This is a genomic window from Sinorhizobium alkalisoli, from assembly GCF_008932245.1.
GTDB lineage: Bacteria > Pseudomonadota > Alphaproteobacteria > Rhizobiales > Rhizobiaceae > Sinorhizobium > Sinorhizobium alkalisoli.
On record NZ_CP034909.1, the window covers coordinates 2,555,001 to 2,611,276 of the forward strand.

The 56,276-nt window shown below is 62.3% G+C and carries 52 protein-coding genes and 1 tRNA gene (1 of these 53 only partly in view); 25 read left to right on the plus strand and 28 right to left on the minus strand.

Annotation, left to right across the window (positions count from 1 at the left end):
- The first annotated feature begins 369 nt into the window (after positions 1-369).
- Positions 370-2,310: a M23 family metallopeptidase gene (locus tag EKH55_RS12450; protein ID WP_069459292.1), complete on the plus strand. Its 1,941-nt coding sequence runs from the start codon at positions 370-372 to the stop codon at positions 2,308-2,310.
- A gap of 106 nt (positions 2,311-2,416) precedes the next feature.
- Here EKH55_RS12450 and clpB read toward each other — a convergent pair whose 3' ends face one another.
- From clpB to EKH55_RS12485, 6 genes are all read right to left on the minus strand, one after another.
- On the minus strand, positions 2,417-5,023 hold the full coding sequence (clpB, locus tag EKH55_RS12455; protein ID WP_069459291.1) for an ATP-dependent chaperone ClpB: 2,607 nt from the start codon (positions 5,021-5,023) through the stop codon (positions 2,417-2,419).
- A 419-nt stretch (positions 5,024-5,442) separates the two neighbouring features.
- Positions 5,443-6,084 carry a DUF4167 domain-containing protein gene (locus EKH55_RS12460; RefSeq protein WP_069459290.1) on the minus strand — a complete coding sequence of 214 codons (642 nt, stop codon included), beginning with the start codon at positions 6,082-6,084 and terminating at the stop codon, positions 5,443-5,445.
- 330 nt (positions 6,085-6,414) lie between these two features.
- A complete protein-coding gene (prmC, locus tag EKH55_RS12470; protein WP_069459289.1) occupies positions 6,415-7,296 on the minus strand; it encodes a peptide chain release factor N(5)-glutamine methyltransferase in 882 nt (293 codons plus the stop codon).
- Positions 7,297-7,302: 6 nt separating this feature from the next.
- Positions 7,303-8,385, minus strand: a complete 1,083-nt coding sequence (prfA, locus tag EKH55_RS12475) for a peptide chain release factor 1 (protein ID WP_069459288.1) — start codon at positions 8,383-8,385, stop codon at positions 7,303-7,305.
- Positions 8,386-8,451: 66 nt separating this feature from the next.
- On the minus strand, positions 8,452-10,719 hold the full coding sequence (gene ptsP / locus EKH55_RS12480) for a phosphoenolpyruvate--protein phosphotransferase (RefSeq protein ID WP_069459287.1): 2,268 nt from the start codon (positions 10,717-10,719) through the stop codon (positions 8,452-8,454).
- 94 nt (positions 10,720-10,813) lie between these two features.
- The gene (locus EKH55_RS12485) at positions 10,814-12,088 is read right to left on the minus strand and encodes an aspartate kinase (RefSeq protein ID WP_069459286.1); all 1,275 of its coding nucleotides are present in this window, start codon (positions 12,086-12,088) and stop codon (positions 10,814-10,816) included.
- 356 nt (positions 12,089-12,444) lie between these two features.
- Here EKH55_RS12485 and EKH55_RS12490 point away from each other — a divergent pair, with 356 nt between their 5' ends.
- Together EKH55_RS12490 and ubiG are read left to right on the plus strand one after the other, a co-directional pair.
- A complete protein-coding gene (locus EKH55_RS12490) occupies positions 12,445-12,990 on the plus strand; it encodes a dihydrofolate reductase family protein (protein ID WP_069459285.1) in 546 nt (181 codons plus the stop codon).
- 80 nt (positions 12,991-13,070) lie between these two features.
- Positions 13,071-13,817, plus strand: coding sequence for a bifunctional 2-polyprenyl-6-hydroxyphenol methylase/3-demethylubiquinol 3-O-methyltransferase UbiG (gene ubiG / locus EKH55_RS12495; RefSeq protein WP_069459284.1), 747 nt, complete (start codon positions 13,071-13,073; stop codon positions 13,815-13,817).
- Positions 13,818-13,833: 16 nt separating this feature from the next.
- On the opposite strand, the gene EKH55_RS12500 is transcribed toward ubiG, so the two are convergent.
- The 4 genes from EKH55_RS12500 to EKH55_RS12515 form a co-directional block, all read right to left on the minus strand.
- The gene (locus EKH55_RS12500; RefSeq protein WP_069459283.1) at positions 13,834-14,262 is read right to left on the minus strand and encodes a DUF1178 family protein; all 429 of its coding nucleotides are present in this window, start codon (positions 14,260-14,262) and stop codon (positions 13,834-13,836) included.
- Entirely contained in the window at positions 14,259-15,116 is an 858-nt protein-coding gene (locus tag EKH55_RS12505; RefSeq protein ID WP_069459282.1) for a carbon-nitrogen hydrolase family protein, read from the minus strand. Before EKH55_RS12505 ends, EKH55_RS12500 begins: the two co-directional genes overlap by 4 nt.
- A 22-nt stretch (positions 15,117-15,138) precedes the next feature.
- On the minus strand, positions 15,139-15,396 hold the full coding sequence (grxC, locus tag EKH55_RS12510; protein ID WP_069459328.1) for a glutaredoxin 3: 258 nt from the start codon (positions 15,394-15,396) through the stop codon (positions 15,139-15,141).
- 135 nt (positions 15,397-15,531) lie between these two features.
- Positions 15,532-16,308, minus strand: coding sequence for a ComF family protein (locus EKH55_RS12515; protein ID WP_069459281.1), 777 nt, complete (start codon positions 16,306-16,308; stop codon positions 15,532-15,534).
- A gap of 58 nt (positions 16,309-16,366) precedes the next feature.
- Here EKH55_RS12515 and EKH55_RS12520 point away from each other — a divergent pair, with 58 nt between their 5' ends.
- Positions 16,367-17,263 (plus strand): methyltransferase domain-containing protein, encoded by an 897-nt coding sequence (locus tag EKH55_RS12520; RefSeq protein ID WP_069459280.1) that lies wholly within the window; start codon positions 16,367-16,369, stop codon positions 17,261-17,263.
- Between the two features lie 8 nt (positions 17,264-17,271).
- On the opposite strand, the gene EKH55_RS12525 is transcribed toward EKH55_RS12520, so the two are convergent.
- From EKH55_RS12525 to EKH55_RS12555, 6 genes are all read right to left on the minus strand, one after another.
- A complete protein-coding gene (locus tag EKH55_RS12525) occupies positions 17,272-17,439 on the minus strand; it encodes a Flp family type IVb pilin (protein ID WP_069459279.1) in 168 nt (55 codons plus the stop codon).
- 281 nt (positions 17,440-17,720) lie between these two features.
- On the minus strand, positions 17,721-18,038 hold the full coding sequence (locus tag EKH55_RS12535) for a hypothetical protein (RefSeq protein WP_069459278.1): 318 nt from the start codon (positions 18,036-18,038) through the stop codon (positions 17,721-17,723).
- Positions 18,039-18,268: 230 nt separating this feature from the next.
- Positions 18,269-18,682 (minus strand): (deoxy)nucleoside triphosphate pyrophosphohydrolase, encoded by a 414-nt coding sequence (locus tag EKH55_RS12540; RefSeq protein WP_069459277.1) that lies wholly within the window; start codon positions 18,680-18,682, stop codon positions 18,269-18,271.
- 3 nt (positions 18,683-18,685) lie between these two features.
- Complete coding sequence (locus tag EKH55_RS12545) at positions 18,686-19,492, minus strand: GNAT family N-acetyltransferase (RefSeq protein WP_069459276.1); 807 nt, start codon at positions 19,490-19,492, stop codon at positions 18,686-18,688.
- Positions 19,493-19,519: 27 nt separating this feature from the next.
- Positions 19,520-20,761 (minus strand): bifunctional glutamate N-acetyltransferase/amino-acid acetyltransferase ArgJ, encoded by a 1,242-nt coding sequence (argJ, locus tag EKH55_RS12550; protein ID WP_069459275.1) that lies wholly within the window; start codon positions 20,759-20,761, stop codon positions 19,520-19,522.
- Positions 20,762-21,053: 292 nt separating this feature from the next.
- Complete coding sequence (locus tag EKH55_RS12555; protein WP_069459274.1) at positions 21,054-21,911, minus strand: peptidylprolyl isomerase; 858 nt, start codon at positions 21,909-21,911, stop codon at positions 21,054-21,056.
- A gap of 253 nt (positions 21,912-22,164) precedes the next feature.
- Between EKH55_RS12555 and secA the strand changes: the two genes are divergently transcribed.
- The 3 genes from secA (at position 22,165) to EKH55_RS12570 (ending at position 27,697) form a co-directional block, all read left to right on the plus strand.
- A complete protein-coding gene (gene secA, locus EKH55_RS12560) occupies positions 22,165-24,870 on the plus strand; it encodes a preprotein translocase subunit SecA (protein WP_069459273.1) in 2,706 nt (901 codons plus the stop codon).
- Positions 24,871-25,001: 131 nt separating this feature from the next.
- Positions 25,002-26,423 (plus strand): lipopolysaccharide biosynthesis protein, encoded by a 1,422-nt coding sequence (locus EKH55_RS12565; protein WP_069459327.1) that lies wholly within the window; start codon positions 25,002-25,004, stop codon positions 26,421-26,423.
- Positions 26,420-27,697 (plus strand): GNAT family N-acetyltransferase, encoded by a 1,278-nt coding sequence (locus EKH55_RS12570; RefSeq protein WP_083265352.1) that lies wholly within the window; start codon positions 26,420-26,422, stop codon positions 27,695-27,697. The genes EKH55_RS12565 and EKH55_RS12570 overlap by 4 nt, the downstream gene beginning before the upstream one ends.
- 9 nt (positions 27,698-27,706) lie before the next feature.
- Here EKH55_RS12570 and EKH55_RS12575 read toward each other — a convergent pair whose 3' ends face one another.
- Positions 27,707-29,347: an AMP-binding protein gene (locus EKH55_RS12575; protein ID WP_069459272.1), complete on the minus strand. Its 1,641-nt coding sequence runs from the start codon at positions 29,345-29,347 to the stop codon at positions 27,707-27,709.
- A gap of 186 nt (positions 29,348-29,533) precedes the next feature.
- Positions 29,534-29,618, minus strand: a tRNA-Leu gene (locus tag EKH55_RS12580).
- Between the two features lie 205 nt (positions 29,619-29,823).
- On the opposite strand from EKH55_RS12580, the gene EKH55_RS12585 reads away from it, so the two are divergent.
- Entirely contained in the window at positions 29,824-30,333 is a 510-nt protein-coding gene (locus EKH55_RS12585) for a disulfide bond formation protein B (protein ID WP_069459271.1), read from the plus strand.
- A 16-nt stretch (positions 30,334-30,349) separates the two neighbouring features.
- Here EKH55_RS12585 and EKH55_RS12590 read toward each other — a convergent pair whose 3' ends face one another.
- Together EKH55_RS12590 and EKH55_RS12595 are read right to left on the minus strand one after the other, a co-directional pair.
- Positions 30,350-30,907 carry an HNH endonuclease gene (locus EKH55_RS12590; protein WP_069459270.1) on the minus strand — a complete coding sequence of 186 codons (558 nt, stop codon included), beginning with the start codon at positions 30,905-30,907 and terminating at the stop codon, positions 30,350-30,352.
- Between the two features lie 106 nt (positions 30,908-31,013).
- Entirely contained in the window at positions 31,014-31,661 is a 648-nt protein-coding gene (locus tag EKH55_RS12595) for a DNA-3-methyladenine glycosylase family protein (RefSeq protein WP_069459269.1), read from the minus strand.
- 164 nt (positions 31,662-31,825) lie between these two features.
- Between EKH55_RS12595 and gluQRS the strand changes: the two genes are divergently transcribed.
- Entirely contained in the window at positions 31,826-32,758 is a 933-nt protein-coding gene (gluQRS, locus tag EKH55_RS12600) for a tRNA glutamyl-Q(34) synthetase GluQRS (protein WP_069459268.1), read from the plus strand.
- Here gluQRS and EKH55_RS12605 read toward each other — a convergent pair.
- The gene (locus EKH55_RS12605; protein WP_069459267.1) at positions 32,740-33,612 is read right to left on the minus strand and encodes a YihY/virulence factor BrkB family protein; all 873 of its coding nucleotides are present in this window, start codon (positions 33,610-33,612) and stop codon (positions 32,740-32,742) included. The genes gluQRS and EKH55_RS12605 overlap by 19 nt on opposite strands.
- A 162-nt stretch (positions 33,613-33,774) precedes the next feature.
- Between EKH55_RS12605 and EKH55_RS12610 the strand changes: the two genes are divergently transcribed.
- From EKH55_RS12610 to EKH55_RS12640, 7 genes are all read left to right on the plus strand, one after another.
- Positions 33,775-34,608 (plus strand): SDR family oxidoreductase, encoded by an 834-nt coding sequence (locus EKH55_RS12610; RefSeq protein WP_069459266.1) that lies wholly within the window; start codon positions 33,775-33,777, stop codon positions 34,606-34,608.
- A 21-nt stretch (positions 34,609-34,629) separates the two neighbouring features.
- Entirely contained in the window at positions 34,630-34,833 is a 204-nt protein-coding gene (locus EKH55_RS12615) for a twin transmembrane helix small protein (protein ID WP_034857325.1), read from the plus strand.
- Between the two features lie 25 nt (positions 34,834-34,858).
- On the plus strand, positions 34,859-35,437 hold the full coding sequence (locus EKH55_RS12620; protein WP_069459265.1) for a cob(I)yrinic acid a,c-diamide adenosyltransferase: 579 nt from the start codon (positions 34,859-34,861) through the stop codon (positions 35,435-35,437).
- A 33-nt stretch (positions 35,438-35,470) separates the two neighbouring features.
- Complete coding sequence (locus tag EKH55_RS12625) at positions 35,471-36,262, plus strand: rhomboid family intramembrane serine protease (RefSeq protein ID WP_069459264.1); 792 nt, start codon at positions 35,471-35,473, stop codon at positions 36,260-36,262.
- A gap of 290 nt (positions 36,263-36,552) precedes the next feature.
- Positions 36,553-37,302: an electron transfer flavoprotein subunit beta/FixA family protein gene (locus EKH55_RS12630; protein WP_069459263.1), complete on the plus strand. Its 750-nt coding sequence runs from the start codon at positions 36,553-36,555 to the stop codon at positions 37,300-37,302.
- A gap of 117 nt (positions 37,303-37,419) precedes the next feature.
- On the plus strand, positions 37,420-38,349 hold the full coding sequence (locus EKH55_RS12635; RefSeq protein ID WP_069459262.1) for an electron transfer flavoprotein subunit alpha/FixB family protein: 930 nt from the start codon (positions 37,420-37,422) through the stop codon (positions 38,347-38,349).
- Positions 38,350-38,494: 145 nt separating this feature from the next.
- Positions 38,495-39,367 carry a 3-hydroxybutyryl-CoA dehydrogenase gene (locus EKH55_RS12640; RefSeq protein WP_069459325.1) on the plus strand — a complete coding sequence of 291 codons (873 nt, stop codon included), beginning with the start codon at positions 38,495-38,497 and terminating at the stop codon, positions 39,365-39,367.
- A gap of 23 nt (positions 39,368-39,390) precedes the next feature.
- Here the strand turns inward: EKH55_RS12640 and tlpA are convergent, their stop codons facing one another.
- Positions 39,391-40,068, minus strand: coding sequence for a thiol:disulfide interchange protein TlpA (gene tlpA / locus EKH55_RS12645; RefSeq protein ID WP_069459324.1), 678 nt, complete (start codon positions 40,066-40,068; stop codon positions 39,391-39,393).
- 25 nt (positions 40,069-40,093) lie between these two features.
- Here tlpA and argH point away from each other — a divergent pair, with 25 nt between their 5' ends.
- The 4 genes from argH to EKH55_RS12665 all read left to right on the plus strand — a co-directional run bounded on the left by argH (position 40,094) and on the right by EKH55_RS12665 (position 46,078).
- Positions 40,094-41,497 (plus strand): argininosuccinate lyase, encoded by a 1,404-nt coding sequence (gene argH, locus EKH55_RS12650; protein ID WP_069459261.1) that lies wholly within the window; start codon positions 40,094-40,096, stop codon positions 41,495-41,497.
- Between the two features lie 156 nt (positions 41,498-41,653).
- Positions 41,654-41,851 (plus strand): LPS translocon maturation chaperone LptM, encoded by a 198-nt coding sequence (lptM, locus tag EKH55_RS12655; protein ID WP_069459260.1) that lies wholly within the window; start codon positions 41,654-41,656, stop codon positions 41,849-41,851.
- 14 nt (positions 41,852-41,865) lie between these two features.
- A complete protein-coding gene (lysA, locus tag EKH55_RS12660; protein WP_069459259.1) occupies positions 41,866-43,134 on the plus strand; it encodes a diaminopimelate decarboxylase in 1,269 nt (422 codons plus the stop codon).
- Between the two features lie 331 nt (positions 43,135-43,465).
- Complete coding sequence (locus tag EKH55_RS12665) at positions 43,466-46,078, plus strand: TIGR02302 family protein (RefSeq protein WP_069459258.1); 2,613 nt, start codon at positions 43,466-43,468, stop codon at positions 46,076-46,078.
- 209 nt (positions 46,079-46,287) lie between these two features.
- On the opposite strand, the gene EKH55_RS12670 is transcribed toward EKH55_RS12665, so the two are convergent.
- The 3 genes from EKH55_RS12670 to EKH55_RS12680 all read right to left on the minus strand — a co-directional run bounded on the left by EKH55_RS12670 (position 46,288) and on the right by EKH55_RS12680 (position 48,219).
- Positions 46,288-46,647 carry a response regulator gene (locus tag EKH55_RS12670; RefSeq protein ID WP_069459323.1) on the minus strand — a complete coding sequence of 120 codons (360 nt, stop codon included), beginning with the start codon at positions 46,645-46,647 and terminating at the stop codon, positions 46,288-46,290.
- Positions 46,648-46,899: 252 nt separating this feature from the next.
- Entirely contained in the window at positions 46,900-47,442 is a 543-nt protein-coding gene (hpt, locus tag EKH55_RS12675; RefSeq protein ID WP_069459257.1) for a hypoxanthine phosphoribosyltransferase, read from the minus strand.
- A gap of 120 nt (positions 47,443-47,562) precedes the next feature.
- A complete protein-coding gene (locus tag EKH55_RS12680; RefSeq protein ID WP_069459256.1) occupies positions 47,563-48,219 on the minus strand; it encodes a hypothetical protein in 657 nt (218 codons plus the stop codon).
- Positions 48,220-48,600: 381 nt separating this feature from the next.
- On the opposite strand from EKH55_RS12680, the gene ftsE reads away from it, so the two are divergent.
- The 4 genes from ftsE to EKH55_RS12700 all read left to right on the plus strand — a co-directional run bounded on the left by ftsE (position 48,601) and on the right by EKH55_RS12700 (position 52,153).
- Positions 48,601-49,224, plus strand: coding sequence for a cell division ATP-binding protein FtsE (gene ftsE / locus EKH55_RS12685; protein ID WP_245314655.1), 624 nt, complete (start codon positions 48,601-48,603; stop codon positions 49,222-49,224).
- Positions 49,217-50,224 carry a cell division protein FtsX gene (locus tag EKH55_RS12690; protein WP_069459254.1) on the plus strand — a complete coding sequence of 336 codons (1,008 nt, stop codon included), beginning with the start codon at positions 49,217-49,219 and terminating at the stop codon, positions 50,222-50,224. The genes ftsE and EKH55_RS12690 overlap by 8 nt, the downstream gene beginning before the upstream one ends.
- 375 nt (positions 50,225-50,599) lie before the next feature.
- On the plus strand, positions 50,600-51,295 hold the full coding sequence (locus EKH55_RS12695) for a YdcF family protein (protein WP_069459322.1): 696 nt from the start codon (positions 50,600-50,602) through the stop codon (positions 51,293-51,295).
- A gap of 78 nt (positions 51,296-51,373) precedes the next feature.
- Positions 51,374-52,153, plus strand: coding sequence for a lysophospholipid acyltransferase family protein (locus tag EKH55_RS12700; protein ID WP_069459253.1), 780 nt, complete (start codon positions 51,374-51,376; stop codon positions 52,151-52,153).
- Positions 52,154-52,217: 64 nt separating this feature from the next.
- On the opposite strand, the gene EKH55_RS12705 is transcribed toward EKH55_RS12700, so the two are convergent.
- Positions 52,218-52,790 (minus strand): gamma-glutamylcyclotransferase, encoded by a 573-nt coding sequence (locus EKH55_RS12705; protein ID WP_069459252.1) that lies wholly within the window; start codon positions 52,788-52,790, stop codon positions 52,218-52,220.
- A gap of 441 nt (positions 52,791-53,231) precedes the next feature.
- Here EKH55_RS12705 and EKH55_RS12715 point away from each other — a divergent pair, with 441 nt between their 5' ends.
- Positions 53,232-54,245 (plus strand): DUF2125 domain-containing protein, encoded by a 1,014-nt coding sequence (locus EKH55_RS12715; RefSeq protein WP_069459321.1) that lies wholly within the window; start codon positions 53,232-53,234, stop codon positions 54,243-54,245.
- A 58-nt stretch (positions 54,246-54,303) separates the two neighbouring features.
- Here EKH55_RS12715 and EKH55_RS12720 read toward each other — a convergent pair whose 3' ends face one another.
- Together EKH55_RS12720 and hisC are read right to left on the minus strand one after the other, a co-directional pair.
- Positions 54,304-55,230 carry a prephenate/arogenate dehydrogenase family protein gene (locus EKH55_RS12720; protein ID WP_069459251.1) on the minus strand — a complete coding sequence of 309 codons (927 nt, stop codon included), beginning with the start codon at positions 55,228-55,230 and terminating at the stop codon, positions 54,304-54,306.
- Positions 55,227-56,276 carry the 3' portion of a histidinol-phosphate transaminase gene (hisC, locus tag EKH55_RS12725; protein WP_069459250.1) on the minus strand. It continues 57 nt past the right edge of the window, so the window shows 1,050 of its 1,107 coding nt (coding positions 58-1,107); its start codon lies off the right edge, out of view; the stop codon is at positions 55,227-55,229. Before hisC ends, EKH55_RS12720 begins: the two co-directional genes overlap by 4 nt.

Here is a 56,276-nt window from a genome sequence, read left to right on the forward strand (position 1 = left end):
AGCGAGAGACGTCGTCGCCAGCAGCGCCGCCGCCCTCGTCAGTGATCGGGCTTATAGACCCACCCCCACCGACACGTCAACAGGCTTTTGCGAAAAAAATGACAGTTTTCTGACGAAGGCCGGCGGCGAAGGGCTTTGACGCCAAACGATTCTTTTTCGCACCCATTTCACCCCCTGTGGATAACCGTCTTCGCCCTCACTTCTTCACAATCGACCGATCTAAGCGGATCCACGTTTCGTTTCGGGTGGAAATACGCGTGGGCCGGCTATCGTCCACCCTCCGTGAATTGACTTCAACACGCGGAATGTGCACATCCTTCGCGCAACAAATTAATACGACAAATGCAAATCGGGGACATCCAGTCTGGCATGATCAATGACAGGAACATGCTACGGTCGCTCGGTGATCAGCCGCCGATCCTGGCGGATGGACGTCGTGCACCGGACCGGCGCGAAATCTCCATGCGCTGGCTCTCGGGGACGTTCCTGACGGGCATCACTTCCAGCCTTCTGATGGGGGTCGCGCTCTTTGCCGCTCTCGACGGCCGGCAACAATTGGCGATTCCGGCGGAAGCCTTTGCCGCCCTCGACCCATCTCAAGGCATCAGCGCTGCCAAGCGCGGAAACCGCATCATCGCACCGAACGTCGTCGCCAAGCCGGCAGACAAGACTGTCATGGAGGTTTCGACGATGATCCATGACGGCGAGCGGGAGGTGGTTCGCCGTCAACCCTTCGTGCACGTTAAGATGGCGCTCGCCGCCAATCACCAGACCACGCAGGATTATCCCTCCTTCGATCCGCTCGCGATCTTTTCCACCGAGGGGCCGGCCGAGGCGCCTGCGGTCAGGACTGGAACGATCTACGGTTCGGACGTGGAATCCGAGGTGGCGTTGAAGACGGTCAACTTTCCTTTGAAGGGGGCGAGCTTGAAGTTCGGCCCCTCGATGTCGCTCGAGGAGGTGGAGGAAAACGTCCGAACCAATGGCTCTGTGCTGACGGAAGGCAGCACCCAGGTCGCCTCGCTCTTCTATGTCGACCCGCAGCGCTTCGCCTCCGACGACGGCAACCTCGACCTGATCCAGGGTCTAACAGCCCGCATCGTCGAGGAAAATATGAGCGTTTCAGCCTATGAGAACATCACCAAGCAGAGCACCGAATATGCCGACGACGTCATACCGGTGCGTCGTGATACGGCGATAGCGACGGTGATGGAGAATGCCGGCTACGCCGAAGCCGAAGCCGAGGACGCCGCCGGCTATATCGAGGAAGCACTCGGCTCCAAGAACCTTACCGCCGGGGATGTCTTGCGGATCGGCATCATCCAGAAGGGCGAAGAGGCGCACATCGTGCGGGCGACGATCTATTCGCGCAACCGGCATGTGCTGACGATGGCGGTCGATGATCATGGGCGTTTCGTTCCCGGTGCGGAACCGCCGAAGCTCGATGCGGTCGAGACCGCCTTCGACGACACGGGCGTGCCGGTGGTCACCAGCGGCCATGACCTGCCACGGGTCTATGACGGCATCTATCGGGCGGCACTTTCCTACGGGATGAGTTCTGACATGGTCGCGTTGCTCGTCAGGCTGCTGGCGAGCAATGTCGACTTCCAGGCGCAGCTGAAGCCCGCGGACTCGCTTGAGGCCTTCTTCTCGGTTGCCGACGAAGGCGGCCTCGCGACCGAGGATTCGGAGCTTCTCTATGTTAATGCCAAGTTCGGCGACGCCGAGACGCGCTTCTACCGTTTCCAGGATCCCGAGGATAATTCGATCGACTATTTCGACCAGGACGGCAAGAGCATCCGCCAGTTCCTGTTACGTAATCCGGTCCCGAACGGTCGCTTCCGGTCGGGCTTCGGCATGCGCCGCCACCCGATCCTCGGTTTCTCTCGCATGCATACAGGCGTCGACTGGGCGGCTCCGCGCGGAACCCCGATCATCGCCGCCGGCAATGGCGTGGTACAGAGTGCCGGCTGGGACTCCGGCGGCTACGGCAACCAGACGCTGATCCGGCATGCCAACGGCTATGTCTCGTCCTATAACCACCAGAGTGCGATTGCCAAGAACGTCAAACCCGGCGCAAAGGTCGTCCAGGGCCAGGTGATCGGCTGGGTCGGAACCACCGGTCTCTCGACGGGTCCCCACCTCCACTACGAGTTGATCGTAAACGGCAACAAGGTTGACCCGCTGCGCGTCCGCCTGCCGGGCGGCAAGTCGCTCTCCGGCGAAGCGCTGGCGCAGTTCGAGAAGGAGCGGCAGCGGATCGACGAACTCCTCGGCAAGGACGATGCCAACGAGGTGGCGAGCAAGTAGCCCGTATTCGCCTTATGCAGATGGGCCGCCTGTGGCGCTACGGGCGGCCCTCTGCATGAAGCAGCAACCTTGTGCATCCTGGGACGGCGCCGTCAACGCACAGGGTTCACGCGGCTTCCTGTGCTGAGCTTGAGCCGCGCTTGAAGGTCAGCCGATCGGAGCCGGCGAGAATCTTGACCGCCGAGCCGTCCGGGAACTCGCCCTGCAGCATCTTCTCCGCCAGCGGATCCTGGACATATTTCTGGATCGCCCGCTTCAAGGGCCGCGCACCATAGGCCGGATCATAGCCCCGCTCGGAGAGGAAATTCCGCGCCTCGTCTTCGAGCTCGATGGTAATCTTGCGCTCGGCGAGCAGCCTGCGCAGCCTTTCGAGCTGAATATCGACGATGGCTCCCATTTGCGCGCGCCGCAGCCGGTGGAAGAGGATGATCTCGTCCACCCGGTTCAGGAATTCGGGCCGGAAAGCGGCTCGCACCACCTCCATCACCTGCTCGCGCACGACATCGCTGTCCTGGTCTTCGCCAAGCCCTGTCAGATACTCCGCCCCGAGATTCGAGGTCATGATGATCATCGTATTTTTGAAGTCGACGGTGCGACCCTGACCATCGGTCAGACGACCGTCGTCGAGCACCTGAAGCAGCACATTGAAGACGTCCGGGTGCGCCTTCTCGATCTCATCGAACAGCACTACCTGATAGGGCCTGCGGCGAACGGATTCGGTAAGCGCTCCCCCCTCTTCGTAACCGACATAGCCGGGCGGCGCACCGATCAGCCGGGCAACCGAGTGCTTCTCCATATATTCCGACATGTCGATCCGCATCAGCGCAGTCTCGTCGTCGAAAAGGAATCGAGCAAGCGCCTTGGTAAGTTCTGTCTTACCGACGCCGGTCGGACCAAGGAAGATGAAAGAACCGATCGGCCGATTTGGGTCCTGAAGCCCGGCGCGAGAGCGGCGAACCGCTCGCGACACGGCCTGGACCGCATCGCCCTGGCCGACGACCCATTTCGCCAATTCGTCCTCCATCCGGAGCAGCTTTTCCCGCTCGCCTTCGAGCATCTTGTCGACGGGAATGCCGGTCCAGCGCGAAACGACATGGGCGATATGGTCCGGCGTCACCACCTCCTGCACCATGGCCTTGGCGCTCGAACTATCCTGGCTTTCCGCCTCGGCGAGTTCTTTCTCCAATTTCGGAATGACGCCGTAGGCGAGTTCGCCCGCCCGCTGGAATTCGCCCTTGCGCTGGGCGATCTGTAGCTCGTTTCTTGCTTCGTCGAGCTCCTTCTTGAGATCGGCGGCACGGCCGAGCTTCTGTTTCTCGGCCTGCCACCGCGCGGTCAGCGTCGCCGCCTGTTCCTCGAGCGCGGCCAGATCGAACTCCAGCTTTTCCAGGCGATCCTTGGAGGAGGCATCGGTCTCCTTTTTCAAAGCCTCGCGCTCGATCTTCAGCTGGATGACACGCCGATCGAGCTCGTCGAGCTCCTCGGGCTTGGAATCGACCTGCATCCGCAGTCTCGACGCGGCCTCGTCCATGAGATCGATTGCCTTGTCCGGCAAAAACCGGTCGGTGATGTAGCGGTTGGAAAGGGTCGCGGCCGAGACCAGTGCCGAATCGGATATCCGCACCTTGTGGTGCTGCTCGTACTTCTCCTTGAGCCCGCGCAGGATTGAGATCGTATCCTCGACCGACGGTTCGTCGACGAAGACCGGCTGGAACCGTCGGGCAAGAGCCGCATCCTTCTCGACATGCTTGCGATATTCATCAAGCGTCGTCGCGCCGATGCAGTGCAGTTCGCCGCGAGCCAGTGCCGGTTTCAGGAGATTCGACGCGTCCATCGCGCCGTCCGCCTTGCCGGCGCCGACGAGAGTATGCATCTCGTCGATGAAGAGGATGATCTCGCCTTCCTCGGAGCGCACCTCGTTGAGTACCGCCTTCAGTCGCTCCTCGAATTCTCCGCGGTACTTCGCGCCGGCGATCAATGCCCCCATATCGAGCGCCATGAGCCGCTTGTCCTTGAGGCTCTCGGGTACGTCGCCATTGACGATGCGGAGCGACAGCCCCTCGGCAATCGCCGTCTTGCCGACGCCAGGCTCACCGATCAGCACCGGATTGTTCTTCGTGCGGCGCGACAGCACCTGGATTGTGCGGCGGATTTCGTCATCGCGGCCAATCACCGGATCGAGCTTGCCATCGCGCGCTTCCGCCGTCAGATCGCGTGCATATTTCTTCAGCGAATCGAAGCCCTGCTCGGCATTCGCGCTGTCGGCCGTCCGGCCTTTGCGAATGTCGTTGATCACCTGATTGAGTTTCGTCGGTGTCACGCCAGCCTTCGAGAGGATCGCAGCGGTAGAGGCCGAACTCTCGACCGCGAGGGCCAAAAGCAGCCGCTCGACGGTGACGAAGCTGTCGCCGGCTTTTTGTGCCGCGTCCTCGGCCGTGGTAAACACCTTGGCAAGCGGCTGTGAAAGATAGACGGAACCGCTGCCGCCGGTCACCTTAGGAAGCTTTGCCAGCGCCTGCGCAGTACCCGTCCGCGCTTCGCGTGCGTCGCCGCCGGCGCGCTCGATGAGCGATGCCGCCATCCCTTGATCGTCGTCAAGCAAGACCTTGAGAACGTGCTCCGGCGTGAACTGTTGATGTCCCTCCGCCAGGGCATAGGTCTGCGCCGATTGCAGGAAACCACGCACACGCTCGGAATATTTTTCGATATTCATAACTTACCTCCATAGCCCGGCAAGCCCATCGTGGTGGCACTGGCCGGAGTTTCAGGATCAGGCTCCCGCATCGGCAAGCCTGTCATCGACGCCTCGTCCTCGCCTTGCGCGGGATCAAGTCTTCGAAGGGGAATATGGGGCAGCATTTTAGGAAATTAAAGGTGGGTATATCACCGCTTTTCCGAAATCAGATTTGCGGGAACGCGAGGATTCCGGGGGCTGTTGATGGCAAGATGAGCCGCTCGGCGTTCTGCAGCTGGCGCTGGCCCATCGGCCCGAAAATCGGACCCGGCTTTCCGAAATCGATACACAGAGTCAAAGAATACAACGATACTTGCGCGTCCGAAACGACGCGCGGCGTTGCAATACAGAAGGCCCGGCCATGAGACCGGGCCCTACTTGACACGTGCGCTTGTCTTTTATTCCGATGCCGCCAATGCCGCCGCATCGCCAGATGCCGGAGCTTCACCCGCTGCACCCTCTTCTGAGGCGGTCCGGCGTGGCTGGCGGCGCGGCCGAGACGCACTGCGGCGGCGCGATGATGCCCGGCCGGACGACTGCGTTTCCTCTTCCAGAGCGACCTCGGCAGGCACGCCTTCGATCACCGGCTGCGGTCCGGAACCGTCAACCACCGGCTGCGGCTCAATTGCGGGCGTTACTGCCACCGGCGCCGGCGCCGGTTCTGCAAAGACCTGCTCCTGATCCAGATCTTCCTGCTCGCGGTCGGTCAGATCGCGATCCTGCTGATCCTGGCGGTCGTCCCGCTGGAAGCGATCCTGCATCTGTGCCTGTGCTGCCGCGATGATGCGGTTGTAGTGCTCGGCGTGCTGGAGGTAGTTTTCGGCGATGACGCGGTCGCCGGCGCTTTGGGCGTCACGTGCGAGCGCTGCATATTTTTCAGCAATATGCTGCGCTGTGCCGCGAATCTTCACGTCCGGGCCGGAGCTGTCATAGGTGCGCGTCAACGGATTGGAGCCCTTGCGGTTACCATTGCCGTTATTGTTGTTGCTATTATTGTTATTTCGCCCACGGCCGCGCTTATTTTGCTGTCCTGGCCTCATCGTCCATTCACCCGAATCTTTTCTATAATGATCATATGGTTCCGCATCCCGGCCGGCTCTGCCGCGCCAGAAAAACACGCGCCGCAGCAGACCGTCTGTTCGCGATCTCGGCGCCGGCTGACGTCAAATTAACAGATACCCGCACAAGGCACTGTCGAACCCAAGCAACTCTTTCTTGAGAGCAATCCCCATTGGCCAGGCCATACTGGACCGAATCTCCGGTCCATGACCCTCTGCCCAGTGCGCGGGCGCAAACTAGCCCGCTTCCTTCGGGATTCCAAGCCCTTTCTTTGCTCTTCAAGATAAGAGAGACGCCGGTGCAGCATTTTTTCAACGGTTGGTGCTGCCTTCGACGTCCTGCTCGAACACCAAGACCCGGTCGTTGCCGCCGAAATCCTTGGCGCTTTCAAGCAGGCGGAACCCCTCGCTCACGAACAGCGCCGCGACTGCCTGCTTCTGGTCGAAACCGATTTCCAAGCCTATTACACCGCCCGCCTCGATATGGCGGCCCGCGTGTAGAGCGATTGCGCGATAGGCATCAAGCCCGTCATCTCCGCCGTCAAGTGCGGCAGCCGGATCGTAGAGTCTCACTTCCGGCTCAAGCTTCTCGATAACTTTGGACCTGATATACGGCGGATTTGAGACGACGATGTCGAACCGTCCACCCACACCTTCAAACCACTTGCTTCGAAGGGTTTCGAAGCGTTCGGCCAGGCCGTTCCGCTTGGCGTTCTCGCTTGCGGTCGCCAAGGCTTCGTCCGATATATCGGTACCAAGGCCGCGCGCGTCAAGTACCGATGCGAGGAGCGCGAGACAGATGCCTCCGGTTCCGGTGCCGAGATCGATGATTCGGCAGTGTCCCTTGCAAGCGGCGATCCGGCGTGCGTACGGAATAAGTCGATCCACCAGCATTTCCGTATCCGGCCGCGGCTCGAGGGTTTCCCCGGACAGCTTGAGCGTCAATCCGTAGAACTCGCGTTCACCCAGAATGCGATAGACCGGCTCGCGACCCGCGCGGCGCTGAATTGCGGTCCGGATACGCTGAGCGTCGGCGTCGCTCACCGGATGCCGACCGCGGGTCATCAACTCCGCAAGAGACAGGCCGAGCAAACCCGAAACGAGATGGCGCGAATCCAGCGCCGCACCTTCGATGCCGGCGGCCATCAACCGATCGCGACTTTCGGCAAGAAGGCTGTCAACCGTCTCGGCCATCGCTGCTCAGTTCTGCTTTTCGCCGAGGAGGGCGAGCTGGCTTGCCTGATGGTCCGCCAGGAGCGCATCAACCACCTCGTCGATCTCGCCTTCCATCATCCGATCGAGCTTGTAGAGCGTCAGGTTGATCCGGTGATCGGTCACCCGGCCCTGCGGAAAGTTATAGGTGCGAATGCGCTCCGAACGGTCGCCGGAACCGACCTGATTCTTGCGATCGGCGGAGCGCTCGTTCTCGGCACGCTGGCGCTCCATGTCGTAAAGCCGCGAACGCAGTACCTGCATCGCCTTGGCTCGATTCTGGTGCTGCGACTTCTCCGAACTCGTAACAACGATGCCGGTCGGCAGATGCGTGACTCGGACGGCCGAGTCGGTTGTGTTGACATGCTGACCGCCTGCGCCTGATGAGCGCATCGTATCGATGCGGATATCCTCCGGCCGGATCTCCACGTCGATCTCCTCGGCCTCCGGAAGCACGGCGACGGTTGCAGCTGACGTGTGGATGCGGCCGCTTGCTTCCGTCTCCGGCACGCGCTGCACCCGATGAACGCCCGACTCGAATTTCAGCCGCGAGAACACGCCGCGGCCGGAGACGGTCGCGATGATTTCCTTGAAGCCGCCAGCTTCCCCCTCGCTTGCTGAAAGCACCTCGACGCGCCACCCCTTGGTCGCGGCATACCGCTCGTACATGCGGAAGAGATCGCCGGCAAAGAGTGCCGCTTCCGAGCCGCCGGTGCCGGCGCGGATCTCGAGAATGGCGCTTTTCTCGTCTGCCGCATCCTTCGGGAGCAGCAGGACCTGGATTTCCTGCTCGAGCGCTTCGATCCTCTCCTCAAGCTGCGGCCGCTCCATTTCCGCAAGGTCGCGCATGTCCTTGTCCGTCGACCGGTCGTCAAGCAAGGCGTCGATGTCGGCAAGCTCGTCCTCTGCCTTCTGGTAGGCGCGGATCTTCGTTACCACCGACTGTAGCTCTGAATATTCCGAAGCGAGCTTCACATAGACATCGGCTGAAGGACCGGCAGACATGCGGGCCTCGATTTCGCCGAACCGTCGTTCGAGTTCGCGCATCTTTTCAACAGGAAGGTTGGCCAACTGTCACTCCAAATACACTCACCCGCCCGAACCCCGCCGGACGAGAACAAGACGCTCTCGTTCGATCTATACCGGTATGCCGTTTGCAGCGGCGAAATCGATGAGGATCTGGCGGATCGACGTCTCGGATTTCACGTCGTCCAGCTGAGCATCGAGGACTTCGCCCAGCTTTTCCGCATCGAGCGCGAGCAGCATCGCCTTCACCGGACCCACGGCCGTCGGCGACATCGACACCGAGCGGAAGCCCAGGCCGAGCAGTGCCATCGCCGAGAGCGGTTTGCTCGCCATCTCGCCGCAGAGAGTCACCGGCGTTTCGTTGCGCTCGCCCGCGCGCACGATCTGGCGAAGGATCCTGAGGAACGGCCGACCGAGCGTATCGAAGCGATCGGAAACCCGGGCATTGCCGCGATCCACCGCCATGGCGAACTGGAAGAGATCGTTGGAACCGACCGAGACGAAATCCACTTCGGCCATCAGCTCGTCAAGTTGCCACAGCAGCGCCGGCACCTCCAGCATCGCCCCGAACTGCAGCTTGCGCGGCAATTGTTCTCCGATCTTCGACTGCCTTTCGATTTCCTTCTGCAGAAGCAGGCGCGCCGCCTTCAGCTCGGCAACCTCCGTCACCATCGGCAGCATCAGCTTAAGTTCGCCGCCGGCGGCGGCCCGCAGCATCGCCCGGAACTGGGTGCGCAGCAGCCCCGGCCGATCGAGCGAAAGCCGGATGGCACGCCAGCCGAGTGCCGGATTTTCCTCTTCTGCTGCGCGGAAATAGGGAACCACCTTGTCACCGCCGATGTCGAGCGTGCGGAAGGTCACCGGCTTGCCGCCCGTCTGCTTCAAAACATTGCAGTAGAAGGCCTCCTGCTCCTCCGCCTTCGGCATGGTGGAAGCAATCATGAACTGGAGTTCGGTCCGGAAAAGTCCTATTCCTTCGGCCCCGGCCTCGTTCAGATGTGGCAGATCGACGAGCAGACCGGCATTCATCATCAGGGTGATGCGCTTGCCATCCCTCGTCAGCGGCTCGACGTCCTTGAGCGCCCTGAACTGCGCCTGACGGCGGGCTCGGAAGCGCACCTTCTCCTCGTAGGAGCGCTGCAGATCGGCGACCGGGCGCAAATGGACCTTGGCATCGTCACCGTCGACGATGATCGCGTCGCGATTTTCGGCAAGCGCCACGGCGCCTGCCGCCTGACCGACAACCGGGATGCCCATGGCGCGCGCGACAATCACGACGTGGCTTGTGACCGCCCCCTCCTCGAGCACCAGCCCGCGCACGTTCTCCCGCGGGTAGTCGAGCAGTTCGGCGGCGCCCATTGCGCGCGCGACGATGATCGCATCATTCGGGAAGTCCGCCGCCGAAAGCTTGGCGCCATAGCCCGACAGCTGGCGCAGGAGCCGGTTGGCAAGGTCGTCGAAGTCGTGCATCCGCTCGCGGAGGTAGGGATCCGTCAGGCGTATCATCCGTGCCTTGGTCTCGCTCTGCACCCGCTCGACAGCAGCTTCCGCCGTCAGGCCGTTGCGGATTGCTTCCTCGAGCTTCCTCACCCAGCCGCGATCATGAGCGAACATGCGATAGGTCTCTAGCACGGCCCGGTGCTCGCCTTCCATCGACACATCGCGCCGGGACAGCATATCGTCTATCGATATCCGCAGCGAGCCGAGCGCTTCCGCCAGGCGCTGCAACTCGCGATCCGTGTCCTCGTTGAGCAGATTGGTAACGACGATCCGCGGTTCGTGCAGAACCACATAGCCCAGGCCGATACCCTCGCCATAGCTGTTGCCTTCAATCGCAACGGGGCGCGAAAGATCGAGCTCCAGTCCGGGCTTGGTGATTTTCTTGAGCTCGCCGGTCGCGACCATCTCGGCCAGCACCATCGCGGTCGTCTCGAGCGCCTCGACCTCGTCCTCGCGATAGTTGCGCTGCGCCTTGTTCTGCACGACGAGGACGCCGAGCGCGCGTCCGGTGCGCAGGATCGGCACACCGAGGAAGGAATGATAGATCTCCTCGCCCGTTTCCGGCAGATATGTGAAGGCGGGGTGTGATTGGGCATCGGAGAGATTGAGCGGGCGCGCCGAGGCGGCGATCGTACCGACGAGGCCCTGGCCCATCTTCAATTGCGCCAGGTGCACAGCAGTCTTGTTCAGACCCTCTGTCGCGTAAAGCTCGAGCACGCCGTCGGAGCGCAGCACATAGACGGAGCACACTTCCGCGACCATGTTCTGCGCTATCTGGCGCACGATCCGATCCAGGCGCTCCTGCGGCTCGAGCGGCTCCGCCATGAGTTCGCGCAACCGCTTGAGGAGAACGCGCGGACCCGCGGAAAGGTCTCTCATCGCGTGGGGTCTCCCGACAAAAACAGACGTCAGCAAAGGACGGGATGCGGCGGCCGTCAACGGGGCCGCGAATCCCAGATCTTATGCCTGCTGCTTAACTCTTATCCAGACCGTAAACGGAATGCAAAGTCCGAACGGCCAATTCGGCATAAGGTCCATCGATCAGAATGGAAATCTTGATTTCCGAGGTGGTGATCGCCTTTATGTTGATGCCCTTGTCGGCAAGCGCCCGGAAGGCCGAGGCGGCAACGCCCGCATGGCTGCGCATCCCAATGCCGATGACGGAGACCTTGACCAGACCGGATTCAGACTGAACCACGTCGTAGCCGATCTTCTCCTTGTTTTCCGAAAGCACCTTCAGCGCCTTGTTGACGTCACCGGACGGCACCGTAAAGGTCATGTCCGTCTTGGAGCCGTCTTCCGAGATGTTCTGAACGATCATGTCGACATTGATGTGGGCTTCCGCAAGCGGCCCGAAGATCGCGGCGGAAACACCCGGCCGGTCGGCCAAGCGGCGCAGCGAGATCTGGGCTTCATCCTTGGCATAGGCAATGCCGGTTACGACTTCCTGTTCCACGATCTCTTCCTCATCACAAATCAGCGTTCCGGGCGGGTTTAGAAGGTCACCCATGCCCGGCGCATCGGGATCCTCGAAAGACGAGCGCACGAAGGTGCGCACCTTGTGCACCATGGCGAGCTCGACCGAGCGCACCTGCAGCACCTTGGCGCCGAGAGACGCCATTTCCAGCATTTCCTCGAAGGCGATCTTCTTCAGCCGCCGGGCTTTCGGTTCGATGCGCGGGTCGGTCGTATAGACGCCGTCGACATCGGTATAGATATCGCAGCGGTCGGCCTTGACGGCGGCCGCGATCGCGACTGCCGAGGTGTCGGAGCCGCCTCGGCCGAGCGTTGCGACCCGGTTGTCGGGGCCGATCCCCTGGAAACCGGCAACGACCGCAACCTGCCCCTCGCCCATGCGGCGGATGATATCGGAGCCGTCTATGTCAAGGATGCGGGCGGCACCATGGGCGTTGTCGGTGCGGATCGGGATCTGCCAGCCCTGCCATGATCGGGCATTGATGCCCATGGACTGGAGAGCGATAGCGAGCAGACCGGAGGTCACCTGCTCACCGGAGGCGACGACCGCATCATATTCGCGCGCATCGAAAAAGGGCGCGTTGGCGCATGCGACCTTCGGCATGTTGTCGACCCAGCCGACGAGTTCGTTGGTCTTGCCGGACATGGCAGAGACGACGACCGCCACCTCGTGGCCGGCGTCGACTTCGCGTTTAACGTGGCGGGCGACATTGTGGATGCGGTCCAAATCTGCGACGGAAGTTCCGCCGAATTTCATCACGATGCGTGCCATTTCGCCTCTACCGTACCAACAAGTTTTCCGCGCGAACGCGCGACAGGAATTCGCTCCGCCGGCACCTGACGATCGAAGAGCTTTGAAGAGACGTCTCAGACATCGGCCGGTCACCGCCTCGGGGAGCGGAAGTCGCGGCGTCTCTTAGCGGATCAGGGGACGGCGCGCAATGGCCGTGAAAGCCGGAGGCAGGGCTGCGAACGCGTGGGCGGACAACGCACCCGCCGAGGTGTTGAGTCAGCATCGCCTCGACCAGCGCGGCATCAATCCGATTTCATAATTAAACCACTTGCAATTTAAAACCATTGTTACATGCTCGAAGGATCGAGAGGCGGAAACAACGGGAGGAAAGTGGAATGCGCAAGGTCATCATGTGGGATATGGTCAGCGTCGACGGCCTCTTCGAGGCCCCGGGCCACGACATCGGCTGGTTCGTATTCGAAGACGAGCTTGCCGACTATATCCGCGAGACGCAGCTTGGGGCCGACACGCTTCTCTTCGGCCGCGTTACCTATGAAATGATGGCGACCTACTGGCCCTCAGCCGAGGGGGAGATCGCCACCTTCATGAACAGCGTCGAGAAGTTCGTCTTTTCCAGAACCCTCCAGAATGCCGATTGGAACAACACGACGCTCGTTTCCGGCGATGCCGCTGCCGAGGTAGAGAAACTGAAGCGGCGCGAGGGTGGCACGATCTTCGTCTACGGCAGCGCCGATTTCGCGGGGACGCTGACGGCCAAGGGCCTTGTCGACGAATACCGCCTCGGCATCAATCCGGTGCTGCTCGGCAAAGGAACGCCCCTCTTCCAGAACATCCCCGACCACACGAAACTGTCGCTCACCCAGGTGCGGCCGCTGAAGTCGGGGGTCGTCATCCTGCACTATCAGCCCGTCCGGAACTGATGAACGCAGCTACAGGACCCTTGACATCGCCCGCCAATCGTCCGACTTCACGATGAACCGGCAAGGCGAGGTAGACTGCGATGAGCGAGACGGCACGCACGACGATCGATCAGAACGAGGTCGATCGCTTTTCGGCGATGGCGGCCGAATGGTGGGATCCGACCGGCAAGTTCCGTCCGCTGCACAAGTTCAACCCGGTGCGCCTCGCCTATATTCGCGATAAGGCCTGCGAGAATTTCGACCGCGACCCAAAGAGCCCGCAGCCGCTGAAGGGGCTGCGCCTGCTCGACATCGGCTGCGGCGGCGGTCTTCTCTCCGAGCCGATGGCGCGAATGGGGGCCGACGTGCTCGGAGCCGATGCATCGGAAAAGAATATCGGCATCGCCAGGACGCACGCGGCGGGGAGCGGCGTCGCGGTCGATTACCGCGCCGTGACAGCCGAAGCGCTCGCCGCGGCTGGCGAGAGCTTCGATGTCGTCCTCAACATGGAAGTGGTCGAGCATGTAGCGGATGTCGACTTCTTCATGACGACCTGCGCCCACATGGTTCGCCCCGGCGGGCTGATGTTTATCGCCACCATCAACCGGACGCTGAAGGCCGCGGCCCTGGCCATCTTTGCCGCTGAGAACGTGCTGCGCTGGTTGCCGCGCGGCACGCATCAGTACGAAAAGCTCGTGCGTCCGGAAGAACTGGAAAAGCCGCTCGAGGCGAGCGGCATGCAGGTCACCGACCGCACCGGCGTGTTCTTCAGCCCGCTTTCCAATCAGTGGAACCTGTCGCGGGACATGGACGTCAACTACATGATCGTCGCCAAGCGGCCGATTTGAATAAGTTGGACCGTCCTCAGTTCGTGTCGTCGGGGAGCACCGGCAGGGGCGCGACTTCGATGCCCTCCTCCAGGAGTGCGATCGCCTCTTCCCTGGAGGCCTTGCCGATCAGGCCGCGCTGATCGGCTTCGCCATAATGGATCTTGCGCGCCTCTTCGGGAAAGCGCTCACCGACGTCTTCCGCGTTCTCGCGGATTGATTTCACCATCTCTCTAAGTTTGGTGATCGTTTCCTTTTGCGCCTGGTCCATGACCAGTGCCTGCCGCGCCTCTTTCTTGCGAGCGGTCGAAACTGAAGGCGCCATAAGCTGCTTGGTGACGGAGGCGGAGTTGCAGGTGGGACAGGTGATCAGTCGGGCTGAGACCTGCCGCGAGTAGTCGTCGCTCGAGGAGAACCAGCCTTCGAAGGCGTGACCGTTCTCACAGGTGAGATTGTAGTGGATCAAGCTGCAACGCCTCCTTGCCCGGTGGGAGCCACTTCATCCAGCACGAAATCGCGGGCATTCTTGAGATTGGGGATGCGCCCCCGCGCCTTATGCGCCGCAGCAACGTCGATCTCGGCGATGATGACCGCCTCGCCGCTCGGACCGGCCTCGGCCAGCACCCGGCCCCAGGGATCGATGATCATTGAATGGCCGAAGGTCTGCCGTCCATCCTCATGGTCTCCGCCCTGCGCGGCGGCGACGACGAACAGCCCGTTCTCGATGGCGCGGGCGCGCAACAGGATTTCCCAATGCGCTTCCCCGGTCTGGCGCGTGAAAGCTGCAGGCACCGACATGATCTCGGCTCCGGCAACCGCCTGGCAGCGAAAGAGTTCCGGAAAGCGGACATCGTAGCAGATGGCAAACCCGAGCTTCCCGAAGGGAAGATCGGCGATGCGGGCCGTGGAACCGGGCCGGTAGGCGGCACTTTCCCGCCAGCTCTCGCCATTCTCCAGATCCACGTCGAACATGTGGATCTTGTCGTAGTCGCAGATCTTCTTTCCATCGGGTCCGAAGAGAAAACCGCGATTGGCGATCTTGCCGTCCTCAAGGCCGATCGGCGTTGAGCCGACATGGAGATAGATCCCGAGGTCGCCGGCAAGCCGTGCCGCCTCTCGCACGACCAGATCGCCGGTCTCGTCCTTCAGCACGGAGCGGAGCCCCGCCCGATCGCGCTGAATGGCGCCGGTCATCTCGGGGGTTTGTATGTAAATCGCACCTTGCAACGCCGCCTCGCGCACGAGACGCGCCATTGTCTCCGCATTGCTTGCGGGATCGATGCCGGAACACATCTGGATGGCGGCAGCCTTGAACGTCATACTCTTTCTCCGGAAGTGCCGGTCAGGCGGCAAGCATCGCGTCGAGCTTGCCCACCCGATCAAGCGCGTGCAGATCGTCGCAACCGCCGACATGAATGTCATTGATGAAGATTTGCGGGAAGGTCCTGCCGCCGTTGGACTTCTCGACCATCGTCTGACGTAGACTCGGATCGTAGGTGGCGTCGTACTCCACGAAAGAAACGCCCTTCGTCTCCAGGAGCTTCTTCGCCCTGGTGCAATAACCGCAGAACTGACGCGTATAGATGACGACCGAAGCCATAGTCTCAAACCGCTCCTTCACCACTCCGATGCCGGACATCTGCCATTGCCTGTTTCCCTGACCGTCCGGCGCAGCATGGAAACATGCAGGAATTCAACGCACTACAGCCTCCCCTATGGAAGCACTGCACTTCAGTCATATAGGTCCGGACAAGGCTCTTGCAAAGGTCAAAACCGTGACGTCCCGAGCCCCCGCGCGTTTCAAGGCGCGTGTGGCAGCCGAAACGGTCGCACCCGTCGTATAGACGTCGTCGACGAGCACTATGTTCTTTCCGGCGAGAATCAGCCTCACGCCTTCCGGAACGGCAAAGGCGCCACTGACATTGTCCTCGCGGACTCTCAGCCCGAGCCCGACCTGACGGCTCGTGCGTTTAATGCGGCGAAGCGCGTCGGGCCGATAGGGCCTTCCCGCAAGCTCCGCTATGACCCGCGCCAACTCCGCCGCCTGGTTGAATTTCCGCCTCCACAGGCGGAAGGCATGCAGCGGCACCGGCACGATCACATCGGCGGCCGCAACGGCACCGTCGCTGGCGCGGATCATCCATTCCGCCATCATCGGCGCCAGGTCGGTGCGGTCGCGATATTTCAGGCCGTGCACCAGATCACGTGCGATGCCCTGGTGAAGCGCCACGGAACGCAGCCTGTCGAAGACAGGAGGGTCGGCAATCGCCTCCGGCGACACGGCGCCCGCACCAGGATCGAAGGCAAAGGGCAAGCCGAGCACTTCGCAATAGGGCCGCTCGATCAACGGCAACCCCGCCCAGCACGATGGGCAGACGGCATGTGCGTCGCCCGTCAGCCGCCCGCAGCCGCGGCAGACGGGTGGAAACACCAGGTTGATTGCACCGATCCTGAGCCGCGCGAGTAGCGGCGCACCGTGCGCTGTCCAGTTTCTCCAAACATGCCGCTCCATCCGGTTGACTTTATCTCCGCCAGGGTTTCTTTCACATTCGTGATCTCGGGAGAGTATCGTGGAAATCATCTTTGACCAGAGCCTCGTCGAGGCGCACCGCCGACGCGCGCTTCTCCGCGGCGATCCGAAAGCAAGCTTCCTTCTCGACATCGTGGCGCAGGAACTCGCCGACCGGGTCGGCGTCGTGGAGCGGCACTTCGACAAGGCAATGGAATTGCACGGCTACACAGGCACTGCCGCCCGACTTTTGGCAGAAACCGGCAAGGTCGGCGAAATCGAGCGCGTGGAAACCGACCAAGGCTTCCGTTGGAATGACGGGCCCGTAACGATCGCGCCGCTTGAACGCATCCCCGCCGAACCGGCTTCCCTCAACCTCCTGGTCTCGCCGCTGTCCCTGCATCTGACCAACGACACGCCCGGAGCCTTCATACAGGCGCGCCGGGCGCTGAAGCCCGACGGCCTCTTTCTGGCGGCGATCCCCGGCAGCGGCACGTTGCAGGAGCTGCGCGAGGCGCTACTCGTCGCCGAAGCCGAATTGACCGGCGGAGCAAGCCCGAGGGTCATTCCCTTTGCCGACGTTCGCGACATCGGCGCACTGCTGCAACGGGCCGGCTTTGCGCTGCCCGTGGCAGATGCCGAAACCTACACCGTCCGCTACGAGTCGCTCTTCGGTCTCCTCAGAGATTTAAGAGCCATGGGCATGACCAATCCGCTGGCCGCCCGCAGCCGAACACCCGTGCCGAGGCGCTTCTTCCTGAGAGCGGCGGAAATCTACGCGGAACGCTTTTCCGACCCGGACGGGCGAGTTCGTGCGACCTTCTCAATTATTTACGTCTCGGGCTGGGCGCCGCATGGAAGCCAGCAGAAGCCGCTAAAGCCGGGCTCGGCAAAGCGCAGGCTGTCCGAGGCGCTGGGAGTGGAAGAACATTCGCTGAGGAATTCGGACGAGTCCTGATCTGGGCTTCAGGCGTTGTCGATCGTTTCCGCTATGTATTCCAGCACATTCTGCAGACTGTCCGAAAAGCCCCTGAGCCCGACGAGGAGACCGACCGATATCAATGCGACAATGAGCCCGTATTCCACCGCAGTGGCGCCGTCACGGTTGTGAATGAGGAATTTGAACTTGCGCATACGTCCTCCAGCGATCCTTGCGGCTTCGCCATGCTACTGCATGTTTCCTTGGACCGACCTCGATCTAAGGACGAAGAGATGCAGCAATCAGAATGCCACGGCGACCTTGCGCGTCTGACAGGCGCACGACCCCATAGTGAATTTCCGCGGAGGACGCGAGCCTGCTGCATGTCTTTGTCCTTTAATCGACCTCGATTAAAGGACAAAGACATGCAGCAATTCAAAGTGCTACAGCGACCTTTGCGCGTCCAATAAGACGCGCGGCGCTGTAGGGGCTCAGGTCAGCATCCGCTCCTGGCGCCATCTGCATCGATGATGCACACGGCGCCCGGCATTTCCTGTAGCACGCTGCGGCGCACGGTATAGCGTCTGCCCGTACTGGCAGGGACGGAACCGGTGGTGATATTGTCGTAGTCGATCGGCCTGTTCGCAAGCATCCGCTTGTCGCTCTTCGACGACAGCATTGGCGTCAGAATCAGCGTCAGCGCGATCACTGCCGTCCCGAACAGCAGCGAAAGATTGAGCACACCCATCCGGCGGGACTGGCTTGCCGCCAGATCCTTGTCTTCGACCGTCCTCCAGAAATCCTCGTCCACCATTCCAGCCTCGCGAAATACTCTTAGGAGCAGCGTTGAAAGCACCTTCCCTTCAACTCGCTGACGCTGCCCGACGCAATTGCCCTTCAACCGGCCCCGATTTGAAGCACAAACCGATTGCGACGAGTTTGCCTCACGGGTGATAAACTTTCGATTAATGAAATGTTGGAGATCAAGGGAATGGAAAGCGCGGACTCCGCACTCGCAACGGAGCGCTGGCTATCGGCTATCGGCTAAAGCAAATCCATCAGGAAAGGAATGAGCGGTTCGTCGGCCGGAGGCATCGGGTAATCGCGCATCGCCTTGGGACGCACCCATTTGATCGCCTGGCCCTCTCGTCCCTCGGCAAATCCCTCGTAGCGGCGGCAGATATAGAGCGGCATCAGGAGGTGGAAACTATCATAGCTGTGGCTCGCGAATGTCAGCGGCGCGAGGCATGCGACCTTGGTGCGGATGCCCAGTTCCTCCTCCAGCTCGCGGATCAGCGTCTCCTCCGGCGTTTCGGCGGCCTCGACTTTGCCGCCCGGAAATTCCCAGAGCCCAGCGAGCGACTTTCCTTTCGGTCGCTGCGCAAGCAGGATGCGCCCGTCCGAGTCGACCAGCGCGCAAGCCGCCACGAGCACGATCTTCTTTTCCTTGGTTTCCATGCCCTACACCTTCGGCGCGCGATAGACGTAACGATAGACCTCGGTAAAGCCGGCCTTGCGGTAAAGCGCTATTGCCGCCTCGTTATCGGCTTCCACCTGTAGCCAGGCCTTTTTCGCACCACGAAGGCGGGCCCAGCGCAGCGACGCGTCGAGGAGCGCATCGCCCACGCCTTGGCGCCGCACCGACTCCGCAACCGCGAACTGCATGATGCCGGCGAGATCGTTGTCGTGCACGACAAGCGACACGGCCGTCGGCCCGATGTCGCGATCCTCGAAGAGGAATAGGCCGGTTTCGGGCTTGATCGCATTGATGATGCCGATCAAAGCCGCCTTGCTTTCGGGATCCTCCTTGCCGATCAGCAGCCGGGCATCGGCAAATCGTGCAACATCCTTGACCGGCAGATGATCCATGCCGTCGCCGAAATCGCGTTCCGCCAGATCGAGCGCCAGCACCAAGCTGCGCCCGAAAGCCGGCCAACCAGACTTGTCCATGTGGGCGATCATCTGCGGCGGCGTCAGCGGCGTCTGGCGGACGGTCAACACACACCCGTGCTCGGTAAAGCGCCGCGCCGCCTTGTCGAGCCTGATGGCTATGTCTCGATAGTCCGACGGGTCGAGCGGATTGACCGAGTTCAGGCGCTTGGAAGCATGGCCGGCGGTCAACCGGACCAGCCAACTTCCATCGTAGTATACACTGCTCGCCGGCCAGGCGCGGAAGCCGACGGCTTCGAGGCGCCGCACGCTCGGAAGGTTGACCGCCATGGCTTCGGTCTCGACATGGCCGTCCGGCCGTCCATCTTTCGATGTCATGTTCTTGAGCCCCGATGAAGCGCCGGGTCAGCTTCTGTAATCGCCATTTATCTCGACATATTCCTTGGTGAGGTCGCAGGTATAGACGGTGGCGCTGCCCGAGCCGAGACCGATTTCGACGCGTATCGGAATGGTCTCACCCTTCATCACCGCACTTGCGGCCGCTTCGGAATAGGCCGGGTCGCGCTCGCCCTCGACGGCGACGCGCACATCGCCGAACCAGATCGCCAACCGGTCGCGCTCGGCCATTTCTCCGGACTTGCCGACCGCCATCACCACCCGGCCCCAATTCGCGTCCTCGCCCGCGACCGCCGTCTTGACGAGCGGCGAATTGGCAATCGACAGCGCGATGCGCTTGGCGGCCGCATCGGTCTCGGCACCCTGGACCGTCACCTCCACCATCTTGCGCGCGCCCTCGCCATCGCGCACCACCTGCAGGGCCAGATCGCGAAGGAGATCATTGAGGGCTGCGCGGAAGGAAACGAGCCGCGGATCGTCCGAAGCCTCGACCCGAGCCTGCCCGTCCTTTGCCGCCGCACCGGTTGCAAACAGCATCAGCGTATCAGAGGTGGAGGTGTCGCTGTCGACGGTCACGGAGTTGAAGGTCGGGCCGACACCGGCCGAGAGCAGTGCCTGCAGCGCCGCCGGTGCGATATCCGCATCGGTAACCACGAAAGAGAGCATAGTCGCCATATCCGGCGCGATCATGCCGGCCCCCTTGGCGATTCCGTTGATCGTGACCTTGACACCGCCGATCTCGGTTTTGCGGGTGGCGACCTTTGGAAAGGTGTCCGTGGTCATGATCGCCTTGGCCGCCTCGAACCAGAAGTCCTCCGTGGCCTCCACCGCAAGCCGGTCGAGGACGCCGGCAAATTTCGCCGCGTCAAGCGGCTCGCCAATCACGCCCGTCGAGGCCAGGAAGATTTCGCCTTCGCTGCAGCCGACCGCCTGAGCCGCCGATTTCGCCGTGAGCTCAGTCGCTTCCCTGCCCTTCTTGCCGGTGAAGGCATTGGCATTGCCGGAATTGACCACGACCGCACGGGCGACGCCGGCGGGGAGGTTCTTCCGGCAGAAGTCGACCGGAGCGGACGGGCACTTGGAGCGCGTAAAAACACCGGCCACGGCGGTCGGCGCGTCGAAGATCATCATCAGCACGTCGGTGCGGTTCTTGTACTTTATCCCCGCTGCGGCGGTTGCCATACGCACGCCGCGCAGCGCTGGCATTTCGGCGAAGGTTTTCGGAGCAAGTGGAGAAACGGAACCGGACATGGGACATACCTGCTTTGGAAGCCTTGGGTGGGTGTGACAAACGCCCGAGCGGTATACAGCCGCCGGGCATTCCGACCTTGTCGAAGGCGGAGCGGCACGTTGAAGCGACACTGACTTCGCCTCACTCTCGCACTGCTCCTGCCAACGGCGGTGCGCTACGCTGTCGGAGGTGCGAGAGCCGCCGCGCACCGTCAATCGGGGGCGGAGAAATCGCTGTAGCGCCCTGAACTGCTGCATGCCTTCGTCTTCGAGGTCGATCGAGGAGACATGCAGTGGGGCACCCCAGAGAACGTTACCGTGCCTCCCGCGCCGCATTGGCCGCGTCGTAGGCCTTTTTCAGCTCGGCATCGGAAATCTCGACCTCCGTCGACTCTTTCGCGGTCGCCAGCAACGCCAGGTACTTGTCACGCATGACAAGCTGACGCACCTGCGGCTCGACCTGTTCGAGCGTCGGGGGCGCCTGCGGCCGCTTGTCCTCGACGAGGATCACGTGATAGCCGAACTGGGTCTTTACCGGCTCCTTGGTATAGGCGCCCTTCTCCAGTGCGAAGGCGGCCGCCTCGAATTCGGGCACCATCCGGCCCTTGGTGAAGTAGCCGAGATCGCCGCCGTCGTCCTTGTTCGGATCGGTGGATTTGGCCTTGGCGAGATCGACAAAGCTCTTGCCCGCGTCGAGTTCCTTGATGATCTCCTTGGCTTCCTCCTCGGTCTTGACGAGGATGTGCCGCGCCTTCACCTCCTCCTGTGCCGGGATGGCTGCGATTTCTTTCTCGTAACGCGCCTTGACGTCATCCTCGGTGATGGCGTCGACGACGTGTTTCTTGAAGAAGGCGTTGTGAAGTTCGCGCTCGGTCAGAAAGGCGATGCGCTGCTTGTACGTCTCGTCGTTCTGAAGTCCTTCCTTCTCGGCGTCCTTCGCCAGAAGCTTCACGTCGATGACGGATGAGAGAGCCGCAGCCCGCTTCTGCTCCTCCGGCATGCGCTCAAGCTGAGGATCGAGACTGCCGATCGCCAGGTCAAGCTCCGACTGGCGAATTTCCTGATCGCCGACCTTCGCGACGATCGGGTCCGTCTCTTCGGCGCGAACGACACCGCCCGCCGCGATCATCGCGACCAGCGCCGCGAGCGCCAGGGTCTTGTATCTGGACATATATCTAACCTTTCACATTGGCCGTCAGCGCGACGCCAAGCCTTAAGCGGACTGCACAACACCAGAATGTGGCAGTTCTGCAGCCGGCCGGCCGTGCAAGTGCGTTGACATAATCCGACCCCCCTCTTATCTGTCACGCAACCTCGCGTCCAGAACAGTTTTCCGGGCGTTTCACGGCACTTCGCGGTTTTTCGGGCGAACCTGAAGCCCGATTCTGAAACCGCAGGCGACAAAAAAGGAAAGGACCATTCTAATGGTCAGTCTCGGCGGCCTTGCCCGCAAGTTGTTTGGCTCTTCCAACGATCGCCGCGTCCGCAGCTACAAGGGCCGGGTGGATGCCATCAGCGCCCTCGAATCCGATATGCAGGCTCTGAGCGACGAAGCGTTGGCGGCAAAGACGGCAGAGTTTCGCCAGCAGCTTTCCGACGGCAAGACCCTCGACGACATCCTGGTTCCGGCCTTTGCCGTCGTACGCGAAGCGGCACGCCGCGTGCTCGGCCTGCGCCCCTTCGACGTTCAGCTCATCGGCGGCATGATCCTGCACGAGCGCTCCATCGCCGAAATGAAGACCGGCGAAGGCAAGACGCTCGTCGCGACACTGCCCGTCTATCTGAACGCGCTTGCCGGCAAGGGCGTCCATGTCGTCACCGTCAATGATTACCTCGCCCAGCGCGATGCAGGCATGATGGGCCGCGTCTACGGCTTTCTCGGCTTGACGACGGGCGTCATCGTCCATGGTTTGACCGACGAGCAGCGCCGTGAAGCCTATGCCTGCGACGTCACCTACGCCACCAACAACGAACTCGGCTTCGATTATCTCCGCGACAATATGAAGTACGAACGCTCGCAGATGGTGCAGCGCGGTCACTTTTTCGCGATCGTCGACGAGGTCGACTCCATCCTCGTCGACGAGGCGCGCACGCCGCTCATCATCTCCGGTCCGCTTGATGATCGCTCGGAACTCTATAACACCATCAACGACTTCATCCCGCTGCTGGCGCCGGAAGACTACGAGATCGACGAGAAGCAGCGCTCTGCCAACTTCTCGGAGGAAGGCACCGAGAAGCTCGAGAACCTGTTGCGCGAAGCGGGCCTCTTGAAGGGTGAGTCGCTCTATGACATCGAGAACGTCGCGATCGTCCACCACGTCAACAATGCGCTGAAGGCTCACAAGCTGTTCACCCGCGACAAGGACTACATCGTCCGCAACGGCGAGATCGTCATCATCGACGAGTTCACCGGCCGTATGATGCCGGGCCGCCGCTATTCGGAAGGCCAGCACCAGGCACTCGAAGCCAAGGAAAAGGTGCAGATTCAGCCCGAGAACCAGACGCTCGCCTCGGTCACCTTCCAGAACTACTTCCGCATGTATGAAAAGCTTGCGGGCATGACCGGCACCGCGGCGACGGAAGCCGAGGAATTCGGCAATATCTACGGCCTCGAAGTGGTGGAAGTTCCGACGAACCTGCCGATCCAGCGCCGCGACGAGGACGATGAGGTCTATCGGACCGCCGGCGAGAAGTACAAGGCGATCATCGAGGAGATCAAGACGGCGCACGAGCGCGGTCAGCCGATGCTTGTCGGCACCACCTCGATCGAAAAATCGGAGTTGCTCGCCGAGATGCTGAAGAAGAGCGGCTTCTCCAAGTTTCAGGTTCTGAATGCCCGTTATCACGAGCAGGAAGCCTATATCGTCGCCCAGGCCGGCGTGCCGGGCGCCGTGACGATCGCCACCAACATGGCGGGCCGCGGAACCGACATCCAGCTCGGCGGCAACCCGGACATGCGCATCCAGCAGGAATTGGGCGACGTCGAGCCGGGTCCCGAGCGCGAAGCACGCGAAAAGGCAATCCGCGAGGAAGTGCAGAAGCTTAAGGAGCAGGCGCTCGCCGCAGGCGGGCTCTACGTGCTGGCCACCGAACGGCATGAGAGCCGCCGCATCGACAATCAGCTGCGCGGCCGCTCGGGGCGCCAGGGCGACCCCGGCCGTTCGAAGTTCTACCTGTCGCTGCAGGATGACCTGATGCGCATCTTCGGCTCAGACCGCATGGACGGCATGCTGCAGAAGCTGGGCCTGAAGGAAGGCGAAGCCATCGTCCATCCCTGGATAAACAAGGCGTTGGAACGCGCGCAGAAGAAGGTCGAAGCGCGCAACTTCGATATCCGGAAGAACCTTCTTAAATACGACGACGTCCTCAACGATCAGCGCAAGGTCATCTTCGAGCAGCGCCTCGAGCTTATGGACGCAACGGATGTCGGCGAGACCATCGCCGACATGCGCAACGAAGTGATCGAGGACATTGTCGGCAAGCGCATCCCTGAACGGGCCTATGCCGAGCAATGGGACATGGAAGGGCTTAAGGCTGACGTCCAACAATATCTCAACCTCGATCTTCCCGTCGTCGAATGGGCTGCGGAAGAAGGTATTGCCGAGGACGACATCCTCGAGCGCATCACCGCCGCCGCCGACAAGGCCGCGGCCGACCGGGCGGAACGCTTCGGGCCCGATATCATGCAATATGTCGAACGCTCGGTCGTGCTGCAGACGCTCGACCATCTTTGGCGCGAGCACATCGTCAACCTCGACCATCTCCGCTCCGTCATCGGCTTCCGCGGTTACGCACAGCGCGACCCGCTGCAGGAATACAAATCCGAGGCGTTCGAGCTGTTCCAGGCCCTGCTCGTCAATCTCCGTCAAGCCGTGACCGCGCAATTGATGCGCGTTGAGCTGGTGCGCGAGGCGCCGCAGGAGCCGCAGCCCTTGCCGCCGATGGAAGCGCACCACATCTCCCCGCTCACCGGCCAGGACGATTTCGCGCAGGCGGGAGAGACGCTGCTCGCAACCGCTCCCCGCAATCCGGCCGATCCCTCGACCTGGGGCAAGGTGGCGCGCAATGAGCCATGCCCCTGCGGTTCCGGCAAGAAATACAAGCATTGCCACGGAATCTATGAAGCCTGATCGAGATGCCGCCTCTACACAGTAGGCGGCATTTTCGTCTGAACCGCATGGAAGGCGTTGAACCGTTTGTTAACGCTGATCTGGCAGAAGTGAGACCCTGTATTGCGTAATCTCAGGGTGTCCTCGTGTTCATGGCGGTATGTCAAACGGCCGGACGAATATTGCCGTCGGCGCTGAGGCTCCGACTGGTTCCAATCCTTGAGCGGCTCGCCGCAACTTTGTCCGGCGCCGATTCCCGCAGCCGCGCGCAGCGCATGGCGCTCATCGCCTTCATCATCCGTATACTGAGCGCAGCGATCGCCTTCGTCTCTCAGATCGCGATCGCGCGCCTCATGGGCGAATTCGAATACGGCGTCTTCATTTTCGTCTGGGTGATGGCGGTCCTGTTCGGCAACCTCTCCTGCCTCGGACTTCACGCGGCGGTCATCCGCTTCCTGCCGGAATATCATACGACCTCGGCACTCCCAGAAATCCGCGGCCTGACGACGACGGCACGCATATTTGCCCTCGTCTCCGCCAGCACCCTTGCCGCGATCGCGGCCATCGGACTCTGGCTCTTCGGGCGCACCATCGAGAACTACTACATCCTTCCGCTCTATCTCGGCCTCTGCACCCTGCCGATGATCGCGCTCGGCGACGTGATGGACGGCACCGCCCGCGCCCATGGCTGGCCGATCGCGGCGCTGAGCCCGACCTATATCGTACGGCCGCTGCTCATCCTCGCCTTCATGCTCTTCGCGATCGCCGCCGGTCTGCCCCGCGACGCGACGACGGCTATGGCGGCCGCTCTGGCGGCAACCTATGTCACCGCACTCGGTCAATTCCTCGCCATGGTGTGGCGGCTCGGCCGCCATTATGCGCGTGGACCGATGAAGATCGAGCTCGGCCGCTGGCTGCGCGTCTCGGTTCCGATCTTCCTCGTCGACGGTTTTGGATTCCTGCTCACCAATTCCGACGTGGTGATCGTCGGGCTCTATCTGAAGCCGGACGAGGTTGCGATCTATTTTGCCGCCGCCAAGACGATGGCGCTGGTGCATTTCGTCATGTTTGCGGTCAAGGCCGCGGCGGGTCCGCGCTTTTCCGCGGCGATGGCCCTGCGTGACCGTCGACAATTGTCCGAGATCGCCATCGAGAGCGCGCGCTGGTCTTTCTGGCCATCGCTCGCGATCGGCTGCACCGTGGTCGCGGCCGGGCCCTTGCTGCTTTCGCTGTTCGGTCCGGCCTTCACCGCCGGCGCTCCGCTGATGGCGATCCTTTTGGCCGGAATCCTCGCCAAGTCGTTTGTCGGTCCTGCCGAAACCCTGCTCACCATGGCCGGCCGGCAGAAGCTCTGCGTCGGCCTTTATGCCGGGGCCCTTAGCGCCAATATCGCGCTGAACATTACGCTCGTGCCGCTTTTCGGCCTGACGGGGGCGGCGTGCGCAACGGCCGGCGCGATGTTCGCGGAGGCGGCAATCCTGCACGTGGCGGTCAGGCACACATTCGGATTCACCCTGCTCGCGCTGGCGGGCGGAGGCGATAACGGCGAAAAGAAGGAGGCGAGCAGGCCATGAGCGGCAATATCCAGCTTCCCGGCGATGCAAACGGCATGGCGACCCGCATGCCCGGCGGCTTGGCGGCGCGGCCGCCCTTCGATCCGTCCCAGGCCGAGCGCCTGCTCCCGGTCGGACGATCCGGGCGGCATCTAGCGATCTATCCGGCACGAGCCGGCTACGAATTGCAGCGGGAACTCGATTTTCTCTCCAACCGCGCCATCGAGCCGAACGTCTTCTTCACCGGACGCTTTCTGGCGCCGGCCATGCCCCGGCTGGAGGATCGGGTCGTCCGCCTCGCCGTCATTCGCGACGACAACGAACGCAGCAGCCGCATGCGCTTCGCCATGCCGTTTTCGCTCGAAAAGCCGGGGTTTTCGATCGGCGCGCCGATCATCCGCGCCTGGTCCAATCCCTTCGGCCCCCTGGGCGTCCCGCTCCTCGATGCGGAAGACGCGGCGGAGACGATCAGCAACGTCTATGAGGCGCTCGCCGCCCGCGATTCCGGCCTGCCGCAGGTTCTGGTGCTGCCTGACATCCGGCTCAAGGGTAAATTCGCGCAGCTCGCCCGCGCCGTCGCCATCGGCGAGAACCTACCGCTGACAGTGACCGACACTTTCGAGCGGCCGATGCTCGACAGCCTGCTCGACGGCACCGCCTATCTGCGCAAGGCAATCAGCCGCAGCCATTTCAAGGAATTGCGGCGGCAATGGAACAATCTCGGGAAATGCGGCGATCTCGCCTATTGCGTCGCACGCCAGCCGGAGGAGATCCGCTGGCGAATGGAGGAGTTCCTCGCGCTCGAGGCCTCCGGCTGGAAGGGACGAGAGCGCAGCGCCATGATCGTGGACCGCTACCGCGCCGCCTTCGCGAGGGAGGCGATCACCAATCTCGCGGAGGGCGATAGCGTCCGAATCCACACGCTCGATCTGGACGGCAAGGCGATCGCGGCGATGGTGGTTCTGCTGATGGCCGGCGAGGCCTATACGTGGAAGACCGCCTATGACGAACGTTATGCGAAGTTCTCGCCGGGCAAGCTGCTGCTGGCACAACTGACCGAGTGGCACCTCGACGACGCCAATACGCTCCGCTCCGACTCCTGCGCAGTGCCGGATCATCCGATGATTGCCCGCTTCTGGCAGGAGCGCGAGGAAATGGGCACGCTCGTGATCGGCCTCAAGCAGAACCGCGACCGTGACGTGCGCCAGGTCGCAGCCCAGCTTCACCTCTACCGCAATACTCGCAACATGGCCCGAATGCTGCGCGACAAGATACGGGCGCTGGCGGGGCGGTGAGCGACGGAATTATCGGTTTCTGACCGCCTCCGGCACCGCTCTTTCGCGCAAGAGCCGTCGGATCACCTTGCCGGAGGTCGTCAGCGGCAGGCTATCGACGAACTCGATCTCGCGCGGATATTCATGCATCGAGAGCCGGTTCTTCACCCAGTCGCGGATATCGGCCGCGGTCCCTTCGTCGGCGGCAACGCCGGGCTTCAGCACCACGTAGGCTTTGACGATCTCGGTGCGGACCGGGTCCGGGCTGCCGACCGCCGCCGCCATCTGGATGTGGGGGTGTCCCACCAGGCAATCCTCGATCTCCCCCGGGCCGATGCGGTAGCCCGACGAGGTGATGACGTCGTCATCGCGGCCGAAAAATGTGAAATAACCTTCATCGTCCATGACTCCCTGATCGCCGGTCGTCATCCAGTCGCCGATGAATTTCGCCTCCGTCGCCTTGCCGTTCTTCCAGTAGCCGAGGAACATCACCGGATCGGGACGCTTGATCGCCACCTGGCCAACCGTTCCCGGCGGCAGGACGCTTCCTTTCCGGTCTATGATCGCGACCTCGTGCCCCGGCACTGCCTTGCCCATCGAGCCGGGCTTCAGAACGTTGAGATCGGCCGCCGAGGAGATGACGATGTTGCACTCCGTCTGCCCGTAGAATTCGCTGACCTCGATGCCGAGCGCCGCCTTCGCCCATTCATAGGTCTCGCGCCCGAGCGCTTCGCCCGCCGAGCCGATGGTTCGGAGACTGAGGCGATAGCGCTCGCGCGGTCGCTCGACCGATCTGAGAAGCCTCAATGCGGTCGGCGGAATGAAGGCGTTGCGCACATCCATATCCTGCATGATCCGGAAAGCCATGTGCGGGTCGAATTTCTGCGCCGGCGAAGAGACAACCGGCACGCCGAAGAACAGCGACGGCAGAAGCGCATTCAGGAGCCCGCCGGCCCAGGCCCAATCGGCCGGCGTCCACATGCGGTCGCCCGGTTTCGGCAGGAAGTGGTGGTGAAACTGAAACCCCGGCAAATGGCCGAGCAACACGCGATGACCGTGCAGCGCCCCCTTCGGCGGCCCCGTCGTCCCGGACGTGTAGATCATCAGTGCCGGGTCGTCCGGCGTCGTGTCCGCCGCAGCAAAACGGCCTTCGCCCGCGATAAGATGGTCGAAACGGGCAGTGCCCGGCATTTCCTCCGCTTCCGCAAGCACGACCAGCCGCAGCTCCGGCAACTCGTCCCTGATCGCCGCCACGCGTTCATAGCCGAAGTGGTTCGTGACGATCGCCGCCGCCGCCGCGTCGCGCAGGCGATAGGCAAGAGCCTCGACGCCGAAGAGCAACGCCAGCGGCAGGGCGATCGCGCCGAGCTTGTAGATTGCCGCATGGGCGATCGCCGCCTCGAAGCCCTGCGGCAGCAGGATCGCGACGCGATCGCCCGGCCTGATGCCGCGCGCCGCGAGACCTGCGGCAAAGGCCGAGGAACGGCCCGCAAGGTCGGCATAGGTCAGTGATTGATGCGCATCACCCGGACTGAAATGCTCAAGGCAGACGCGCCCCGGATCCCGCGCCGCCCAGGCATCGCTGACGGCAACGCCGATATTGAACCTCTGCGGAATCCGCCAGCGGAACTCGCTATAGAGATCCTCGTAGTTTTCGATCCTCGGTAACATGGGCCCTGCCGCGCTGACAGCTTGTGCGATGCAGCAGCTAGCACGTCCATCCCATGAAATTCAACGGCCCGGCCGCTTCGTCATACAATTCAGCTCGGCAAGTTCTTCGAGGAAGCCGGGAGCAAGCAGAGGCTGCTTCCAGGAACAGGCGGCTTATTGTTTGCTTTGGTGGTCTGTTCGGTTTGGTGGTGCCCCATGCCGGGGTCGAACCAGCACTCCTTTCGGAACTCGATTTTGAGTCGAGCGCGTCTACCAATTCCGCCAATGGGGCATAAGGCTGGGCGATATCAGCGGTTTGCGATTTACACGAAGCTTTTCGCGCCGGTCAACCGGGAACTTTGAATTTCGCCCAAGAGATCACAAAACCGTGCGATCGGTCGCATGTCGAAGCGATTTACAGCCACGACGTTCCTACATAAGAAGGTGGCATCGAATGAAGGGCCGCCCATATTCCGCCCGGCCCCCGCGAGGTATGCATGATCGAAGCGTCCGTAGCCCAGCGCCAGCAGTTCACCTTAGCAGTGCTCGTCACGCTCGGCATGACGGCGACCGTCGGCGGCGCCCTCGGCTTCGAGCATATCGGCGGCTACATTCCTTGTGCGCTCTGCCTTCTGCAGCGCGATCCCTATTACTACGGCATCCCGCTCGGCATCCTCGCTATCCTTACAAGCGTATTGAAGCTGCCGGCCTGGACGACGCGCACCGTGCTCGTGCTCGTCGGCATACTGATGCTCGTCGGCGCCGGGATCGGCGTCTTTCACGCCGGAGCGGAATGGCATTTCTGGGACGGCCCCTCGACCTGCGCCACCACCGCGCAAGGCATTTCCTCCGATGTCGGCGATCTGCTCGGCGATCTCGACGCCAAGCATGCCCCCTCCTGCACGGAAGCGGCGCTGCGTGTCTTCGGACTGTCCTTCGCCGGATGGAATGTGATCGCGAGCCTCATCCTCGCCGCAATTGCGCTTCGCGGCGCCGCCAGGGCCTGACCGCTGCCAGATAGCCTTACGGCTGCAGTTCGACATCCCAGTAGAGATAGTCCATCCAGCTGTCATGCAGATGGTTCGGCGGGAAGAGCCGGCCATTGTTGTGCAGATCCTGCACCGTCGGCTGATAGGGCCTCTGGTGCGGGAACATGCTGGCTTGCTTCGGCAGCTTGCTGCCCTTGCGCAGATTGCAGGGCGAACACGCCGCCACGACATTCTCCCAGGTCGTCTGGCCGCCATGCGCCCGCGGAATCACATGGTCGAAGGTCAGATCGTCCGGCGATCCGCAATACTGGCACTCGAACTTGTCGCGCAGGAAGACATTGAACCGGGTGAAGGCCGGGAAGCGCGAAGGCTGGACATAGCTCTTCAGACAGACGACGCTCGGCAGCCGCATGGAAAAGCTTGGCGACGAGACGGAATGTTCGTATTCGGCGAGAATAATGACACGGTCGAGAAAGACCGCCTTGATCGCGTCCTGCCAGGACCAGAGCGACAAGGGATAATAACTCAAGGGCCTGTAATCGGCGTTCAAGACAAGCGCCGGAAGAGCCTGAGGTGAGACTGCAATCGTCAAGCGTATTCTCCTGATCGATTCGGCATCTGCATCTTCTATATTAGGCGCGTTGCGACAGGATTGTGAAGCCACAAAGAAAAAGTCGACTGGCGATTCGCTTTTTCCTTCAAGGCGTCACGGGCACCCCATCTCGCCGCATCTGCTGGGCATAATAAGCCCAAAAGAGCCGCGCCGCGACGCTGCGCCAAGGCGACCAGACGACTGCCAGAGAGTCGACTTCGCTAGCCGTCGGGCGGAGGCTGAAGTCAAGCGCATGGCCGATCGCATTCTGCAGCGCCACATCGCCGGCGGGAAAGACATCCGGATGGCCCGCGCAGAAGAGCAGATAGACCTCCGCCGTCCAGCGCCCGATGCCCTTGATCGCCGTCAATTCGTGAATCGCCGCCGCCGCGTCGATGTCGCAGACGGCCTGGAGGTCGATCTCACCGGCGACGGTCGCGGCCGCCACGCGCCGCAACGCGTCGGCCTTGGCGCGCGAGAGGCCGACGAGCCGGCAGTCCTCGTCGCTCAAGGAGAGCACGCCAGCGGCGCTGATCTCGCCGAGCGCCGCTTCCATCCGGTTCCAGATCGCCTTGGCGCTCGCCTTCGAGACCATTTGCGAGACGATGATGTTGGCAAGGCCGCGATAGCCGGGTTCCGTGCGCCTCAGCGGCACGGGGCCTGCCTTCGAGAGCACGTGCTCAAGTCGCGCATCAAGCATAATCAGCCCGGCAAGGCCCGCTTCGATGTCCTCATGTGTCCGGATGATCCGCATACACCCTCCCATGGTTTGTTCTAGAATATTCATTGTTTTAAGGACAGACCAAAGCAGCAACTCAAAGTGCTGCGCGTCCTTGTGCGTCTGAACGGGCCTGAATATGTCCGAAGGCGCTGTAAAAAGCGGATGACCGTCCTACTGCTTTATGCAACAGGAACACGATGCCGATAATACGACCGGAACAACCCGTTTTCCGCTTTGCGCCGAGCCCGAACGGCCTGCTGCACCTTGGCCACGCGCTGTCGGCGATCATCAACCACGACCTGGCGACCGCAATCGGGGGCCGGTTCCTGCTGCGGATCGAGGACATCGACCAGACCCGCTGCCGCCCGGACTTCGAGACGGCGATCTTCGAGGATTTAGCCTGGCTGGGGCTCTCCTGGGACGAACCAGTGCGTCGCCAGTCCGACCATCTCGACCTCTATGCCGCAACGCTCGAGCGGCTGGAGGGGATGGGCCTCGTCTATCCATCTGTCCTGTCGCGCGGCGAGATAAAGGCGGCCGTGGCAGCGGCGGAGGCGAGCGGCGAAGCCTGGCCGCGCGATCCGGATGGGACGCCGCTTTACCCCGGACACGAGCGAGACATGTCGCCCGGTGAGCAGGCGGATCTCGTGGCAAGCGGCCGTCCCTTTGCCTGGCGCCTCGACGTCGCCAAGGCCGTGAAGCGCATCGGCGAGCCGCTGACATGGCAGGAAACGGGAGCGGGGCAATCGGGAGAAACGGGGCGGATTGCCGCCGATCCCTCTGCCTGGGGCGATGTCATCCTCTCGCGCTCCGATGCGGCCACGAGCTATCACCTGGCGGTCGTGGCCGACGACGCCCTGCAGGGCGTAACCCATGTCGTGCGCGGCCGCGACCTCTACCACGCGACCTCCATCCACCGTCTGTTGCAGCGGCTCCTGGGCCTGCCCGAGCCCGTCTATCACCATCACCGTCTCATCCTCGGCCCGGACGGGCGGAAACTGTCGAAGAGCAATGGAGACAGCGGCATCGCCGCCCTTCGCACGTCGGGCCACTCGCCGGAGGATATTCGCAGGATGCTTGCAGCCGATACGGGCGAACGCATGCGCGGCTTTCACTCGCCACGCGCTTGAAATCTGCGCCTGACCATGCGCTTGACCCGAAATTTTATGATTGCGGCATTGATCTCGGCGCCGATGATGAAAATCGCGCCGATCATGTAGAGGAACACCAATACGATCACCACCGAGGCAAGGCCGGCATAGGTCGCGACATAGGTGGAGAAGGCGGCGAGATAGGACGCAAAGGCATAGGCGCCGATCGACCAGAACAACAGCGTCAGGATGATGCCGGGCAGCACGTCCATCACGTTGCGATGGCCATCGGGCAGCCAGAGATGTGAGACGAGGAGCCCCGCCGTCAGCATCACCAGTACCAATGCCAGCCCCCAATTGTCGACGGTCGCAAGCACCGTGCTGAGCCAGGGCAGCCATTCGTCGGCGTTGCGAACGGCAAGGGGTACGGCAACGAGCAGGATACTGAGGGCGGCGAGGATGAGCACGGCGGCAAGCACGAAGCCGAGGCTCGCAAGCCGCGTCACAAACCAGGGGCGGCTTTCGGCAACCCTGTAGGCTCGGTTGAGCGCAATTCTGAGCGCCTCTACGCCGTTCGAGGCGAAATAGGCTGCCGCCAGCACAGATATGGTGAGGATGCCGCTACGCGGAATGGTCAGCACCCGGACGATCTCGTCGGCGACGGGCTTTGCGATCGATTCCGGCCAGGCATCGAAGATCAGGTGGACGGCCGTGTCGGCGAACTGGTCGGCGCCGAGGTAGCTGCCGAGCGCCGTGCCGAAGATCAGGAAGGGGAAAATGGCCATCAGCGACGATAAGGCGACGTGACTCGCCATGGCCCAGCCATCGTCCTCGCTGAAATGCCAGTACGCGTCGAACAGGACTTTCCAGATGATGCGAACGACTGCCGGCATCCCGTCTCCAAATCCATCGGTCGCCGTCCGGCTGCCTGCTTCGGTCGGCCAGAAGCGCCCTCCTGCGATGCGCAGCCCCCGAGGCTTGAGTATACGCAATCCGATTGTATCCCAAGGATGAATATGGGAAACGACCTTCGGATTTCTACAGGAATCGCTTTCATGCCCGATCGCCCAACAATCATCGTCACCGGCTGTTCCTCCGGTATTGGCGCCTATTGCGCCCGCGCTCTGAAGGCGGAGGGCTGGCGCGTCTTCGCGACGGTCCGCCGCGCCGAGGATCAACAGAAACTCGAAGGGGAAGGCATCGAGACGTTCATCATGGACTATACCCAGCCGGATACGATCGCCGCGCTGGTGGAGGCCGTGATGGCGGAGACGGGCGGGCGGATCGACGCCCTTTTCAACAACGGCGCCTATGGTCAGGCCGGCGCCGTCGAGGACCTGCCGAGTGATGCCTTACGGCTGCAGTTCGAAACCAATGTCATCGGCTGGCACGAGCTGACGCGCCGCGTCATCCCGGCGATGCGGGCGCGGGGCTGCGGCCGCATCGTGCAGTGCTCCTCTATTCTCGGCATCGTGCCCTATCGCTGGCGCGGCGCCTACAACGCATCGAAATTCGCGCTCGAGGCCCTGTCCCTTACACTCCGGATGGAACTTGCCGGCAGCGGCGTCGAGGTCAGTCTCATCGAACCCGGGCCCATCGCTTCGAAGTTCACCGCCAATGCCGTCGCCTATGTCGAGCGCTTCATCGACCTGAAGAATTCAGTCCACCGGGCGGAATACGAGCGCCAGTTGCGGCGTCTTCGCGGCGAAAGCAAGCCAGTGCGCGGCAAGCTCGGACCGGACGCCGTCTACCATGTCCTGAAACACGCTTTGACGGCACGCCGTCCAAGGCCGCATTATATAGTGACGACCCCCGCCAAGCAGGGCGCGCTCCTGAAGAAGGTCCTGCCGGCGGCATTGTTCTATCGCATCATCGGCCGGCTCGGCTGATGGAAGAGAAGGAATGACGCCATGCCCAGTTTTCTTACCGCCGTGACCCTGTTCGTCATGGGCTTGGTTGCGATCGTGCTCATCCGCGGCCTGTTGAACATGGCCCGGCGCGGCAGCGGCAACACCTCCAACAAGCTGATGCAGATGCGCATCCTGCTGCAGGCCGTCGCGCTGGTGCTGATCATGCTGACGCTGTGGATCACCGGCGGCGGCCGTCCGGCCTGAACGACCGGCGACGCGGGGAGGAATGATGGTCAGATTGAACAAGATCTATACGAGAACCGGCGACAACGGCACGACCGGTCTCGTCGCCGGTCCGCGCCGCTCGAAGAGCGACCCCAGGGTCGGAGCCTATGGCGCCGTCGATGAAGCGAACACCTTTGTCGGTCTTGCCCGGCAGCATACCGGAGACCTGAGCGAGCTCGATACGATGCTGATGCGCATCCAGAACGACCTCTTCGATCTCGGTGCGGATCTTGCCACACCGGACACCGGCGAGAAGCCCGCCTATGAGCCGTTGCGGATCGTTGCCGCGCAGGTCGCGCGACTCGAGGGCGAGATCGATCGCCTGAATGCGGAACTCGAACCGCTGCGTTCCTTCGTGCTGCCCGCCGGCAGTGCCGCGTCCGCTGCCCTGCATGCCGCCCGCGCCATTGCCCGGCGCGCCGAACGGCACATGGTGGCGCTTGCAGAAACCGAAGGCGAAACCGTCAGCCACGAGGCGATCGCCTATATCAACCGGCTCTCCGACTTCCTCTTCGTCGCTGCCCGCTGGGCAAACGACAAGGGCCGGGCCGACGTGCTTTGGATTCCTGGCAAGAACAGATAATACCAAACCTCGAAACACACGCCGGGGGGCCGCATGTTCATACCGCTTCACGACCGGAACGATCTGAAGCACATCGACATGCAATATGTGACGGTCACGCTCATCGTCATCAACTTCGCAGTCTGGTTCATTACCGGACCCGTCGCGACCGAGAATTTCGCCAATGCCGCACTGCTCGGCTTCGGCTATATCCCGGCAATCGTCTTTGATTATGCGGCTCTCGATCCGTCGCTCGTCTATCTGCCGGGTGAATTCACCTTCGTCACCTACTCGTTTTTGCATGGCGATCTCTCGCACGTGGCAACGAACATGCTGTTTCTCTGGGTCTTCGGCGACAATGTCGAAGACGCGCTCGGGCACTTCCGCTTTCTCGTCTTCTATCTACTCTGCGCCGCCGCCGGCGCGCTGGCGCACGGGCTCGTCGACCCCGCCTCGGAAGCGCCCTTGATCGGCGCCTCCGGTGCTGTTTCCGGCGTCGTCGCCGCCTATTTCCTTCTGCATCCGAAGGTCAGGGTCTGGGTCCTGGTGCTCTTCCGCTTTCCCCTGCCGCTTCCCGCCGCAATTCCGCTTGCCTTTTGGATCGGTCAGCAGTTCTTCATGCTCGCGGTGGATCCGAATGGCGGCGTCTCCTGGAGCGCCCATGCAGGTGGCATAGTGACCGGGCTGGTGCTGGTGGTCCTTTTGCGACGCCCCGGAGTTCCGCTCTTCGACCGGGCGATCGTCACCCCGCGCGCCGTCGAACACCGGTCCGAGCCGATAGAGGGCACGACCACCCCGCTCCCCGGCCGCAAAAAGCCCCCGACTCCCTGGGGCCGACCCACCTGAAAGGGAATGGTACATTTTTTACCAGCAGGCGAAATAACGCGCTAATTCAAGGGATTGCCGACGCGGCCGGGCGCTGTCGCGGAACAGTTTCGGCCGTGCGCCTTTCCGGTTGCCAGGGCATTATATTACGTGTACGTAAACGTCAGTCAGAATTACCGGTTTTTATCGATTTAGCGTCGCGGTGAGCAATTGTAATTGGAGAAAAAACGCGTATCGATGTCGCCAACCGACAATCAGACCGCTCTGTTAAGGCGCATTTTCCTGCGAAAGTTCCTGGAGGGAAAGTATCCATGAAAATTCTAGTTACGGTGAAAAGGGTCGTCGACTTCAACGTCAAGATCCGGGTGAAGGCGGACGGCACGGGCGTCGAGCTCGCCAACGTCAAGATGTCGATGAACCCGTTCGACGAGATCTCCGTCGAAGAGGCGCTACGCTTGAAGGAAGCCGGCAAGGCGAGCGAAGTGGTCGTCGTGTCGATCGGCCCGGCCAAGGCCGAGGAAACGCTCCGCACCGCCCTCGCCATGGGCGCCGACCGGGCTATCCTCGTCGAGACCGACGACCAGGTCGAGCCGCTCACCGTCGCCAAGATCGTCAAGGGCGTCGCCGAGGCCGAACAGCCGGGTCTCGTCATCGTCGGCAAGCAGGCGATCGACGACGATTCGAACCAGACCGGTCAGATGCTCTCGGCGCTCCTGGGGTGGCCGCAGGGCACCTTCGCCTCCAAGGTCGAGATCGGCGACGGCAAGGTCAACGTCACCCGCGAGGTCGACGGCGGCCTACAGACGGTCGAACTGAAGCTGCCGGCGGTGGTCACCACCGACCTGCGCCTGAACGAGCCGCGCTATGCCTCGCTGCCGAACATCATGAAGGCGAAGAAGAAGCCGCTCGACAAGAAGACGCCGGCCGATTTCGGCGTCGACACCGCGGCACGGATCAAGGTGTTGAAGACGGAGGAGCCGTCGGGCCGCAAGGCCGGCATCAAGGTGAAGTCGGTCGCCGAGCTCGTTGAGAAGCTCAAGAGCGAAGCCGGCGTGCTCTAGTTCCTGCGTCCGGAAAGCGGGAACCGGTTTCCGGACAGACGCATGCACCGCTTCACAATCCTCGAGCTCCGATCCGGAACGGATCGTTGAGCTCAAACCGAAAGGGAGATTTATCTCATGGCCATTCTGCTTCTGGCTGACCACGACACCACCCACCTTTCCGATCAGACGGCGAAGGCGCTGACGGCGGCCCAGAAAATCGGCGGCGACGTGCATGTGCTGGTCGCCGGTTCGAACGCCCGGGCGATCGCCGATGAGGCCGCCAGGCTCTCCGGCGTCTCCAAGGTGCTCGTCGCCGAGGATGCTTCGCTCGCCCACAATCTCGCCGAACCGCTGGCGGCAACGATTGTCTCGCTCGCCGGCAACTATGACACGATCATCGCCGCCGCCACCTCGGTCGGCAAGAACGTCATGCCGCGGGTCGCAGCCCTGCTCGACATTGCGCAGGTGTCCGAGATCGTCGAAGTCGTCTCTGCTGACACCTTCAAGCGACCGATCTATGCCGGCAACGCCATCCAGACGGTGCAGACGACGGAAGCGAAGAAGGTGATCACCGTGCGCACCGCCTCCTTCCCGGCAGCCCAAGACGGCGGTTCGGCACCGATCGAGACGGTGCCGGCCGCTGCCGATCCCGGGCTTTCTAGCCATGTGTCCGATGCGCTGTCCTCCTCCGACCGCCCGGAACTGACCTCGGCGAAGATCATCATCTCCGGCGGCCGCGCGCTCGGCTCCTCGGAGAAGTTCCAGGAAGTCATCCTGCCGGTTGCCGACAAGCTCGGCGCCGCCGTCGGTGCATCGCGCGCCGCCGTCGATGCCGGCTATGCGCCGAACGACTGGCAGGTCGGCCAGACCGGCAAGGTCGTCGCCCCCGACCTCTATATTGCTTGCGGTATTTCCGGTGCGATCCAGCATCTCGCCGGCATGAAGGACTCGAAGGTGATCGTCGCGATCAACAAGGACGAGGAGGCGCCGATCTTCCAGGTCGCCGACTACGGCCTCGTCGCCGACCTCTTCGACGTACTGCCGGAACTCGAGAAGGCGCTCTGAGGGCACCACGCTTACCCGTGAAAAAGGCTGGAAAATCTGCCAGCTTGGCATTAACAATCGTACCGGGCCGGTCCAGTCGGCCCGGTATTTTCCTGTCTGCGGCAGCGCGGCTGCCGAGACCTCTTGAAGATGGATGTTTGCTTCGATGATCAAGACGGTCGGAATTGTTGGCGCTGGCCAAATGGGCTGCGGCATTGCCCATGTCTCGGCAACCGCCGGATACAAGGTACAGCTTTACGATATTGCAGCGGATCGCATCGAAGCAGGACTGGCCACGATAAACGGCAACCTCGCCCGCCAGGTCTCGTCCGGCAAGATGAGCGATGAGGACCGCAAGAAGGCGCTTTCCCTGATCAAGGGCTCGACGGATATCAACGACCTCTCGCAGGCGGACCTCGTCGTGGAGGCAGTCACGGAAGACGAAACCATCAAGCGCAAGATCTACGGCCAGGTTTGCCCGGTCATGAGGCCGGACGCCATTCTTGCAACCAATACCTCGTCGCTCTCGATCACGCGCCTTGCCTCTGCGACCGACCGCCCCGAGCGTTTCATGGGTATACACTTCATGAACCCGGTCCCGGTGATGAAGCTGGTGGAACTAGTGCGCGGCATTGCAACGGAGGAGGAAACCTTCAAGGCCGCCAAGGATTTCGTCGCGCGTCTCGACAAGACGGTGACCGTCGCCGAAGACTTTCCTGCCTTCATCGTCAACCGCATCCTGCTGCCGATGATCAACGAGGCGATCTACACGCTCTATGAAGGCGTCGGCACCGTAGACGCCATCGACACGGCGATGCGGCTTGGCGCCAACCACCCGATGGGCCCGCTGCAGCTTGCCGATTTCATCGGTCTCGATACCTGCCTGTCGATCATGCAGGTGCTGCATGACGGACTGGCCGATTCCAAGTACCGCCCCTGCCCCCTTCTCGTGAAATATGTCGAAGCCGGCTGGCTCGGCCGCAAATCCGGCCGCGGCTTCTACGACTATCGCGGAGACGCCCCGGTCCCGACGCGCTGACCGGCGCCGCGGCGGCCCCTGCATCAACCGGCTGCAGGGACGCCAAGCGTCGCCTCGATGAGGCGCTTGGCGTCCTCGCTGTCCCAGGCGGCAGGTCCGTTCATCGAACCGATCAGGCAGCCCTTCTCGTCGATCAACAGGGTGGCGGGCAGGCCGAAGGCAAGGCCTTCCTTCTTCAGCGTGTTGAACACGCCCATCGAACTGTCGCGGTAATAGCTAAGGTCGTGAACGGCGATTTCGTCGAGGAAGGCCTTCGGCTTCTCGTCGTCGCCGGTATCGATATTGATGGCGACGACCTCGAAACGGTCCCCGCCGAGCCCCTTTTGCAGGGTATTGAGCGCCGGCATTTCTTCCCGGCAGGGCAGGCACCAGGTCGCCCACAGGTTGACGAGCAGGGTCTTGCCGGCAAAGGAGGCGAGCGTCAGCGGTTTTCCGTCCGTTCCGACGAAGCTGAGTTCGCTGATCGGGTGCGGATTGGCGGCCGGCGTCATCGCCGCGACCTGGCCGCGCATCAGCGGCGTCGCCGCGGCGACCTTCTCGGCGGCAAGCGGGCAACTGGCGCTTGCCGCGGTTTGCGCCGCCCCGGCATTGCCAGACCCGGTCTCCTTCACGTATACCGCAGCCGCACCGGCGATCACGCCGAAAAGGGCGGCGAGCGCGAACAACTTCAGGGCCGGAGGACGCTTCTTCTGGTCTGGCATCTCATTCTCCAAGGCGGGCATCCTCATGGCTGACGGCAGTTCCGAGACGAAATCCTCCAACCAGATGTGGGGCGGACGCTTCGCCTCGGGTCCGGACGCGATCATGGAGGAAATAAATGCCTCGATCGGCTTCGACAAGAAGCTCTATGCCCAGGACATCCGCGGCTCAATAGCGCACGCGACTATGCTGGCGCATCAGGGCATCATTTCGGCCGACGATAAAGACAAGATCGTTCACGGGCTCAACACGATCCTGTCAGAGATCGAAAGCGGCAGCTTCGAGTTTTCGCGCCGTCTCGAGGACATCCACATGAACATCGAGGCGCGGCTTGCGGCGCTGATCGGCCCTCCGGCCGGGCGTCTGCATACGGCGCGCTCGCGCAATGACCAGGTCGCGCTCGATTTCCGCCTCTGGGTGAAGGAAGAGCTGCAGAAGACGGAGAAGGCCCTGACGACGCTGATCGCCGCCTTCCTCGATCGCGCCGAGGAGCATGCCGAGACGGTGATGCCGGGCTTTACCCATCTGCAGACCGCGCAGCCGGTGACCTTCGGCCATCACTGCATGGCCTATGTCGAGATGTTTGGCCGCGACCGCGCGCGCGTGCGCCACGCGATCGAGCACATGGATGAAAGCCCGATCGGCGCGGCGGCGCTTGCCGGCACCGGCTTCCCGGTCGACCGCCACATGACGGCGCGCGCGCTTGGCTTCCGCGAGCCGACCCGCAACTCGATCGACACGGTCTCCGACCGCGATTTCGCGCTGGAGTTCCTGTCGATCGCGGCGATCGCTGCAACGCATTTGTCGCGCCTTGCGGAAGAGATCGTTATCTGGTCGACGCCGCAATTCGGCTTCATCCGCTTGTCCGATGCCTTCTCGACCGGCTCATCGATCATGCCGCAGAAGAAGAATCCTGATGCCGCCGAGCTCGTGCGCGCCAAGACCGGCCGCATCAACGGCTCGCTGATCGCCCTCCTGACGGTGATGAAGGGCTTGCCGCTCGCCTATTCGAAGGACATGCAGGAAGATAAGGAACAGGTTTTCGACGCGGCCGAGAGCCTGGAACTTGCGATCGCGGCGATGACCGGCATGGTCCGGGACATGACCGTACGGACCGACCGGATGAAGGCCGCCGCCGGATCCGGCTATTCGACCGCCACCGATCTCGCCGACTGGCTGGTGCGCGAGGCGGGCCTGCCCTTCCGAGACGCTCATCACGTGACCGGGCGCGCCGTCGCGCTCGCTGAAGAAAAGGGCTGCGAGCTCGCCGATCTCGCGCTTGCCGACCTCCAGGCGATCAATCCGGCGATCACCGACAAGGTGTACGACGTACTGACCGTCGAAGCCTCGGTCGCAAGCCGCACCAGCTTCGGCGGCACGGCACCGGCCGAGGTTCGCAAGCAGATCGCCTGGTGGCGGACGCGCAATTAGGGTCAGGACCTAGGCGCGGCGCCAGCAACAGAGAAACAGGGTGCACAAGCCGCTGAAAAACCGATAAGAGATCGCACCAGAGCGCAACGGCAAATCCGCGCGGCCCACGCCCGCTGACGCTCTGTGATCAATCGGCTTCAGCGTCGGCGAAGGAAAATGACGATGACATTCACGAAGGCCGCCCGGCTTGTGCTTCTCCTGGCAATCCCGGGTTTGGTTCTCACCGGTTGCGGCCGCAAGGGTGATCTCGAGCGCCCGGGAGCCGCGTCGATCAACACCACAGCGCCCGCCGGCACAGCCAAGCCGCAGCAAACGGCCGCAGACCGTCCATTCCTGCTTGATCCCCTCCTCTAAGACGAGCAATTGCCGTGAACCACTTCGAATATCGCGACGGAATCCTTTACGCCGAGGACGTACCGGTGACGGACATCGCGCGCGCCGTCGGCACGCCGTTCTACTGCTACTCCACTGCGACGCTGGAACGGCACTACCGTGTCTTTTCCGATGCTTTCGCCGACGTCGACGCCATGGTCTGCTATGCGATGAAGGCCAATTCCAATCAGGCCGTGCTGAAGACGCTCGGCCAGCTCGGCGCCGGCATTGACGTTGTCTCTGAAGGCGAGTTGCGTCGGGCGCTCGCCGCCGGTATCCCGGCAAGCCGTATCATGTTCTCCGGGGTCGGCAAGACGCCGCGCGAGTTGGATTTCGCGCTCGAAGCGGGCATCTACTGCTTCAATGTCGAGTCGGAGCCCGAACTCGAGGTCCTCAATCAGCGGGCCGTGCGCGCCGGCAAGCAGGCCCACGTCTCTTTCCGCATCAATCCAGATGTCGACGCCCGCACGCATGCGAAGATCTCGACCGGCAAGAAGGAAAACAAGTTCGGCATCTCCTGGGAACGGGCGCGCAGCGTCTACGCGCATGCCGCGACGCTTCCGGGCATCAAGGTAACCGGCATCGACATGCATATCGGCAGCCAGATCACCGAACTGCAGCCCTTCGACGATGCTTTCAAGCTCCTGCGCGAGTTGGTCGACACGCTGCGGTCCGACGGCCATCTGATCGATCACGTCGACATCGGCGGCGGCCTCGGCATTCCCTATCGGCAAGACAACAGTCCGCCGCCCCTGCCCGACGCCTATGCGGAGATCGTCAAGAACCAGCTGAAGGATCTCGATTGCAAGATCGTCACCGAACCCGGGCGCCTGATCGTCGGCAATGCCGGCATTCTGGTCACCGAAGTGATCTATGTGAAGGATGGCGGCGAGAAGACTTTCGTGATCGTCGATGCCGCCATGAACGACCTGATCCGCCCGACGCTGTATGAAGCCTATCACGAGGTGCGTCCGGTCAAGATCTCGGCGGCCAACGCGCCGCGCATCAAGGCCGATGTGGTCGGTCCGGTCTGCGAGACGGGCGACTATCTGGCGCTCGATCGGGAAATGGCGATGCCCAAACCGGGCGATCTCTTCGCGATCGGCTCGGCAGGCGCCTATGGCGCGGTCCAGGCAAGCACCTACAACAGCCGCCCTCTCGTGCCGGAGGTGCTCGTCAAGGGCGACCGCTTCCACGTCGTCCGACAACGCAGGAGCTATGAAGACCTGCTCGGTCTCGATTCAGTGCCGGACTGGCTCGAATGAGCCGCTACGGCGCCGCGTGTATCGAACGCGCAAAGGTCGCTGCAGCACTTAAGTGCTGCGTGCTCGAGTCGAGGTCTATTTTTGGGGAGACTGCAGCAGGGTGACGAACCCGGTCGGCGTTCACGTTTTCTTTTTCGACGCCGCCCTCGTCTTCGCCACAAACAATGTTATCCTGCCGTTAACCGTTGCCAGCAGTCGACGGGACTCCTAGCGCCTCGTGCTTTCCGAAAATCCGGCACGATTTTCGGAAAGCACGAGGCGGAGATTGAATGAGTTACAGAGTCCATTGTGCATCCTGAAGGACGCACGGCACTGTAGGGAAACGAAGCGGATGACGCAGTTCCGGCAGGATGACACGCCACGACCGCGGTCGTTCGTCAAAATGCTGGCGGCAAAGCGATTGCTGGCGCAACTGGTGCTGGTAATCGAGGCGGTGCTGCCGCGCACCCTCGGCCCGCTCTCGTTCGTGCTCCTCTTCCTCTCGGCTGCCTGGCTTGGCTTCTTTCGTGTTGCTCCGTTATGGTTGCATGTGCTGGTGCTGCTCGGCTTCGTCGCCGGGCTGTTCCTGACCCTCCTGCCGCTCACCCGCATTCGCTGGCCGGAGATCACAGATGCCGACCGGATGCTGGAAGAGCGCAACCGACTGCCTCACCAGGCGATACGAGTACAGGACGACATACCGGCGACGCATGGTCTGATTGGCGCGGCGCTCTGGCGCGAGCACCAGGCGCGCATGGCTCAGCTCGTCCGCGGTCTCGGCACCGGCATGCCGCGCCCCGACGTCGCGCGACACGACCCCTTTGCCGTAAGGGCCGTGCCGATCCTGATCGCCTGCATCGCCTTCGCCTACTCCTACTCCAACCGCGCGGGATTGATCTCAGATGCCTTCCACTTGCCCGAGCAGCAGTCAATAGCTCCTGATATCCGGATCGATGCCTGGGTGACGCCGCCTGCCTATACCGGGCGTGCACCGCTCTTCCTGACCGGCCGTCAGGATATGGCGGCCACGGACGAGGAGAATGCACCGATCACTATCCCGCAGTTCAGCGACCTGACGGTTCGAATAACCGGCACCGCCGAGGAGACCGAGGTCAGCTACAGCGAAGCCCATAAGTCGGAGTCGACGATCATTCCCGCTTCCGATGGGAAGCCAGATTCGCAACCAAACGCGCAGTCCGCCGACGGGTCGCCGAAGGGTGCGCGCAACTTTCTCTACAAGATCACGCGGGACGGCACCCTTAGCGTCGCCGACAAGAGCTGGAACTTTAGGATCACCCCCGACAGCGTGCCGGACATCGCTTTCGCCGATCCGCCCCGCCCAATGGCGAACGGATCGCTGGAAATCAGCTTCCTCGCCCATGACGACTACGGAATCTCGCAGGCCTGGGCCGAAATCAAGCCGCTGGAAGAACCGGCGAAGAATGCCCGTCCGCTGTATCCGCTGCCCGAATACCGCCTCGATCTGCCGCGTCGCAACGCCCGTGAGGCCAAGGGCACGACGAACCGCAACCTCAGCGAACATCCTCTCTCGGGCAAGCGCGTCGAAATCACGCTCGTTGCGCGTGATGCGGCCGGCCAGGAGGGACGGAGCGTGCCTGAGGAAATGGTGCTGCCGGCACGTCGCTTTTTCGACCCACTCGCGGCGTCCGTCGCCGAGCAGCGGCAAATCTTCGCGCTCGACGCCAACCGGCTGCCGCGTTCGATCGAACTGAACGAAGCGCTGATGCTCTATCCGGAAGTGACGATTCCAAATCTGACGCATTTCCTGTTGCTGCAATCGGCAAGGACGCGCATGCAGCTCGCGCGCAACGACGACATGCTGCGAGATGCCGCCGACCACCTTTGGGAGATCGCGCTCGGCATCGAGGACGGCGACCTGTCGCTGGCCGAACGGCGGCTGCGCGACGCACAACAGGCTCTTTCCGACGCACTCGATCGCAATGCCCCCGACGAGGAAATCGCCAAGCTGATGGAGGAATTGCGAGAGGCGATGCAGGACTATATGCAGGCGCTTGCCGAGCAGCTGGCGAAGAACCCGCCGGTGGCCGGCAATTTCGACATGAACAATGTGATGCGCCAGCAGGATCTCGAGCGGCTGATGGACCAGATCGAAAATCTTGCGCGCTCCGGCGCACGCGACGAGGCCCGTCAGCTCCTGTCAGAACTGCAGCGGATGATGAGCAATCTGCCGTCCGGCCGCATGATGCAGCAGATGGGCGAGAACAATGCGATGCGCCAGCAGATGGACAAGCTCGGCCAGCTGATGCAACAACAGCAACAATTGATGGACGAGACGTTCAAGCTAGATCAGGCCCTGCGCGACCGAATGCAGCGTGGCGATCCGCTCCAGGGAGAGGACAACGAGCTCTTCGGCCAGGACATGCCCCAGGATCCGGGACAGGGCAGCGATCCAAACGACCAGACGAATCCGCTCGACGGCATGACTGCCGATGAGTTGAGGGAGGCGCTCAAGCAGCTGAAGCAGCAACAGGAGGGCCTCGGTAAACAGCTGGGCGAGCTTCAGAAGGGCCTCGAGGACCTCGGGATCAAACCCGGCAAGGGCTTCGGCGAGGCACAGAAGGAAATGGGGGATGCGGCCGGCGCCCTGGGCGAAGGCCAGGGAGAGCGCGCCGTCGGCAGCCAGGGACGGGCTTTGCAGGCGCTGCGCGAAGGCGCCCAGGATATGATGAGCCAGATGCAGGCACAGGGTCAGCAGCAGGGGCCGGGAATGGGCATGCCGCAATATGGCCAGAGCGGGCGCGACCCGCTCGGGCGACGCCACCAGAACGCCGGCCCTTATTTCGACGACCGGGTGCAGGTGCCGGACGAGATCGACACCCAGCGAGCCCGGCAGATCCTCGACGCGATCAGACGCAAGCTCGGCGACAATCTGTCGCCGGAGCTGGAGCGGCAATATCTCGAGCGCCTGCTTGACTTGCGCTGACGATTTGCACCCCGGTCAGCGGATCGCGCCGCATTGAATCCACTTCAAGCGCCGTACGTCCTTGCGCAGAAATGACTCTTTGAACCTACGCGCCGTGCTTTCCGAAATCCCGCCCGGTCTTCGGGCCGATGCGCTACACGCATGTGTCCTTAAATCGAGATCGACTTAAGGACAAAGACATGCAAGCGCTACAGCGACCTTTGCGCACGTCAGGCCGCCAACGCCTGGGCAACCGCCTTGCGGATGTCGGGTAGCGTGAACGGCTTGGAAATGACGTCCACCACCTTGCCGGAAAGGTCGTCGGTGCGTTCGCGTTGCTCCGCATAGCCCGTCATCAACAATATCTTCAACTGGGGAAAGGCGGAAGCGGCCTGATGGGTCAGCTCAATTCCGTCCATAACGGGCATGCGGATATCGGAAAGCAGGAGATCGAACGGCTGGTCATTGAGGCGGGCGAGCCCGTCGGCTCCATCCCCCGCTTCCACCGTTTCGTGCCCATCCAGTCGCAGGGCCCTCGCAACGAATGAGCGCAAGGCGTCCTCATCCTCGGTAATCAGGATTCTCGCCATCATGGCCTCCCGTATTCGCTCTCATAGAACGCTGAGGAACGCCCTATGCCATTGAAGCTAAGCATGACCGACCGGTCGGAGACCGCCGCCACGCAGCTCCAAACAAACAGCTTTTCGTTTGCTTTCGGTAAACGCGTTGGGTTCGGTTGTCTCTAGTCGGCGAATAATGCGCTGTCGCCCAACAGTTCAGCGGTTTTTGGGCAATGCCGTGCAGATCGGGAACGCGAACAAGAGACGCAGCAGGCTATATACCTACGCGTCGCCGGTGACGACGCCGACGAATGGCAGTTCGCGGAAAGCATAGGCGGCATCCATGCCGTAGCCGACCACAAAATGGTCCGGGCATTCGAAGCCGACATAGTCCGCCTCCAGGTCGAGCTTACGTTTTGAGCGCTTGTCGAGCAGCACCGCCACCGTCACGTTGCGGGCACCACGCTCAAAAAGCAGGTCCTTGGCAAAACGCAGCGTGCGACCGGATTCGAGAATGTCGTCGATCAGCAGCACGTCACGGTCGTGCACGTCGCTGTCGATGTCTTTGGTAATCTTGACACCTCTCGACTCGGTCCCTGTGCCGTAGCTCGAAAGCGTGATGAATTCGACCTCCGGCGCCAGGCCGGCGTCGTGCATGGCGCGAATAAGGTCGGCGGCAAAGATGAACGAGCCCTTGAGAATGGAGATGACGAGCAGGTCCTTGTGCGGCCCGCGCATGATCTCATCGGCCATCTCCCTGTTGCGCTTGGCAATCAACTCCGCACTGTAAAGAACCTCGATAGTCTTACCGCGAACGACGGGCATGCAGGATTCTCCGGTTTGCCAGGAAGAACACCAGCCTTCCCATTTCATGTGGTAAGGGAACACATGCGGAAGAACGCTCGGGGCCTCTCCTGTTCCGCTTTCAAGCGCCGAATACCACAATCAGCGGGAAGAGGCACGGCTTTCGGCAAACGAAACACTCACCTCAGGCATTTTTCCACCCGCATAGGGCAGCCGGGCGACGAAGTGGCGACTTTCGCCCGGCGCCAAAGCCGAACTCTCGGGCATGAGCCGCGTCGCCGTCACCTTGCGCCCGTTGCTGAGCACATCGACGACGAGAGGCGGCACCTGCTGTTCGCTGCCTGAACGGTTGTCGATCGTGGCGTAGACGGAGAGAACGCGCATGCCGCCGGCGTCGCCGAGAGCCGTGGTAATGCCTGCGATCGCCAGCGGATGCGCGTCGGCCTCATCCTGGCGGCCGAGCCCGGCAATTGTCAGGAACGCGGCCAGGCCGAGAGCGAGGACGAGGCCCGCGAAACGCCGCGCCGGCATCGCGTCGAGTTTCGTCTCGGCAAGAGACATGAATCGGTGCGGCAAGCTTTCTGCCGTCACCGTCGTCGGGTGCGACAGAGGGCGAGTTGCCGCCCTTCGGTTGTCGTTGTAGACCGGATAGGCGCTCCGCCTCGGCCCTGGCGCCAACGTCTCGAACTCGACGTCGATGTATTCTAGTCGCCTGGTCGCAGCCGCAGCCGAGCGCGGCCCTCGCTCCGGTGGAAGCAGGTCGATACCGGCAGCGGTCTTCGTGCGAAATGACTTCATGGCGCTCTCCCGTCGTAGCGCCGCGCCTCTGATGAAGCGCGCCATGGTTTCGCTCCGGCAAATGCCCAGGCCCCTCAGGAAACAAAGCATTGCATGAAACCCTGACGACACGTAAACGGAAATGGTTAATGTTTCGGAAAGGAGCCGCGAAAGCGGCGCCTTTTCATGGAAAATTAACGGCCGTTTAACCATGATGCGGCCCTCGGTTTTGCACTGGCAGGCGCGCTGTCCTACTGCATGGTCCTGATCTCCATTTGGGGACCCGAACGTGCAGCGGACGTGACGCCGCCGTTCCGACCGAGTAGCCGCGGATATCAGGTCGTGACGAGAGACTGGGCTGTCCCGTTGATTCATTTCGAAAATGTCGGACTGCGCTATGGCATGGGACCGGAAATCCTCCGGGACTTGACCTTCGATATTCCGCGCCGGTCCTTTCAGTTCCTGACGGGGCCCTCCGGGGCGGGCAAAACGACGCTGCTTCGCCTGCTCTTCCTCTCGTTAAAGCCGACGCGCGGTCTCATTCGTATGTTCGATCGCAACATTTCCTCCATCCCACGCGAGGAATTCCCGATGCTGCGTCGCCGTGTCGGCATCGTTTTCCAGGACTTCCGTTTGCTCGATCATCTGACGACCTACGAGAATGTCGCTCTGCCGCTGAGGGTGCGGGGGAAGGACGAGTCCGCCTACCGCTCCGACGTGCTGGAGCTCTTGAAATGGGTCGGCCTCGGCGAACGCATCAATGTACTGCCACCGGTGCTTTCCGGCGGCGAGAAGCAGCGCGCCGCGATCGCGCGGGCCCTGATCGACCGGCCGGAAATCCTGCTGGCCGATGAGCCGACCGGAAATGTCGATCCGCCGATGGCACGCCGGCTCCTGAACCTGTTCCTCGAACTGAACCGGCTCGGGACCGCGGTGGTGATTGCCACCCACGACCTGTCGCTGATGGATCAGGTCGAGGCCAGACGCATGATCTTGTCACAGGGGCGGCTCGACATCTATGAATGAGCAGCGCCCCCGCCGTGAAGCAGATCCGCCGCAGCCGCAGCGTCGCGCCGAGATGCGTGTGCGCCCCACCGGACCTATCGTCCCCTCGGCCAATGTTTCCGGCAATGCGCTGATGTGCGTCATTGCCATCATGTCCTTCCTCGCCTGCCTGACGCTCGGCGGCGTCAGCATGGTGCGGGCGACGGCGCAAAGCTGGCAATCGCAGATCTCCCGGGAAATCACCATCCAGGTCAAGCCGGACGACAATCTCGACATGGAGAAGGCGCTTGCCGACGCACGCGATCTCGCATTGACCTTCTCCGGCACGACGGGCGGGTCGATCATCGACCGCGCTGCGACGGCGCGGCTCCTGGAGCCCTGGCTCGGCGGCGGTCTCGACCTCGACGAACTGCCGGTACCGCGACTGGTGGTGATCACGATCGACGAGAACAATCCGCCGGATTTCGCCGCCATGCGCCAGGCGCTGACGGAGATGATACCGCAGGCCTTCCTCGACGATCACCGCACCTGGGTCGACCGCCTGGTAACGATGGCGAACACCACCGCAATGATCGGCAGCGGCGTCCTGACGCTCGTCTTCTCGGCGATGGTGCTGACGGTCGTCTTCGCGACGCGCGGCGCGCTTTCCGGAAATCGCCACATCGTCGAGGTCCTGCATTTCGTAGGCGCGGAAGCCGGCTTCGTCGCCTCCGAATTCCAGAAGCACTTTTTGAGGATCAGCCTGAAGGGCGCCGGCGCCGGCGGGCTTCTCGCAGCCCTCTCCTTCGCAATCGCCAGCTTCTGGCAATCGCAGACCCTCGCCACCCCCGAAACCGATCAGGCGACCGCCCTCTTCGGCACATTCTCGATCGGCTATACCGGCTATCTCGGCATCTTCGCGATTATTCTCGTCATCGCCTTGTTGACGACGCTGACGGCACGGCTCACCGTCATGCGGACCATCTACGAAATCGACCTGATCCGGTCGGACCCCGGGCGGACCGATACCTTCCAGGGCTGAGCAGGTTCCGCAAAGCTGTACCCCATCACTTTTCCTTGGTAGACCCGTGAATGTCTGCTTCGCGCATCGGCCCATAAAATCGGACCCGATTGACGGAAAGCTCGATGCGCAGATAGACAGCGACCTTTGCGCCTCTGAAGAGACGCGCAGCGCTGCAATGGCGTCACCCCAAAATTCACGGCGGTTTGGGGCGACGAGATGCACAAAACAAGACTTGAAGCGCGTTGCACAAGTACGTTTGATCGCGAGGCGCTCTTGGCCCTGGCAGAATGGAGCTCGTTGGAGCGGTGATTCGCCCGCGTTTGATCTATTCCCTGCCGTAAAGGGCGGCTATGTGAGAGAATCACAATGGTTGAGGAGCTTCGCGGGAACCGAATGGCCGACAAAGGCAAATGGCGAGACAGGGCAGCACACCGCCGCCGGTCCCGCAGCCTGCTGCGGAGGATTCTGCGCCGAAGCTTTTTCGTCCTGGTTTCCTTCCTCGGCCTCTTCATTGCCGGCTTTCTGCAATTTGCCGACACCGTCGCCTCGCTGCAGCCCCCGCTAGCGCCCAAGGCCGATGCAATCATCGTCCTTACCGGCGGTTTCCAGCGGATCGACCAAGGGGTCGAACTCTTGAAGACCGGCGCCGGCAAACGGCTTCTCATCTCCGGCGTTCACCCCGCGACGACCGGGAGCCAGATCCGCCGCAACACGCAGAGCTCGACCGCTCTCTTCAAATGCTGCGTGGATATCGGGCACCAGGCGATCGACACGACGGGCAATGCGACCGAAGCCTCCCAGTGGATTCTCGATCGCGGTTACCGGAGCGTTCTCGTCGTCACCAACAATTATCACATGCCCCGGAGCCTGCTTGAATTGCGCCGTGCCCGGCCGGAAACGGAGTTCATTGCCTATCCGGTCGTCAACTCCGATCTGAAGTCGAGCAACTGGCTGCGCAATCCGCTATTCCTGAAGGCCATATTGCTCGAATACGCCAAATACTCCATTGCGTCGCTGCGGGACCTGGCCGGTTCCCATTCCGAACACCAGCCCAGGACCGCCTCCTCTCAGGGAACGCCGACCGAATAGCCAAAGAACAGTTTTCCTTCGAGCGGGTTTCGTGTAGGCAGCGGCCGAAAGCCTTGCATCCGCACGAGAGACTGCCTGATGATCATCCTGCGTTCGATCCTCTTCAATCTGGTCTTCTACGCCAATCTGATCGCGCAGATGATCGTGATGACGCCGGTCTATTTCCTCTTGCCGCGCAAGGCATCCTGGATCGTGCCGAAGAACTGGGTGCGCAGCAATCACTGGCTAATGGAGAAGATTGTCGGCACGACCTTCGAGATCGAGGGCCTGGAAAACATTCCAATGGGCTCCTACATATTCGCGCCGAAGCACCAGTCTTTTTGGGACACCTACGCGCTTCTGCCCTGGCTCGATGATCCGTTCTACATCCTGAAGCGCGAGCTCACCTGGATACCGCTCTTCGGCTGGTACGTCATCAAGCAGCGCATGGTGCCGGTAAATCGTGCCGCGCGGGGCAAGGCCATGTCCGCCGTGATGGAGCGCACCAAACGGGAATTGGCAACCGGGCGTCAGTTGATCATCTACCCGGAAGGAACGCGCCGCCCGCCGGGGGCACCGCCGGAATATAAGTTCGGGATCGCTCGGCTCTATCGGGACCTGCAGGTGCCGGTCGTCCCCATCGCCATGCATCCGGGCCTGTTCTGGCCGAGGCGCAAATTCCTGCGCTTCCCCGGCCATTTCAAGGTGCGTATCCTGCCGCCGATCGAGCCCGGCATGGACCCGGATGCCTTCCTCAAGAAGCTCGTGGAAGTCACCGAAGCCGCCAGCGACGAGCTTCTCGTCGAGACGGTCCGGAACAATCCGCATGTGCCGCTCCCGGCTACGGCCAAACGGCGGCTGAGCGAGCTTAGCGCCTGAGAGAGAGGCATGACAGCGCCGAATTCCTATGCAGCGCCGCGCGTCCTTTCAGACGTACAAAGAACTATGTCTCTTTGAGTTTACGCGTCGCGCTTTGCGAAAGGACTCCGTTCGAGAGGTCGGCGGCGACCTCTTCGAGCCACTGGTCGCGGATGCCCATCTCCCGCAGATGGGCCAGTGTATTGAGCACGTATTCGCTGTTCGGACCCGACCTGCCGAACGCGACGGCGACCGTTGCCGCCGCCTCCGCCGGTGTCCGACCGCCGGCATATTGCGCGTGATCGCGGTCCACCACATAGGCAAGCGCCGGCACGCGACGCCCGTCCATGAGTTGCACCGGCATGACCCTTTCCTTGTAGACGCGGGTTACCAGCTCCCGTTCGCGCAGATAATCGATCACCTCCGCTCTATCGGGGAGCGCGATGCGAAAGGCAGTGCCGATGCAGGAGCCGCCATAGTCGAGGCCGAGCACCAGGCCCGGTCGCTGTTCGGTGCCACGGTGCACCCAGGAATGCACGCATAGGGAGCGGCGATAGCCGAAAGCGCGGGCGGTCCACTTCTCCTCGAAGCGGAAGCCCGGATTCCACATCAACGATCCGTAGCCAAAGACCCAAAATTCGTCCATATCCACTGCCATTCACCAGCGCCGCCGGCCCCGAAAAAGGCGTCGAGGTGAGCGACGGCCGGCCGCATGTCTCCTTAATCGCCCTCGATTTGTCGACGAAGGCATGCAGCAATCCAAAGTGCTACAGCAATCTTTGCGCGTCTGATAGGACGCGGCGCTGTAATGGGTCTTTTAGAGCGGGATGATGGAAGGTGTGAAGCGGTTTCCACCTTCTTTCGCCCCAATTCTCTACAGCGCCGCGCGTCTTGTTGGACGCGCAAAGGTCGCTGTAGCACTTAGAATTGCTGCATGTCTTTGTCCTTTAATCGAGGTCGATTAAAGGAGACATGCAGTAAGATGCATGCGGGCTGAAGAGAAAGCCGCCTGCTGCATCGGAGGAAAAATCAGTTTGCGGGACCGGAAGCGGCCAAAGAAATGCAGCTTCCGCCGAAGCAATTGGAGCATGCGAGTATCATGACGATGACCGAGGTCGACAAGGGATCACGTGCCGGCAGGAAGTTACTCTGGCTTGCGGCGGGCGTCGTGCTGGTCACCAGCCTCTATTCGGGTGGCTGGTTCCTCGCGGCGGACCAGATCGAAAAGCGCCTGCCGGCCTATCTTGCAGAGAAGCGGAAGGCCGGCCTTGGCGCCGAATGCGGGGATATGGAGGTGCGCGGCTTTCCATTTCGAATCGGCCTCTTCTGCGAAAAAGTTCGCCTCGACGACGCCCGCTATGGCGCCTCCGCCTCCTTCGGGGCGCTGAGGTCCGCCGCACAGGTCTACCAGCCCGGCCGCGCCGTGATCGAACTCGATGGGCCGGCGGAAATCCGCGTCTCGCCGGGCGTTTCGATCTCGGCCGATTGGACGCTGCTGCATGCAAGTCTTGCGGCAACGCTTACCGGCGTCGATCGCACCTCGCTTGCCTATGACAATCTGACGGGCGCGGTTCGCTCGCCGCTGTCGGCAAAGGGCCTCAACTTCGGCGCCAATCATGGGGAACTGCATTTGCGCCAGAACGGCGACGACCTCGATGCGGCCTTGAGCGTCGACAAGCTCGACCTGCGCCCTGAGGATGGGCAGAGCCTCGCTCGGCCGGCCGATATCGCTGCGGATTTCACATTGACGGGAAAGGCCGATTGGCTCCTGGGGGCCTCGCTTTCGCCGCATGCGCTACGCGGCACGGCAGGCGAACTGCGCCAGCTGGCGCTGGACCTGGGGGACGGAATGAGCGCCAAGCTTTCCGGCCCCTTTTCCGTCAATGAGCAGGGGCTCATTTCCGGCGAGTTCTCCCTCACGCTGATGGGCATCGGCGCCTGGCGCGACAGCCTGTCGAAAGCCGTTCCCGAGGAGACGGATCTCATCAACAACGTCGCCAATATGCTGACGGCGCTTGCCGGCGGCAAGGACAAGGCGACCGTCAAGCTCAATGTACGAGACGGCACCGCCTTCCTCGCCTTCGTTCCCCTCGGGGTGCTGCCGGCGTTATAGGCGGGGGCCGCCGCAGCGTCCGCGATGCCGCCGCAGTCATTCAAATCGGAACCGACATCTATTTCTGATCCATGGCATGCCGGCCGAAGTCCGGCATGGGCGTGTCCTGGCCGGCCTGGATGATCGAGCGACGGATGGCCCGCGTGCGGGTGAAGAGATCGAACAGCTTGTCACCGTCGCCCCAGCGGATCGCACGCTGCAGCGAAGCCAGATCCTCGGAGAACCGCGCGAGCATTTCCAGAATGGCATCCTTGTTGTGCAGGCAGACGTCCCGCCACATGGTCGGGTCCGAAGCCGCAAGGCGGGTGAAATCGCGGAAGCCGGAGGCGGAATATTTGATCACTTCGGACGCGGTGACCGCTTCCAGATCGTCGGCCGTTCCGACGATGTTGTAGGCGATGATGTGCGGCAGATGCGAGACGATGGCCAGCACCTTGTCGTGATGCTCCGCGTCCATTTCCTCGACCATGGAACCCAGCGTTTCCCAGAAGAGCCGCAGCCGCGCCACGGCTTCCTCGTCCGCACCTACCGGCGGCGTCAGAATGCACCAGCGGCCGCGGAAAAGCCCCGCAAAGCCGGCATCCGGACCGGAATGCTCCGTGCCGGCGATCGGATGGCCGGGGATGAAGTGCACGCTCTTAGGCAGATGCGGGGCCATCTGCCCGATCACCGACCCCTTGGTCGAGCCGACGTCGGTAACGATCGCGCCCGGTTTCAAATGCGGCGCGATCTCCGCTGCCACGGCCCCGGAAGCACCGACCGGCACCGAGACGATGACGAGATCGGCATCCTTGACCGCCTCGGCGGCCGAAAGCGCATAATGGTCGCCAAGACCAAGCTCGCCCGCACGCTTCAGGGTGGCTTCGCTGCGCGTCGAAACGACGATGGTGCCGGCGAGCTGCTTCTCCCTGATGTCGCGTGCGATCGACGAGCCGATCAGGCCGATCCCGACAAGCGCGATGGTTTCGAACTGCTGAGCCATCATTTCAGTCCCATGAATTCGGTCAGCGCCGCGATGACGCCTTCGTTCGCCTCCTGCGCGCCGATCGTCATACGAAGCGCATTTGGAAAACCGTAGGCGCCAACGGCGCGCAGGATGAAGCCGCGCCCCGTCAGGAACGCATCGGCGGCCTCGGCGGTCTTTCCTTCCCTGCCCGGGAAATGGATCAGCAGGAAATTTGTAACCGACGGCGTCACCCGAAGACCGATCGCCGTCAGTGCTTCGCCGACCCTTGCGAGCCAGGCGAGATTGTGCTCGACCGCAGCGGCGGCGAAAGCCTGGTCGCGAACAGCCGCTGCGCCGGCGGCGAGAGCCGGCGCATTGAGGTTGAATGGCCCACGTATGCGGTCGAGCACGTCCACCACGGCATGCGGCGCATACATCCAGCCGATGCGCAGGCCCGCCAGACCGTAGATTTTCGAGAGTGTCCGCGTCATCACCACATTGCGGTTGGCCGAGACCAGTTCCAGCCCCGCTTCATAATCATTGCGCCGGACATATTCGGCATAGGCTGCATCGAGCACCAGCAACACGTCTGCCGGAAGACCCGCTTGCAGCCGCCGCATTTCGTCGACCGGAATGTAGGTGCCGGTCGGGTTCGCCGGGTTGGCGATGAAGACGATCCTGGTGCGCTCCGTGACGGCTGCCAGGATCTGATCGACGTCGACCCGCTCATCCTTCTCCTTGACGGTTACCGCCGTACCGCCGGCCGCGATAATCTGGATCTTGTAAACCAGGAATCCGTGCTCGGTGACGATGCCCTCGTCACCCGGACCAATATAAGCGTGGCAGAGCAGACCGAGGAGCTCGTCCGAACCATTGCCGCAAAGGATATTCGCCGGATTCAGCCCGTGGACCTCAGCCATCGCTTCCTTGAGCGCCGATGCCCGTCCGTCGGGATAGCGCTCGAGATTGAAGGCGGCGTTCTGGAACGCCTCGATCGCGCGCGGGCTGGGACCGAGTGGCGTTTCGTTCGACGACAGCTTGTGCACCTTGACCGCACCCGGCGCATGCTCCTTGCCCGGAACATA

Excerpts from the sequence above, each read along its gene's own strand:
- EKH55_RS12450 (WP_069459292.1), top strand. The coding sequence starts at position 370 with ATGATCAATGACAGGAACATGCTACGGTCGCTCGGTGATCAGCCGCCG.
- clpB (WP_069459291.1), bottom strand. The coding sequence starts at position 5,023 with ATGAATATCGAAAAATATTCCGAGCGTGTGCGTGGTTTCCTGCAATCG.
- EKH55_RS12460 (WP_069459290.1), bottom strand. The coding sequence starts at position 6,084 with ATGAGGCCAGGACAGCAAAATAAGCGCGGCCGTGGGCGAAATAACAAT.
- prmC (WP_069459289.1), bottom strand. The coding sequence starts at position 7,296 with ATGGCCGAGACGGTTGACAGCCTTCTTGCCGAAAGTCGCGATCGGTTG.
- ptsP (WP_069459287.1), bottom strand. The coding sequence starts at position 10,719 with ATGAGAGACCTTTCCGCGGGTCCGCGCGTTCTCCTCAAGCGGTTGCGC.
- EKH55_RS12485 (WP_069459286.1), bottom strand. The coding sequence starts at position 12,088 with ATGGCACGCATCGTGATGAAATTCGGCGGAACTTCCGTCGCAGATTTG.
- EKH55_RS12490 (WP_069459285.1), top strand. The coding sequence starts at position 12,445 with ATGCGCAAGGTCATCATGTGGGATATGGTCAGCGTCGACGGCCTCTTC.
- ubiG (WP_069459284.1), top strand. The coding sequence starts at position 13,071 with ATGAGCGAGACGGCACGCACGACGATCGATCAGAACGAGGTCGATCGC.
- EKH55_RS12505 (WP_069459282.1), bottom strand. The coding sequence starts at position 15,116 with ATGACGTTCAAGGCTGCCGCCATCCAGATGTGTTCCGGCATCGATCCC.
- grxC (WP_069459328.1), bottom strand. The coding sequence starts at position 15,396 with ATGGCTTCGGTCGTCATCTATACGCGTCAGTTCTGCGGTTATTGCACC.
- EKH55_RS12515 (WP_069459281.1), bottom strand. The coding sequence starts at position 16,308 with ATGGAGCGGCATGTTTGGAGAAACTGGACAGCGCACGGTGCGCCGCTA.
- EKH55_RS12525 (WP_069459279.1), bottom strand. The coding sequence starts at position 17,439 with ATGCGCAAGTTCAAATTCCTCATTCACAACCGTGACGGCGCCACTGCG.
- EKH55_RS12535 (WP_069459278.1), bottom strand. The coding sequence starts at position 18,038 with ATGGTGGACGAGGATTTCTGGAGGACGGTCGAAGACAAGGATCTGGCG.
- EKH55_RS12540 (WP_069459277.1), bottom strand. The coding sequence starts at position 18,682 with ATGGAAACCAAGGAAAAGAAGATCGTGCTCGTGGCGGCTTGCGCGCTG.
- EKH55_RS12545 (WP_069459276.1), bottom strand. The coding sequence starts at position 19,492 with ATGACATCGAAAGATGGACGGCCGGACGGCCATGTCGAGACCGAAGCC.
- argJ (WP_069459275.1), bottom strand. The coding sequence starts at position 20,761 with ATGTCCGGTTCCGTTTCTCCACTTGCTCCGAAAACCTTCGCCGAAATG.
- EKH55_RS12555 (WP_069459274.1), bottom strand. The coding sequence starts at position 21,911 with ATGTCCAGATACAAGACCCTGGCGCTCGCGGCGCTGGTCGCGATGATC.
- secA (WP_069459273.1), top strand. The coding sequence starts at position 22,165 with ATGGTCAGTCTCGGCGGCCTTGCCCGCAAGTTGTTTGGCTCTTCCAAC.
- EKH55_RS12565 (WP_069459327.1), top strand. The coding sequence starts at position 25,002 with ATGGCGGTATGTCAAACGGCCGGACGAATATTGCCGTCGGCGCTGAGG.
- EKH55_RS12570 (WP_083265352.1), top strand. The coding sequence starts at position 26,420 with ATGAGCGGCAATATCCAGCTTCCCGGCGATGCAAACGGCATGGCGACC.
- EKH55_RS12575 (WP_069459272.1), bottom strand. The coding sequence starts at position 29,347 with ATGTTACCGAGGATCGAAAACTACGAGGATCTCTATAGCGAGTTCCGC.
- EKH55_RS12585 (WP_069459271.1), top strand. The coding sequence starts at position 29,824 with ATGATCGAAGCGTCCGTAGCCCAGCGCCAGCAGTTCACCTTAGCAGTG.
- EKH55_RS12595 (WP_069459269.1), bottom strand. The coding sequence starts at position 31,661 with ATGCGGATCATCCGGACACATGAGGACATCGAAGCGGGCCTTGCCGGG.
- gluQRS (WP_069459268.1), top strand. The coding sequence starts at position 31,826 with ATGCCGATAATACGACCGGAACAACCCGTTTTCCGCTTTGCGCCGAGC.
- EKH55_RS12605 (WP_069459267.1), bottom strand. The coding sequence starts at position 33,612 with ATGCCGGCAGTCGTTCGCATCATCTGGAAAGTCCTGTTCGACGCGTAC.
- EKH55_RS12610 (WP_069459266.1), top strand. The coding sequence starts at position 33,775 with ATGCCCGATCGCCCAACAATCATCGTCACCGGCTGTTCCTCCGGTATT.
- EKH55_RS12615 (WP_034857325.1), top strand. The coding sequence starts at position 34,630 with ATGCCCAGTTTTCTTACCGCCGTGACCCTGTTCGTCATGGGCTTGGTT.
- EKH55_RS12620 (WP_069459265.1), top strand. The coding sequence starts at position 34,859 with ATGGTCAGATTGAACAAGATCTATACGAGAACCGGCGACAACGGCACG.
- EKH55_RS12625 (WP_069459264.1), top strand. The coding sequence starts at position 35,471 with ATGTTCATACCGCTTCACGACCGGAACGATCTGAAGCACATCGACATG.
- EKH55_RS12630 (WP_069459263.1), top strand. The coding sequence starts at position 36,553 with ATGAAAATTCTAGTTACGGTGAAAAGGGTCGTCGACTTCAACGTCAAG.
- EKH55_RS12635 (WP_069459262.1), top strand. The coding sequence starts at position 37,420 with ATGGCCATTCTGCTTCTGGCTGACCACGACACCACCCACCTTTCCGAT.
- EKH55_RS12640 (WP_069459325.1), top strand. The coding sequence starts at position 38,495 with ATGATCAAGACGGTCGGAATTGTTGGCGCTGGCCAAATGGGCTGCGGC.
- tlpA (WP_069459324.1), bottom strand. The coding sequence starts at position 40,068 with ATGCCAGACCAGAAGAAGCGTCCTCCGGCCCTGAAGTTGTTCGCGCTC.
- argH (WP_069459261.1), top strand. The coding sequence starts at position 40,094 with ATGGCTGACGGCAGTTCCGAGACGAAATCCTCCAACCAGATGTGGGGC.
- lptM (WP_069459260.1), top strand. The coding sequence starts at position 41,654 with ATGACGATGACATTCACGAAGGCCGCCCGGCTTGTGCTTCTCCTGGCA.
- EKH55_RS12665 (WP_069459258.1), top strand. The coding sequence starts at position 43,466 with ATGACGCAGTTCCGGCAGGATGACACGCCACGACCGCGGTCGTTCGTC.
- EKH55_RS12670 (WP_069459323.1), bottom strand. The coding sequence starts at position 46,647 with ATGGCGAGAATCCTGATTACCGAGGATGAGGACGCCTTGCGCTCATTC.
- hpt (WP_069459257.1), bottom strand. The coding sequence starts at position 47,442 with ATGCCCGTCGTTCGCGGTAAGACTATCGAGGTTCTTTACAGTGCGGAG.
- EKH55_RS12680 (WP_069459256.1), bottom strand. The coding sequence starts at position 48,219 with ATGAAGTCATTTCGCACGAAGACCGCTGCCGGTATCGACCTGCTTCCA.
- ftsE (WP_245314655.1), top strand. The coding sequence starts at position 48,601 with ATGGGACCGGAAATCCTCCGGGACTTGACCTTCGATATTCCGCGCCGG.
- EKH55_RS12690 (WP_069459254.1), top strand. The coding sequence starts at position 49,217 with ATGAATGAGCAGCGCCCCCGCCGTGAAGCAGATCCGCCGCAGCCGCAG.
- EKH55_RS12695 (WP_069459322.1), top strand. The coding sequence starts at position 50,600 with ATGGCCGACAAAGGCAAATGGCGAGACAGGGCAGCACACCGCCGCCGG.
- EKH55_RS12700 (WP_069459253.1), top strand. The coding sequence starts at position 51,374 with ATGATCATCCTGCGTTCGATCCTCTTCAATCTGGTCTTCTACGCCAAT.
- EKH55_RS12705 (WP_069459252.1), bottom strand. The coding sequence starts at position 52,790 with ATGGCAGTGGATATGGACGAATTTTGGGTCTTTGGCTACGGATCGTTG.
- EKH55_RS12715 (WP_069459321.1), top strand. The coding sequence starts at position 53,232 with ATGACGATGACCGAGGTCGACAAGGGATCACGTGCCGGCAGGAAGTTA.
- EKH55_RS12720 (WP_069459251.1), bottom strand. The coding sequence starts at position 55,230 with ATGATGGCTCAGCAGTTCGAAACCATCGCGCTTGTCGGGATCGGCCTG.